Origin of the sequence: Catellatospora sp. NPDC049111 (assembly GCF_040648615.1) — a bacterium.
In the GTDB taxonomy this organism is placed as follows: domain Bacteria; phylum Actinomycetota; class Actinomycetes; order Mycobacteriales; family Micromonosporaceae; genus Catellatospora; species Catellatospora aurea.
On record NZ_JBEZEB010000011.1, the window covers coordinates 55973 to 109871 of the forward strand.

Here is a 53899-nt window from a genome sequence, read left to right on the forward strand (position 1 = left end):
GTCCTCGGTAGCGATGTTGCCGGTGGCGGCCGGGGCGAACGGGCAGCCGCCGATGCCGCCGGTGCTGGCGTCCAGCGCGGACACTCCGTAGTCCAGGGCGGCCAGCGCGTTGGCGTACCCCGTGTTGCGGGTGTTGTGGAAGTGCGCGCGCAGCGCGACGCCGGGCGCGACCGCGCGCACGGCCGGGACCAGCTCGGCGACCTGGCGCGGCACGCCGACGCCGATGGTGTCGGCGAGGCAGATCTCGTCGGGCCGGGTCCGCACGGCGGCGACCAGCCCGGCCACGTGCTCGGCGGACACCTCGCCGGTGAACGGGCAGCCGAACGCGGCGGCGACGGTCAGCGTGGCGCGCAGCCCGGCGGCGCGGGCCCCGGCGGCGACCTCGTCCCATTGCGCGAGTGACGCGGCGGTGCTCATGCCCTGGTTGCGCTGGGAGAACTCGTCGGTGGCGACCAGCACGTAGTTGACCTCGTCCACGCCCGCCGAGGCGAGCGCGCGGTCGAGGCCGCGCCGGTTGAGCACCAGGCCGATGTAGGACACGCCGGCGGGGCGGGGGACGGCGGCGAGCACCGCCTCGGCGTCGGCCATCTGCGGCACCCGGGCCGGGTGGGCGAACGCGACCGCCTCGATGCGGCGCACTCCCGCGGCGATCGAGCGCGTGATGTACTCGACCTTCACCTCGGTGGACAGCAGCGTCTTCTCGTTCTGCAGCCCGTCACGCGGGCCGACCTCGACGATCTCCACGACACCCTCGGTTCCTCTAGCGAAACAGCGTTTCCAAAGCATAGGATGCCGCCGTGACAGGCGCACTATCCGACATCAGGGTCATCGAGACGGGCACGCTGCTGGCCGGCCCGTTCTGCGGACAGCTCCTCGGCGATTTCGGTGCCGAGGTCATCAAACTGGAAGACCCGGGCAAGGGCGATCCGATGCGCCAGTGGGGCCGGGAGAAGCCGCACGGGCAGTCGCTGTGGTGGCCGGTGGTCGCCCGCAACAAGAAGTCCGTGACCTGCAACCTGCGCGTCAAGGAGGGCCAGGACCTGGTGCGGCGGCTGGTCGCCGACGCTGACGTGCTGCTGGAGAACTTCCGCCCCGGCACCCTCGAACGCTGGGGGCTCGGCTGGGACGAGCTGTCCGCGATCAACCCGCGGCTGATCCTGGTCCGGGTCACCGGCTACGGCCAGACCGGCCCGTACGCGCCACGCGCCGGGTTCGGCTCGATCGGCGAGGCGATGGGCGGCATCCGGTACGTGACCGGCGAGGCCGACCGTCCGCCGTCGCGCTCGGGCATCTCGCTCGGCGACTCGCTGGCGGCCACCTACGCCGCGTACGGCACCCTCGCCGCGCTGCACGCCCGCGAGCGCACCGGCCGCGGCCAGGTCGTCGACTCGGCTATCTACGAGGCCGTGCTGGCGATGATGGAGTCGCTGCTGCCCGAGTGGGCGGTGGCCGGCTACCAGCGCGAGCGCACCGGCGCGGTGCTGCCCAACGTGGCCCCGAGCAATGCCTACCCGACCGTGGACGGCACCGAGGTGCTGGTCGCGGCCAATCAGGACACCGTGTTCGGGCGGCTGTGCGAGGTCATGGGGATGCCGGAACTGGCCGCCGACCCGCGCTACGCCACGCACGGCGCGCGCGGCGCACACCAGACCGAGCTGGACGACCTGATCGCGGCGTGGACCCGCACCCAGCCGTCCGACAAGCTGCTCGCGGCGCTGCACGAGGCCGGGGTCCCGGCCGGTGGCGTCTACACGGCCAAGGACATCCTGGCCGATCCGCACGTCGCCGCCCGGGAGGCGGTCGTGCGCGTGCCGCATCCCGACTTCGGCGAGCTGCCCATGCAGAACGTCGCCCCGCGCCTGTCGGCCGACCCGGGCTCGGTGCGCTGGGCCGGGCCGACGCTGGGCCAGCACAACGACGAGGTGTACGGCAACCTGCTGGGGTTGTCCGAGACCGAGCGGGCCGACCTGCGGGAGCGGGGCGTCATCTGATGGCGCTGGACGCCGACTACGCGCGGGCCGGGTTCGCCCGGCGGCTCGGCTGGGGCGAGCGCCCCGCGGTGCTGCTGGTCGACCCGGTGGCCGCGTACACGGTGGGCGGCTCGCCGCTGCGGCTCGACACCGGGCAGGCGGCCCTGGAGGCGATGGCGGCGCTGCTGGCGGCCGCGCGGGCGGCGGGGCTGCCGGTGGTGCTGACCGGCGTGCGGTACGCCGACGCCAGTTGCGCCGAGGCCCCGCTGTTCGCCGCGAAGGTGCCCGCGCTGGCGGCGTTCGCGGCGGGCAGCCCGCTGGGCGAGTTCCCGGCCGAGGTCGCCCCCGCGCCGGGGGAGCACGTCGTGCTCAAGCACTACGCCAGCGCGTTCGCGGGCACCTCGCTGCCGGCCTGGCTGACCGCCCATCGGGTGGACACACTGGTCATCGGCGGCTTCTCGACCAGCGGCTGCGTGCGCGCCTCAGCCGTGGACGCGCTGCAACACGGCTTCCGGCCGATGGTGGTGCGCGAGGCCTGCGCCGACCGCGACCCCGGCCCGCACGAGGCCAACCTGTTCGACCTCGACGCCAAGTACGCCGACGTGGTGAGCCTGTCCGAGGCGCTGACCCGGCTCGGCTGACCACGGGTACTCCCCGGCCCGGAACGCGGGCCGGGGAGCGGTCGTTCGGTTCAGGACGGCGGCATCAGCACGGAGTCGACGATGTACACCGTGCCGTTGCTGGTCTGCACGTTGCCGCAGACCACCTTCGCGCTGTCGTTGACCTTGAAGTCCGTGCCGCCGCCGGACACGGTCAGGTCCTGCCCCTCCAGGGTCTTGTGGGTGCCCGCGAGCTGCTCGGGCGCGGTCTTCCCGGCCACCACGTGGTAGGTCAGGATCTTCGTGAGCAGTGCCTTGTCGGCCAGCACCTTGTCCAGATCCGCCTTCGGGATCTTCGCGAAGGCGTCGTTGGTCGGCGCGAAGACGGTGACCGCCTCGGCGTTGTTGAGCGTGTCCACCAGGCCGGCCTGCTTCACCGCGGTGACCAGCGTGGACAGCAGCGGGTTGCCCGAGGCCGCGGTGGCCACGGGCTGCTTGGCCATGGCCTCGAAGCTGCCGGCGTTGTTCGGGTCCTTGGGTACGGCCGCGCAGCCGGGCCCGAACTCCTCCGCGGCCATCGCGGCGGTGCCCGTGCCCGTGGCCTGGGTGGCCATCGTGTCGGTGCCGCAGGCCGTCAGGGCCAGCGGAAACGCGAACAGACCGGCTGCCGCGAGCGCGGTCAGCCTCCTCTTGCCGAGCATGTCGGTGTCCTTCCTCCGGTGTGACTTCAGGAGGGGATTCGACGCCGGGCCCGGCATGGTTTGGTCGGATGGCCGGATTTCTTAATTTTCTGATTTCTGAGCGTTATGGGAATATCTTTCGGGTGACGCGTAGAGCGCGTCGATCACCGAGGCGTACTTGCGCACGATCGCCGCGCGGCGCAGTTTCAGCGTCGGCGTCAGCTCGTCCCCGCCCGGTGCCCAGACCGCGTCCAGCACCTCGTAGCGCTTGATCTGCTCCACCCGGGACAGCTCGGCGTTGCCCGCCGCGACCCCCGCCGCGATCGCGTCCGGCACCGCCGCCGCACCGTGCCGCGCGGTGAACGACGCGACCGCCTCCGGGTCGGCGACGATCAGGGCCACGTTGTACGGCCGCCCGTCGCCGACCACGACCAGCGCGCCGATCAGCGGGCACGCCGACTTGACCACGCCCTCGATGTTCGCCGGGGACATGTTCTTGCCCGCCGCGTTGATGATCAGTTCCTTCTTGCGATCCACGATGGACAGGTACCCGTCGCCGTCGATCGTCGCCACGTCCCCGGTGCGCAGCCAGCCGTCGTCGTCGAACGCCTCGGCGGTGCGGGCCGGGTCGCGGTGGTAGCCGCGGGTCACCAGCGGCCCTCGGATCAGCAGCTCGCCGTCGTCGGCCAGGCGCACCCGCACCCCCGGCGCGGGCACGCCCACGGTGCCGGGGCGGATCGCCCCGGGCGGGTTGAGGGTGCTCGCCCCGCAGGTCTCCGACATGCCCCAGATCTCGCACACCGGCAGCCCGAGGTCGAGGAAGAACTCCAGCACCGGCACCGGCAGCGCGGCCGCCCCGCACATCGCCCAGCGCATCCGGTCCATGCCCAGCCTGGCCAGCACCTGCCCGAGCACCAGCCGGTCCGCGACCCGGGCCAGCGCCCGCGCGGCCGCGCCGCCCCGCCTGCCCCGGCCCCAGCGCAGCGCCAGCCGGAACGCCCACCGCCGCGGCGCGGGCGCGTCGAGCAGGGCGTCCTCGATCCGCGCGCGCATCTTCTCGAACACCCGCGGCACCGCCGCCCAGTACGTCGGGCGCACCTGAGCCAGGGCGGGGCCGAGCTGGGTCAGGTCGGCCAGGCAGGTGATCCGGGCGCCGTAGAGCAGTTGCAGGTAGTGGCTGGCCAGGCGGTCGGCGACGTGCGCGGCGGGCAGGTAGGACAGCCCGTGGTCGGCGCGCTTCAGCGGGAACAGCGCGGTCACCGCGTCCGCCTCGGCGAGCAGGTTGGCGTGGGTCAGTTCGACGCCCTTGGGCGGGCCGGTGGTGCCCGAGGTGTAGATGAGGGTCAGCAGGTCGTCGGGCTGCACGGCCCGCCACGCGGCGTCGAAGTCGAAGCCCGGCTCGGCCAGCGCGCACAGCTCGTCGAGGGTGACCGTGCCGTCGGGGCGGCCGTCCACGCACACCAGGTGCTCGTAGCCGGCCCCGCTGGCGACGATGCGCGCCGCGTACTGCGCCTCGCAGATCACGACCCGCGCCCGCGCGTTGTCCAGCACGTAGGCGATCTGCTGCGGCGATGAGGTGTTGTAGACCGAGAACGGCACCGCGCCCAGGTGGATCGCCGCCGTGTCGGCGAGGTGGAACTCGGGCCGGTTGGCCAGCATCAGCGCGACCGTATGCCCCCGGCGCACGCCCGCACCCGCCAGCCCGGCCGCGATGGCCCGCACCCGATCGGCATACTCGCGCCAGGTCAGCACGGCGTCGGATCCGTACGCGCCGAGCGCGACGGTGTCGGGCGCGACAGCGGCGGTGGTCTGGAACGCCGCACACAGGGTCGCGGCACGCGCCGGCGCGTCGGGGGAGGTGGCGGGGGGCATCGGGTCCTCTCCGGAACGGGTCAGCGCAGGTGTAGCAGCTGCATGGCGCGCACGGCGGCGGTCAGCGCGCGGGCGTAGCGGGCCTGGCCGGGGCCGGCCGGCGGGGTGAGGTTCAGGCGCTGGTGGGCGATGGTCTGCGCAGCCGTGTAGGCGAGCAGCCCGGCGGTGCCGTGGCGGCGGCCGAGCCCGGACGACTTCATGCCGCCCATGGGCGCGTCGTGCGAGGCGTACGCGGCCGCGTAGCCCTCGTTGATGTTCACGGTCCCGGCCCGCAGCCGCCGGGCCAGCGCCCGCGCGGCACCCGTGTCCCGGCTGAACACGGCCGCGTTGAGGCCGTACTCGGTGTCGTTGGCCAGCTCGACGGCGGCGTCGTCGCCGGGCACCGCGAACACGGCCACCACCGGCCCGAACGTCTCCTCGCGGTACACGGCCATGTCCGGGGTGACCCCGGCCAGCACGGTCGGCTCGTGGAACAGCGGGCCCAGGTCGGGGCGGGCCGCGCCGCCGGCCAGCACCACCGCGCCGCGCACGGTCGCGTCCTCGATGTGCCGGCGCACGGTGGCCAGCACCCGGGGCAGGCTGAGCGAGCCCATCTGCGGGCCGTAGTCCAGGTCGGCGGCCAGCCGCAGCCCGCGCACCAGGGGCAGGAAGCGCTCCAGGAACGCGGCGTGCACGCTCTCGTGCACGATGATGCGCTCGGCGGACAGGCACAGCTGCCCGGCGCTGGCGAAGCAGGCCCGCACGGCGGCCTGGGCGGCCTGGTCGAGGTCGGCGTCGGCGCGTACCAGCAGCGGGTTCTTGCCGCCGAGCTCCAGCGAGCAGCCGATCAGCCGCCGCCCGGCCCCTGTCGCCACCGCCCGGCCCGCGGCCGTGGAACCGGTCAGGCACAGGTGGTCCGCGCCGTCGAGCAGCGCGTCGCCGATGTCCGCCGGTTCGCCGGTGACCTGCTGCCACACCCCGTCCGGCAGCCCGGCCTCGGTCATCAGGTCCCGTGCCCAGGCGGCGGTCCGCGCGGTCTGGGTGTCCGGCTTGTGCACCACTGCGTTGCCGGCCAGCAGCGCGGGCACGATGTCGGTGACGGCCAACGCCAGCGGATAGTTCCACGGCGTGATCACCCCGACCACGCCGAGCGGATGGCGCACCTCGACCGCGTACGTCAGCAGCGGCAGCGCGCCACCCCGGCGGCGCGGTCGCAGCAGCCGCGGCGCGCGGCGGGCGTAATACGTGCTGACCAGCGCCGCGTCCAGCACCTCCTCGTGCGCGTGCAGCCGGGCCTTGCCCGTCTCGCGCTGCACCAGGTCGAGGATCTCGTCCTGGCGGCGCAGCAGCAGCGCGGCGAAGCGCCGCACCGGCCGGGCCCGCTCGCGCGCGGGCAGGGCGGCCCAGCCCGACTGGGCCGCGCGGGCTCTCTCGTAGGCCAGCGCGACGTCGTCGGCAGTGGACTGCCGCACGGGTGGGAGGGGCTCGCCGGTGAGCGGCGCCAGCGGGGTGGCGTCGGCTGCCCGGCGTCGAGGGGTGCCCATGCGTGCACGGTAGCCCTTCGGGCCGCAAACGCAAGAGTCTGTCGTATCAACGCTGGTCAGCGCCGTATAAATCAAGCGCGCTTGACTTTTATTGCCGACCTGATGAGGGTTGACGCCGTGCCGAACCTCGTGACCTCGACCGTGGAGCGCGGCGTCGCGACGCTGACGCTGGACTCCCCGCACAACCGCAACGCCCTGTCCGCGGCGCTCGTCGCGCAGCTCGGCGAGGCGCTGGCCGCCGCGGCGGCCGACCCCGGCGTACGCGCCGTGGTGCTGACCCACACCGGCCGCGTCTTCTGCGCCGGCGCGGACCTGGCCGAGGCCGCCGGCGGCGGGATCGCCGAGGGCACCGCGCGCTTGCTGGGACTGCTGCGGACCATCGTCGAGCTGCCGAAACCGGTGGTGGCGCGGGTGGACGGCCAGGTGCGCGCGGGTGGCCTGGGCCTGCTCGGCGCGTGTGACATCGCGCTCGCCGGGCCCGCGTCCGGCTTCGCGTTCACCGAGGCCAGGCTCGGTGTCGCCCCCGCGGTGATCTCGCTGACCACGCTCACCCGCATGCCGGAGCGCGCCGCCGCGCGCTATTTCCTGACCGGCGAGGTGTTCGACGCCGAGGCGGCCGTCGCCTGCGGGCTGGTCACCCAGGCCGGGGACGATGTGGACGCGCTGCTGGCCGAGGTGCTGGACGGGCTGCGCGCCGCCTCGCCGCAGGGCCTGGCCGCGTCGAAGCTGCTGACCACCGCCGCGGTGCGCCAGGCCCTGTACGGGCGCGGGGAGCGCCTGGCCGAGGAGTCGGCGCGGCTGTTCGCCACGGACGAGGCGGTCGAGGGCATGACGGCGTTCCTGCAGCGGCGCAAGCCGTCCTGGGCGGCGTGACCTGCATATCGATATGTTGGCATAAATCATCGCTTGTCTCGTCAAGGGAAACGGTGTTCCACTGTGCGAACCAGATTCCCTCGACGAGAGGAACAGTGATGATCAGACGAGCGATCCTCGTGCTGGCCATGATCACCGCCGCGGTGGCGGGCTTCGGTTCGCCCGCCGCGGCCGACAGCTCCACTCCCGGTGCGTACGCCATCGGCTATGTCGACGCCTCGGTCAGCGCCTCCGGCCGCTCCTTCAGCGCCCGGATCTACTACCCGGCCGCGACGGCGGGGCAGAACGCGGCCGTGGCCGCCGGACGCTTCCCGGCCATCGCGTTCGGGCACGGCTTCCTGCAGAGCGTCAGCAAGTACTACAGCACCATGCAGCACCTGGCCTCGTGGGGCTTCGTGGTGGCCGCGCCGACCTCGCAGGGCAGCCTGTTCCCGAGCCACAGCGCCTTCGCCGACGACCTCAACGCGCAGCTCACCTGGCTGGTCGCGCAGGACACCACGGCGGGCTCGCGCTTCAACGCGCACATCAACACCGCCAAGCTGGGCCTGTCCGGACACTCGATGGGTGGTGGCGCGAGCGTGCTGGCAGCCTCCCGCAACCCCGCGGTCACCACGGTCGCCAACCTCGCAGCCGCCGAGACCAACCCGTCGGCCGCGGCCGCCGCCGCCTCGGTGACTGTGCCGATGATGCTGGTCGCCGGGCAGAAGGACGGCACCGCGCCGATCGCGAGCCACCAGCGCCCGATCTACAACGGCAAGCCCGCGCCCAAGCAGCTGCGCACCATCGTCGGCGGCTTCCACTGCGGCTTCATCGACACCTCGTCGGCCTTCTGCGACAGCGGCACCATCACCCGGGCCGTCCAGCTGCAGATCACCCGGCGGGTGCTGACCGACTGGTTCCGCTACTACCTGGCGGGCGACACGACGGCGTACAACGCCGTGTGGGGCCCCGGCGCGACGGGCGACCCACAGGTCCTGTTCGAGGGCGTCGCCTAGGTGGGACGATGCCGGGCGCGTCCGCCGATCGCGGCACGCGCCCGGCACCATCGCGACTCAGACCCGGCCCGCCGCGTAGACGCGTGCGCCGAGGTCGGCCAGCACCGCGTTCGCCGCGCGGCGGCCGGAGACCAGGGCGCCCTGGACCGAGCTGGTGTCGCGGTGGTCGCCGCAGACGTAACGGCCGTAGCCGTGGCGCACGGGGCGGCGCATCCGGTGCGGTGCGGGCATCGCGGGCAGCGCATGCGGGATCCGGTACGCGTCGAGGAACTGCCAGCCGGCGGTGGGCACGTCGTACAGCACGGCCAGCCGGGCGCGGACCGAGCGCTCCAGCGCGTCGATCGGCGTGCTCATGTCCAGGGTGGACGTGGCGATCAGCGCCCGCCCGTCGGTGGCGTACCCGGCCGCGGCGGCCGTGAGCACCACCGTGTTGGTCACCAGGCCGCCGCCCCCGGGGTCCACGGTCAGCATCGGGTGCACGGACGGCGCCCCGAAACAGGCGTGGTAGAACGTGGTCACCCCGTGCCAGGCAGGCGTCCGCAGGCCGGGGAGCAGCGTCGCGGCGGTGGCGCCGTCGGTGGCCACCACGACGGCCCGCGCGGTGACCTCGTCGCCGCCCGCCACCGCCACACCGTGCGCGGTGAGCCGCTCGACCCGCGCGTCGCAGCGCACCGTTCCCACGGGCAGCCGTGCCGCGAGCAGCCGGGGCAGCGCCTGCATGCCCTGGGCGGGCACGGCCGCTCCACCGCGCAGGAACATGCGCCACATGAGATGGAAGAAGCGGCCCGACGTGTCGAGCCGGTCCTCCAGGAACACCCCGGCCAGGAACGGGCGCAGCACCCGGTCCACCGTCGCGGGGGCGAGGTCGGCCAGCCTCAGCTCGTCGAGGGTGCTCACGTCCGGCCGGCGCAGCACCGCGGCGGTCGAGCCGAGCGTGTCCCGGGCGGCCAGCTCGACCAGCGTCAGCGCGTCGGCGGCCGGCACCAGCCCGGAGGCCAGCGCGAACGCGGCCGTCGGGCCGGGTCGCAGGTGGTGGGTGCGCCCGGCCCAGTGCACCGCCACGCCGCGCGCGAACGGCCGCAGGTGCAGGTCGGTGAGGTCGCACTCCTCCTGGAGGGCGGGGTAGGCCGGGCACAGCGTCTGGAAGCCCCGGTCCAGCAGGAAACCGTCGACGGTGTCGGTGCGCACCCGCCCGCCGATGTCGTCGGACGCCTCCAGCACGGTCACCCGCAGCCCCGCCTCGGTGATCCGCCGGGCGGCGACCAGGCCGGCCAGGCCCGCGCCGACGACGGCCACGTCGCAGTGTTCCGCCATGTTTTCAGGCTAGGCCGCCGCACCTGCGGCGCAGCGCTTTTCGCGGGAGTGCGTCGGTTGATCGCAACCTGGTTCCTCTAGCGAAACGCCGTTTCCCATACATAGGATGCACGGCACCGGGCCGGACCGCCCGGTCCCAGCCCTGGAGGTAGGCGCATGGCCGTCCCCGCCGTCGACGAGCAGGTCCGCGAGATCGCCGCCTATCCGGGGCGGCCGCCGGTGCGGGTCACGCGCGGGCGCGCCGCCCCGTTCGGCTGGTGGCCCGCGATCTGCGTGGCGCTGGTCGCGCTGATCGACCGGATCGAGTACAACCTGCTGGCCGGGGCGCTGCCGGCGATCCAGCGCGAGTTCGGGTTCGACGACGGCGCGGCCGGGGCCATCGCCACCGCCGGGGCGATCGCCGCGGTGCTCCTGCTGCTGCCCGCCGGGCGGCTGGCCGACACCGGGCGGCGCACCTGGACCGTGGCCGCCGTGGTCGCCGTGTGGGCGCTGCTCACCCTCGGCACCGGCCTGGCCGGCTCCTACGCGATGCTGTTCGGCGTGCGGGTGCTGCTCGGCGCGGCCGGTCAGCTCTACAACCCGCCCGCGTCCAGCCTGCTCGGCGACCTCTACCCGGGCCCCAGCCGGGCCCGCGCCTACGGGCTCGAACGCGCCGCCTACTTCGCGGGCCTGCCGATCGGCGTGATCGCCGGCGGGGCGCTGGCCAAGGCGTACGACTGGCGCACCGGCTTCTTCCTCGTCGCCATCCCCGGCGCGGTCATCGCGCTGCTCATGCTCACGGTCCGCGAACCGGTCCGCGGCATCGGCGACCGCCTCAGCTCCTGGTACGCCGACCCGGCCACGGACACGCCCGCCGCGCCGCGACCCGCGACCGCCGACCCCGCCGACCCGCCGCCCCCGGCCGCCGCGGCGCGGGCCGGTGCGGGCATGTCGGGGCTGGTGGCGCAGGTGCGCGAGCTGTGGCGGATCCGCACCCTGCGTTCGGTGGTGAGCGGGCTCAGCATCCTGTTCTTCGGGCTGGGCGGGCTGTTCTTCTGGATGCCGTCGTTCTACCAGCGCGAGTTCGGGCTCGACGAGGCCGCCTCGGCGGCGGTCGGCGGCGGCGCGGGCCTGGTCGGCATCCTCGCCGGCATCGGCCTGGGCAGCTGGCTCGGCGACCGCGGGCACGGCCGCCGTCCCGGCTGGCGGGTGCGGCTGGGCGGCTGGTCGCTGCTGTTCGGCACGGTCGCGCTGGCCGGGGCCGTGGCCGTGGGACCGATCGTGGCGCAGGTGATCTGCTTCGGACTCGCCAACGTCGGCTTCGCCGGTGCCATCGCGAACCTGACCGCGGCCAACGCCGACGTGGTCGAGGCGTCCCGGCGCGGCCTGGGCTTCGCGGTGCTCCAGTCGGTGATCACCCTGGGCGGCGCGCTCGGCCCGTGGCTGATCGGCGAGGCCTCCGACGCCACCGGCTCGCTGCGCCTGGCGTACGCCGTGGTCATCGCACCACTGGTGGTGGGCAGCCTGATCGTGCTGCGGGCCTGGCGCGGCTACGACGCCGACGCCGCCGCGGCCCTGTCGCCGCCCACCACATGATCGTCCGACTTGCCAGGCAACCGGGCGTATCGGCGTCCAAGATACGCACACCTGCCGGGCAAGTTGGACGATCAAGGACAGGGGACCTGGTGAGATCCCTAGGTCCGGTGGCCGGGGAGTGTCAGTGACCTTGCAGAACGCCGGGTCGACGGCCCGGCGGCTGACAGCATCCGGGCCATGACACCCCCAACCCACCCCCTCGCCCGCAGGCTGCTCGGTGCGGCGGGCGCGCTGACGTTCGCCGCCGTCGGTCTGTCCGCGCCCGCCGCCGCGGCGGAGGAGAAGGAACCACCGCGCCGCCCCTACAAGCAGGTCAAGATCTGTGATCTGAGCATGTGCTACATCGCCTGGCGGGTGATCGACTCCGACGGCGACGGCTGGTGCGACGCCGACGAGCTGGCCGCCCGCACGGACCCGTTCGACCCGGCCAGCTTCCCGTCCCCGCAGCTGGTCGCCGAGCTGGCGATCGGCCGGCAGCTGCCGTCGTTCGAGTACGGCCAGGGCGTCTTCGTGCTGCTCCCGCTGGAGACGGTCAAGCTGCGCGAGCAGGTCGACCGGGGCTGGCTGGAGTCGTTCCCGCTGCCGGCCCGCAAGGACTCGCTGGCGCGCATGGGCATCGACGCCAAACTGCTCGACGCGTTCGGCCTCGACCCGAGCAGCGACGGCATGACCCTCGGCCTCGACCTGCCCGGCAGCGGCGGCGACGGGCTGCCCGCAGGCATCAAGCTGGGCGGCCTCGACATCTCGCTGATCAGTGCGGGCGGCGGCGCCTCGTACGCCGCGGACCGGGGCGGGGTGAAGAACAACACCCGCGACGAGGACGGGTTCGGCGACGTCACCGAGTACTACGACGGCTCCTCGGCGCACACCAGGGTGGACCGGGACACCGGCCGCACCGAGATCGCCTACACCGATCAGGACGGCAACAACAGCGCGATGGTGACCATCGACCGGGACTTCGCCTACGACGGCGAGACGCGGGTCGAGACGGAGACCACCACCGTCACGGACGCGGGCGGCAGGGTGCAGTCGGAATCGACCACCACCACCCGCACCGGCAAGGACGGCAGCACGGAGAGCCAGACCGACAAGACCACGTACAAGCGGGACAAGGACGGCAACGTCACCGGCACCACGGTCACCCACAGCGAGTCGTCGAAGCCGGCGAACGGCTCCACCACCAGCGGTTCGGTCACCTACCGCTGCGACGCGAACGGCGAGAACTGCACGCAGGTGTCCTCGACCGGCGGCTACTACGACGAGAGCCAGCAGCCGGCCGTCATCACGGAGGAGGTCGTCCAGGGCGTGCTGCGGGTACGCGGCGCGGCGATCAACGTGGTCCAGGGCTGGACGCCGCCGGGTGACGGCGAGCCGGAGACCCCGGACCCGAGTGTGATCGTCAACATCGACCCGGACTACGTCGGCGAATTCGTCCTGGTCGAGCCCAAGCTGACCACGCATGCCCAGCCGAGGTACGCCAACGACCTGCCCCACCCGATGGACGGCGCGGTGCCGCCGTCCGGCGGTGGATGCGGCGGCCTCTGCTGACCTGACGCCGCCGGGCTCGGCCCCGATCTTCCCCGGTCGGGCCCGGCGGCGTCAGCCGCGTTCGAGGACCAGCAGCTTCTGCGCCGTGACCACGGCGACCGCCAGGGTCTTGTAGCCGACCGAGTCGAACAGCACCGTCATCCGGTCCTTCTCGTAGCCGAGCACCATGCCCGTGCCCCAGTCGGCGTGGCGCACCGTGCTGTGCAGCGGGTACGGCACGTCGTCGTCGATCACTTCCGAGGTGCCCTCGTGGCAGCTGTCGCAGTGCCCGCAGACGTCGTTGAGCTGCTCGCCGAAGTAGCCCAGCAGCGCCTGCACCCGGCACCCGCGCATCTCGGCGAAGCGGCGCATCATGTCGGTGCGTGAGCGCTGGCCCGCCTGGTATCGCCCGTGCTCGGCGAGCGCGTCGCGGGCCGCCTGGTCGGGCAGCGGCGCGAACCGCGGCACGCTCAGCTCGCCCTTGGTCCCGGTCGCCACCGCTCCGACCTGCTCCAGCAGGCTCAGGTGCGCGGCGAGCTTGCGGGCGTTGTAGCCGGTGGTCTTGGCCAGCGCCGTCTTGGTGACCGGGCCGCTGTGCAGGGCCGCCGCCACGGTGCGCAGCTCGGCCAGGTCGGGCGCGCCGCCGTTGAAGAAACGCTGCAGGGCGACGTCCTCGGCACGGTGCAGCAGCAGCGCGTGCGCGGGCTCGCCGTCGCGGCCGGCCCTGCCGATCTCCTGCAGGTAGCTGTCGGGGGAGTCGGGCAGGGCCATGTGCACGACGAAGCGGATGTTCGGCTTGTCGATGCCCATGCCGAACGCCGACGTGGCGACCATGATCGGCACCCGGTCGGCGAGGAACGCCTCGTGCGCGCGGGCGCGCACGCCCGCCGCCATGCCCCCGTGGTATGCCGTCGCCTCGTAACCGGCCTCGTTGAGCCGCTGGGCCAGGTCCTCGGCGGCGCGCCGGGTCGCCACGTACACGATGCCCGGCGGGGTGGCCTCCTCCAGCAGCTTGAGCAGCCGCCGCCAGCGGTAGTCCTCGCTGGGGCAGTGCGTGGCCTCCAGGAACAGGTTCGGCCGGTCCAGCCCGGTCTGCACCACCTTGGGCTTGCGCAGCCCGAGCCGGGCGATGATGTCCTCGCGCATCGGCGGCGACGCGGTCGCGGTCAGCGCCACCACCGGCGGGCGGCCCAGGCCCCGGATCAGGTGCCCGATGGTGAGGTAGTCGGGCCGGAAGTCGTGGCCCCAGGACGAGATGCAGTGCGCCTCGTCGACCGCGACCAGCTTCGGGCGCAGCGCCTTCACCTCGGCCATCCGCTCCGGCGAGCTGAGCTGCTCCGGCGTGATGAACAGGAACCGGGCCGTGCCCTCACGCAGCTCCTTCAACGCCGCGGCCTGCTTGGCCGGGGTCTCCGCGGAGCTGATCCGCACCGCCCGCAGGGCCGGGTTGCCCCGGTCGTTGAGGTTGGCGATCTGGTCGTGCTGCAGGGCCAGCAGCGGTGAGATCACCACCGTCGGTCCCTTCAGGAGGGACGCGGTGACCTGGTAGACGGCCGACTTTCCGCCACCGGTGGGCAGCACCACCATCGCGTCGCGCCCGCGCAGCAGGGCGCGCATGGCGTCCAGCTGCGCGGGCCGCAACCGGTTCCAGCCGAAGTGGTCACGGGCGGCGCGGCGCAGGCGCAGGGAGCGGAATAAGAACATCATCGCCGCGACTCTAACCAGTTCCGCCGACACACAAACGTCACCGGGATGCCATCCGTAGACGCGTATGGATGAAGATCAGCTACCGGTAGCGCCGGTGACCAGGGTCGCTATCGCGGCGGCGGTCGCTGGCAGATTTTCGTCACCCGGGCATTCGGCGAACGAGACGGTGACCGTTCCGTTGCCGCCCGTCCGATCCACGGTGACGGTGTACTGAAAGGCGTCGGCGCACTTGGTCGGTGTGGTGGGGCGAGTGGCCTCGGTGTTCAGCCGTGGATCTGCGGCGAGGGTCTGCAGCTGCTCCCGCTCCGAAATGGTCAGTTCGCCTGACTTGCTGGTTCTGGCCCGGTCCGTGGCGGTCCAGGCGCCTGCCGGGGTGACCGTGATCCGGTCGTCGACACCGGCGAAGCCGCCGGTCCGGTGCACGCTGACCGTGGCGGCGCCGGGCGAGAACCATCCGCCGGGGCTCGCCGAGCTCGCCGGGTCCGGGCCGCCGGTCGGCGCGCAGGCCGCCGTGAGCAATGCCAGCGCCCCGACAGCGGCGGCGTGCCGGACGGCGGTACCGAGAAAGGTCATACGTGCTGGGACGGCCCGGATCGCGGACCGGTTGCCTGCCGGCAAGGTTTCAGCCATGTGCGCCAGTCTATGCGCCCTGGTCGCCCGGCCAAGGTCGGCAGGTTCAGCCGGGCAGGCCGGCGCGGGCCCGCAGGGAGGCGAGGTCCAGCACCGTCACCGACATGCGGCTGGTCCGGATCCAGCCCGCGCCGCGCAGCACGCCCAGCGCCTTGCTGACCGCCTCCCGGGACGCGCCGACCCAGCCCGCCAGCTCGTCCTGGGACAGCGGCAGCGCGATGGCGATCGCGTCGCCGTCCGGGCGGCCGAAGCGTTCGGCCAGCTCGACCAGGCGCGCGGCGACCCGGCCGGTGCTGTCCTGCGCGCCGAACTCGACGCGCTTGCGGTCGGCGTCGCGCAGCCGCTCGGTGAGCAGCCGCATCAGCAGGAACGCCACCCGACCGTGGGCCTGCAGGTACGCCTCGAACTCCGACAGCGGCATGACCAGTGCCGTCACCGGCTCCAGTGCGGTGAGCGTGGCCGAGCGCGGCGCGCGGTCCACCGCGGACAGCTCGCCGAGCAGGGCGCCGGGGCCGCGTACGGCGAGCACGACCTCGCCGCCCGCGGCGGTGTGCGAGGACGCCTTGACCCGGCCCGCGCGCAGCATGGCGACCCAGTCCGAGCGGTCGGCCTCCCGGCACAGCACCTCGCCGCGGCTCCACCGGCGCAGGGCGCTGCGCCGGGTGAACTGCTCCTGCTCGGCGGGAGTCAGCAGGCTCCAGAAATCACCGCTCACGCCTTCTCCCCGCTGCGCTCGACGGCGACCTGCGCGGGCACGCTCACCGACCGCATCCCGGTGACGGCGTACGCCCGTACCGTGGCGATCCGGCCCTTGACCGGCAGGTCGCCCAGCGGCGCGGCGGTGATCGCGTCCCCGGCGGCCAGTCGGGTCGCCTCGCCGATGACGACCTGGCCGGGTTCGGCCAGCGTCTGCAGGCGGGCGGCGACGTTCACCGCGTCGCCCATCGCGTTGAAGCCGCGCAGCTGCTCGCTGCCGATGTTGCCGACCAGCGCCGGCCCGGTGTTCGCGCCGACCCGGAACCGGGGCCAGTCGGGGTGCCCGGCCGCGATCCGGTCCACGCCCTGCTGCATGGCCAGCGCCGCGCGCACCGCGCGCAGCGCGTGGTCGGGCTGCCGGGCGGGGGCGTTGAACAGCGCCAGCAGGGCGTCGCCGACGAACTGCACCACGGTGCCGCCATTGTCGAGAATGGCCGGCACGGCGACGCCGTGGTAGCGGTTGAGCATCCGCACGATCTCGGCCGGCTCGACGCCTTCCGAGAACGTGGTGAAGCCGCGCAGGTCGGCGAAGAGCGCGGTCACCTCGACCACCTCGCCGCCCAGGGCGGCCTGGTCGGGGTCGGCCAGCAGCGCGGCGGCCACGTCCGGCGACAGGTAGTGCCGGAACAGGGTGCCCAGCGTGCGCGACACCTCGCGCTCGGCGGACAGGGCGGCGGCGGCCCGGTCGAGCACCGCGGTCTGGCCCTCGGTCAGCCCGAAGCGCTCGGCCAGCCGGGCGGCGACCGGCCCGGTGGCGGCCCCGGTGCGCTCGCGCTCCTGCAGCGCGGTGACCAGTTCCTCCAGCGCGGCGCCATACTCGGCGCGGATCGCGCGGGCGGTCTGATCCAGGGTGATCGCGTCGAACAGGCCAGCGCTGCCGCCCTCCCGGCCGTACTGCACATAGGCGCTGTACGCGACGAAGCCGAACGCGAACGCCAGCAGCAGGTGCCACTCCCACCAGGACAGCTGCCACTTGTACGCCAGCAGCACCGCCACGCTCGACTCGGCCAGCAGCGTGAACGCGGTGACGATGCTGATCAGCATGGCGGCGGGCTTGCGCCGGTGCATGCCGAAGTAACGCAACGCGGCGACCAGGTACAGCACGACGGTGGCGGCGGTGACCCAGGCCATCGCGCCCTGCACGTCGCGCGGGCCGGGCCGGGCGCTCAGCGGCGGCAGGTCCAGCAGCTCGACCACGCCCCAGGCCAGGATCAGCGCCCACAGCCCGCCCTGGAGCCAGGGCCGGGCCCGCAGCACCGCGGCACCCCGCGCCCCCTCCAGCGGCAGTGACGAGACCAGCGCGAACACCGCCGCGACCGCCAGGCCCACCGGCTGGGACAGGTCGAACCCGACGGACGGGTGGTGCACCAGCACCCCGGGTGTGGCCAGCGCGTGCAGCAGCAGGAACCCGGCGCTGGCCAGGAACGCCAGCGACACCAGCAGCAGCCGCGCGTCGGCCCGTCTGCGTGCCACGGCCGAGATCCGGATGCCCAGCACCACGTTCACCGCGGCGACCACCAGCACCAGCCAGAAGTGGCTGTGTGAGTCGTGCCAGGCGATGTCCGTGCTCGGGACGGCCAGCAGCAGCCACAACCCCGCCATCGGCAGCGCCAGGTGCAGCAGCCAGACCAGGGCGCGCACCGGCTGGACGGCAGGCGGGAGGAAGGGGCGCGACACGCCGACACCCTACGCCCCACCGCACTGCCGCAGCACTGTCGCGAATCCGCTCTGTGGACTTGTACGCAGACGCACCGCCCGCATCGGGGGTTGTCTGGACCCGTCGCCGGTGCTGTGTCCGGCGGCGTTAGGAGCTGACGATGAAGCGCAACGGGCCCCTCATCACGTTGCTGGCCGGCCTCGCGCTCGCGGCCGTGCTGATCACGGTGAACCTGTCGCTCACCAAGGGCGGCGGCGAGCCGGACCCGGCCGGGCTGGGCGCGGCGGTGGCCTCGGCCGTGCCCGCGACGTCCGCGCCGCCCTCGCCGACCGTGACCGCGTCCGCCGCCGCGCCCGACGCGCCCGCCGAGAAGGTGAACGCCACCTGGGCGGGCACCGTGGACGGCGGCGGGGCGACGATCGCGATCGCGGTCACCGACGGCGTCGCGGTCGCGTACCTGTGCGACGGCAAGATGGCCGAGGTGTGGCTGCAGGGCACCGCCGCGGACGGCAAGCTGGCGCTGACCGGCAAGAAGGGCGCGACCCTCACCGGGACCTTCGGCGGCGGCAAGGCCACCGGCACGGTCACCGCGAACGGCCGCAAGTGGACCTTCACCGTGAAGGCGGTCGCCAAGCCGTCCGGCCTCTACCGCGCCACCGCGACCGTACGCAACGCGAAGGTCGTCGGCGGCTGGATCGTGCTGCCCGACGGCAGCCAGGTCGGTGTCGTCACCGTCGACGACGTGCCCCAGCCCGCGCCCGCGATCGACCCGGCCACCGGCGCGGTCACCGTCGACGGCGCGGCGCTGACCGCCGCACCCGTCACCGGCGTGCTCGCCGAGAACTGACCGGGGCCACGACATGAATCGACCATTCGCCGCAGGAAGGAAGAAGGCATGAGCGACGAGACCACCAGGCGTGCCAGGGTCTCGGCGGCCGGACTGTACGTGCCGCTGCTGCTCGGTGCGATCGTGACCGTGACGCTGGGCGTGTACGGCAGCGTGCACACGCCGACCGGGATCTCGGTGAACGTGGCCGGGTTCTCCGGCCCGCAGACCGTGAAGGTGTGGCTGGCCAGCGGGGCGGCGCTGCTCGCGCTGGTGCAGTTGGTCAGCGCGTTCGCGATGTGGGGCAAGTTCGGGGCGAACCCGCCGTCCTGGATCGGGCCGCTGCACCGCTGGTCGGGCCGGATCGCGTTCCTGCTGACCGTGCCCGTGGCCGTGCACTGCCTGTACGCCCTGGGTTTCGCCACCTATGACACCCGCACCCTGGCCCATTCGCTGCTGGGCTGCTTCTTCTTCGGCGCGTTCACGGTCAAGATGCTGAGCCTGCCCAAACGCGGCCTGCCCGGCTGGACCCTGCCGCTGCTCGGCGGGGCGGTCTTCACCCTCCTCATCGGCCTGTGGCTGACCTCGTCCTTCTGGTACTTCACCACGATCGGGGTGCGTTTCTGATGACCAGGGAGAACGCGATGCACGACCACACGAGCACCGGCGTCTGCGCGGCCGGCTGCGCCTCCCGGCGGGCCGTGCTGGCGGGCGTGGCCGGGGCGGCCGCACTGCTGACGGGCTGCCAGGCGTACGGCCAGGGCACCCAGCCGGAACCGCAACCCGCCGACGCGGGTCCCGCCGCGACCGGTCCCGCCGAGCCGGCCCCGGGCACGACCGGCCCCGGCGACCCCGCCGCATCAGCCCCCGGCGGCACGACTCCCGCCAAACCGGCGGGCAAACCACTGGTCGAGACCGCCAAGGTGCCGGTCGGCGGCGGCGTGATCCTCGAAGGCGAGCGCCTCGTCGTCACCCAGCCGCAGGCGGGCGTGTTCAAGGCGTTCTCTGCCGTCTGCACCCACCAGGGCTGCACCGTCACCAGCGTCAAGGACGGCATCATCGAGTGCGGCTGCCACGGCAGCCGCTTTCGCGCCACCGACGGCTCCGTCGCCGGCGGCCCCGCCAACGCCCCCCTCCGCGAAACCCGCGTCACCTCCGACGCCACCACCGTCTACCGCACCTAGGCGAAGGAAGGGCACCTTCTTATCGTTATCCGTAGAAGAAGGTGCCCTTCTTAACGCCGACATGCGGGGGACGTGCTGCGATGAGCGGGTTCAGTTACGCGGAGGTCGGCGCGACGCGTGCCGAGGCCCTGCCGCGCGGCTACCACCATCTGCGCTACCGCACCCGCATCGGTGACGCGTCGGTGCTGGCGGCCGCCGCCGAGGCGGTGCTGACGTTCGCGCCGCAGCGCGCGATCGGGGTGCGGATCACCGCCGACGGTCCGCGCGCGGTCGAAGGGCTCACGGTGACCTCGGGCCTGGGCGTCGGCTCGCTGCGCATCGCCGCCCCCTGCGAGGTGGTATGGGTCGAGGACGGCCCGCGGCGCGCCGGGTTCGCCTACGGCACGCTCGCCGGACACCCCGAATCGGGCGAGGAGGCCTTCCTCGTCGAGGTGATCGACGGGTCGGTCTGGTTCTCGGTGATCGCGTTCAGCCGCCCCGCCCGTTGGTACACCAAGGCGGCCGGCCCGGTGGTGGTCGGCTTCCAGCACACGTACGCCCGCCTCCTGGGCCGCGCCCTGCGCCGCCTGACCGCGCGGAACGGCCACGCCCGGTAGGGAGCCGGGCGTGGCCGTGTGTGCTCGTCAGAGGCGCGAGCTGGCGCTGACGGTGAAGCCGGTGTTCACGGCCGCGCCCGCGTTGGTGTAGCAGCTGACGTCACGGACGTACAGGTCGACGCCCGAGATCGTCCACGGGAAGTTCAGGCCGCAGAAGTTCGAGTTCGAGCCCGCCGCCGTCACCTGCACGGTGAGCGGCGCGAAGCCGATCTGCCGGAAGGTGACCAGGGACAGGCCGGGGCCTGCCGAGATCAGCGTGTTGGCGCCGTACCCGAGCACCGAGTTGAAGTTGGTGAACGCCGGGCCGACCGGCGGCGCGTTCCACAGGTAGCCGAAGTACTGCGGCGGGAAGCCCGCGCCGTACAGCGACGCCTTCTGCTGGTACGACACCGTGAAGCGGCTGTTGACCAGCGCGCCCGCCGAGTTGAAGCAGAACACGATGACCTCTTGCTGGGCCGGGATCGAGGTCCAGTTGCGGATCTTGCAACGGGTGCCCACGGAGGCCACGGCCGTCACCTGCGCGCTGCCGTCGATCGGCCCGCCGGAGCCGATGTTCGGGAACTTGACGCTCCACTGGCCCACGCCCAGCGGGGTGACCAGGTTGGCCGCGCCGGCCGCGTTGTACTGGCTGATGATCACTCCGGTGGGCTGGGTGTCCACGTAGCCGTAGGGCCCGGACGCGCCGACGCCGGAGGCCATGGTGAAGAACGCGCTGAAGCCGCTGTTGTCGGGCACCCCGCCGACCCGGTAGCAGCGGATGATGGCGATCTCGTTGACGCCGGACGGGAACCAGGTCTCGGCCTGGCACCAGCGCGGCCCGTTGGTGATCGCGGTGACGTGCACGACGCCGCCGGGGGCTGCCTGGCCGGGGAACGTGACCTGGTAGAGCCCGACGCCCAGCGGTGCGACGGTGGTCGCGGCAGGGGTGGTTCCTCCGGCCACCACGGCCGCGCCGTTCCAGAGCACGAACCCGAACCGGTTCGGCACGGCAGCCTGCGCGGGCGTGCCGGCGACCAGCAGTGTGCCGAGCATGGCGACGATCCCCACCAGGGTGGAGAGCACGCGAGTCGGTCTTGGCATGTTCGATACCTTTCCGTGACGGGACGGTAACTCGATACATGCAAACATGTGGATCTAACGATCTCAATGAATGTGTCGGAACCTGACTGAGAGTGAATGCCGCCGGTTACAGGTCGTCGGCGCGGTTCTGTTCGACGACCTGGTAACCGAGCGAGTCGTAGAGGCGCCGGGCGACCGTGTTGTGGCCGAATACGTTCAGCCCGAGCTGGGCGTCACCGGCCGCCGCCGTCGCGTGCTCGCCGACCAGCATCGCCGCGCGGCCGTAGCCGCGGCCCCGGTGCGCCGGGTCCACGTCGACGCCGAACACGAAGCTCAGGCCGGGCAGGAAGCCATGGCGCAGCCAGATCGTGCCGACGACCTCGTCGCCGGCGGTCACGCACCAGAAGGCGTGCCCGGGGCTGCGCAGGCCCTCCGGGAGCAGTTCGGAGTGCTCGGCGACGGACGCGGCCAGCGCGTCGGCGGCCGAGCGGCTGCCGGAGGCGGTCATCTCCTCGGCGTACATCCGGATCGCCTGCTCCAGCCACTGATCGAAGTCGACGGGCGTCATCTCCCGGCCCGCGACGCCGTCCGGCAGGGATACCCTGGCGGGCACCGTCTTGACCATCTGCTGCGCCCGCAGGGGGTACGCACCGAAAAGCGCGTCCGTCACCGGGTCACCGGGCACGACGGTGACGCCCAGGCGGGTGCCGCCGTCCGCTGCGGCCCGCTCGCGGGCCCACGCCACCAGCTCTCGGCCCAGGCCGTGGCCGCGGTGCTCCGGCACGAGCCACAGGTCGTGCAGGCTGCGCTGCTCGGGGCGGCGCGGCCGTGATCCGCCGAGGGCGAGGAATCCGGCTGCCGTGCCGCCGACCTCGACCGAATACACCCGCCCGCCCGGGTCGTCGCGCTGGTTGGCGAGATTGCGCTCGACCTCCCGCTCGACCGTCGCCGGGTCGGTGTAGCAGCGGGCGTACCGCTCCCGCAGCCGCGTCACCCATCCGGCCCGCCACCGCTCGGTCTCCGGCCCGGTCGCCTCGCGCACGCTGGTCATGCCGTGACCCTACGAGCGCGGGCGCGGCACGGTCCACCCGATTCGCCCCGGAACCGTCGGCGCCGGTGCGCCGTTGACCACCGTGGTGCCGGCGATCATGCCGGGCGACGGGGAAGGCAGTGGACGATGACGACGATCGGGTGCATCGGCAGCGGATACATCGGCGGGACCGTGGCCCGGTTGGCCGTGGCCGCCGGGTACGACGTGGTGCTGAGCAATTCGCGGGGCCCGGAGACGCTGGCCGACCTCGCCGCCGAGCTGGGTCCGCGGGCCCGCGCGGGCACCGTCGCCCAGGCCGCCGCGGCGGGTGACCTGGTGCTGGTCAGCGTGCCGCTGCACGCCTACGACAGCGTGCCGCCGGAGCCGCTCACCGGCAAGGTCGTGATGGACACCAACAACTACTACCCCGAGCGCGACGGGCAGATCGAGGTCCTCGACGACGGCAGCGCCACCAGCAGTGAGCTGCTGCAACGCCATCTGGCCGGCGCGCACGTGGTGAAGGTGTTCAACAACATCTTCCACAAGCACCTGGGCTCCCTGGCCCGCCCGGCCGGCGCGCCCGACCGCTCCGCCCTGCCCATCGCCGCCGACGACCCGGCCGCCAAGGCCGCCGTCACGGCGTTCCTCGACGCGATCGGCTACGACGCCGTTGACGCCGGCCCGCTGTCCGCCGGCCGCAAGTACCAGCCCGGCACCCCCGCCTACGGAACCCCCTACGGCACCTTCGACGACGAGCAGGGCACGCCCGGCTCCGCCGCCGACGTCCGCGCCGCCGTCGAAGCCGCCTGACAAAACGATAGGAAGGGCACCTTCTACAACGCATAGCGTTGTGAAGGTGCCCTTCCTTCGCTCGGATCGCGTGGGGCTGCGGAAATGCGGGTGCGGGCGGGGTGGGGCGGTGGCACGATCGGGCGCGTGCCCGCGCCCCATGGATTCGACTTCGCCGTACGCGCCGACGGGACCGTCGCCGTGTCCCACCACCGTGCCGTCGTGACCCTGCTGCGCGGCGAGCGCGCCAAGCGTTTCCTGGACGAGGTGAAGGCCGGTGACCCGCAGGAGGTCATGGCCCGCTGGACCGGCAACTACCGGCGCGGCAACGAGCGCACCGCGCGCGACCACCCCCGCAACGCGGGCCGCTGACGGCCCCAGCCGCCGGGTGACGTCGCTCAGCCCTCGACGTCGTGCCGGCCGGGTCAGCCCTGCACGCCCACGCTCTGCTCCTCGGTGCTCGCGCCGCCGCCCACGCTCTGCTCCTCGGTGCTCGCGCCGCCGCCCGCGCGCTGCTCGCCGGGGAGGGCGGCGGAGACCCTGCTCCGCCGGACCAGCAGCACGGACAGTGCCGCGACGCCCAGCACGATCAGCGGCAGCGTCATGGTCGACTTCATCGCCGCCGTGAAGCCCTCGTGGAACGTGGCCAGCGCGAGCTGCGCGATCTCCGGCGGGGCGCCCGCGGGCAGGTGCGCGCCGCTCTGGCCCGCGCCGACCTCCATACCGCGTGATCCGGCCTCGTCGAACGCGGCGACGAAGCGCTCGCGGAACGGTTCGGGCAGCGTGGCGGCACTGGTCCGGGCCTGCGCGGCAAGGTCGGCCGCGAGCCGGGCCTGCAGCAGCGCGCCGACCGCCGCCGCGCCGATGACCGCGCCGAGCTGGCGGGTGGTGTTGAAGACGCCGGATGCCGCGCCGGCCAGGCGCGGTTCGATGTCGCGCATCGCGATGGTCTGCAGCGGGGCGAAGACGCCGCCGAGGCCGAGGCCCGCGACGAGCAGGCCGGGCAACAGGTCGCCGCGGTCCGAGCCGGCCTGTGCGGCGATCACGACCCAGGTGAGGCCCGCCGTCCACAGGGTCATGCCGGCCAGCAGGACGTACTTGCCGTGGCGGTCGGCGAGGCGGCCCGCGACGGGCGCGACGAACATGGAGATCAGGGACATGGGCGCGGTGGTGAGCCCGGCCTGCAGGGCGGTGAGCCCGAGCACGGACTGCAGGTAGATGGTCAGCGGCAGGAACAGCCCGAGCATGCCGAAGGAGACCGCGGCGACCACGGCGTTCATCACGGAGAAGTTGCGGTCGGCGAACAGCCGCAGCGGGATCAGCGGCTCCCGGTCGCGCCGGGCGTGCGACTGCCAGACGAACCCGGCCAGGACCAGCAGCCCGGCCGCGATGACCATCGGTACGGTGACCGGGCCCCACACCCGTCCCCAGTCGTGCGACTGGCCCTCGATGAGGCCGTAGCAGATCAGGAACAGGCCCGCGGTGACCAGGGCGGTGCCGGGCAGGTCGAGCCGGTGGCGGCGGTTGAAGCGCAGGTCGGGCATGACGACCGCGGCCATGGCCAGGGCGATCACGCCGACCGGCACGTTGACGAAGAAGATCCAGCGCCAGCCCCACTCGGAGACCAGCCAGCCGCCCAGGGTCGGCCCGGTGACCGTGGCCAGCCCGGCGACGCCGCCCCAGACGCCGAACGCGGCCCCGCGCCGTTCGGCGGGGAAGATGGTGGTGATCACGGCGAGCGTCTGCGGGGTGAGCAGCGCCCCGCCGAGTCCCTGCAGGATACGGAACACGACCAGCTGGGCCGGGTCCTGAGCGAAGCCGCACGCGATCGAGGCGACGGTGAACAGGGCGAGGCCGATCATAAACAGCCGCTTCGGGCCGTGGATGTCGCCGAGCCGGCCCGCGGTGATCAGCAGGACGGCGTACACCAGGATGTAGGCGTTGAGGATCCACAGGATCTGGTTCAGGGTCGCGCCGAGGTCGTCGATGAGGTCCGGGATCGCGATGTTCACGATCGTCGTGTCGAGAAGGATCATGAAGAAGCCCAGGCACAGCACGGACAGGATGAGCCAGGGGCGGCGTTGCGGGCCCTGCTCCGCGGGCGTGCCGTCGGCCGTACGCTGAGTGATCATGGCGGTTCTCCTGTCTGCGTCCGAGCGGGTGGAGCATAGTCCTCGGGCGATGAATTCCGCTGAACCGCCACGCTGCCGGGGTGGCGGCCCGATGGTCACCGGGTGGCGGCGCGACCCGCACGCAGAGTGATAAATTGACATATTCAAGGTAATGCGTAAGGTCTGACTCGACCGCTACGGGAGCCACGTAGCAGCGCGGAAGTGGGGCAGCCTTCCGCGGCTGAAGTCGAAGTCCGACCATGCGTGCGTTCGCGGGCGGTACGACGGCCCCGGGCTCCCTCGTCTCCCGCCCCCGCGTGCATGGCACTCCGTACGAAGGAGCTCCCATGTCCACCACACTCGCCGCTCGGCGGCGGGCCGCACTCTACGCGCTGATCGTGGCCGTCGCCTCGGTCCTGCTGCTCACCACGGCGCTGGCGAAGATCGCCGACGCGCACGGCAGCATCGTCAGCCCGGCCTCGCGCAACTACGGGTGCTGGCAGCGCTGGGGCAGCGATTTCCAGAACCCGGCGATGGCCACCCAGGACCCCATGTGCTGGCAGGCCTGGCAGGCCGACCCGCAGGCCATGTGGAACTGGAACGGCCTGTTCCGCGAGGGCGTCGCCGGCAACCACCAGGGCGCCATCCCGGACGGCCAGCTGTGCAGCGCCGGCCGCACCCAGGGCGGCCGCTACAACGCGATGGACACCGTCGGCGACTGGAAGGCCCAGACGATCGGCACCAACTTCAGCGTCAAGCTGTACGACCAGGCCAGCCACGGCGCGGACTACATCCGGGTGTACGTGACCAAGCAGGGGTACAACCCGATCACGCAACCGCTGGGCTGGGGCAACCTGGAACTGGTCGGCCAGATCGGCAACACCCCCGCCTCGCAGTGGACCCCGGAGAGCGCGGGCGGCGTGTCGATCCAGGTCGGCGGCAGCGCCAACGGCCGCTCCGGCCGACACATCGTGTACACCATCTGGCAGGCCAGCCACCTGGACCAGTCGTACTACTTCTGCAGCGACGTGAACTTCGGCGGCGTCACGCCGAGCCAGTCGGCCTCCCCGTCGGCTCCGCCCTCGCCGTCGGCGTCCCCGTCGCCGAGCCGCCCGCCGTCGCCGAGCCCGTCGGTCTCGCCCAGCCCGTCGTCGTCCCCGCCGCCGCCCGGCGGCTGCTCGGCGACGTACTCGCTGACGGGCCAGTGGCCCGGCGGCTTCCAGGGTGAGGTCAAGGTGACCGCGGGCTCCTCCGCGATCACCAAGTGGACGGTCACGGTGACCTGGACCAACGGCCAGCAGATCACCAACGCCTGGAACGCGACGGTCACCACCAGCGGATCCACCGCCACGGCCAAGAGCGTCGCGCACAACAGCGCGCTGTCCGCGGGAGCCGGCACCACCTTCGGCTTCCTCGGCAGCTACACCGGCTCCGCCAACGGAGCCCCCACCCTCACCTGCTCACCCACCTGATGAAAGCAAGGGCACCTGCACAACGCTCCGCGTTGTAGCAGGTGCCCTTCTTCACTTCGTACCCTGTGCGGGCAGCGTCCCCGTGGCGCTGCCCGCACAGGGTGCTCAGGAGGACGGCGCGGCGGGCCCAGGCGCGCGTCGTGCTCGCTCACTATGAGCGGTCGTCATCGGAGGCCGTCGAACCGTTCAGCCCCATCAGTTGCAGGCATCGCGTCAGGCCGTCGACGGTCACCTCGGGGCGCTCGCGCTCCAGCCATGCCTGCCTGGTCAGCCTCAGGCGGCGGATCACCCGCAGGCGGCCCTGGTCCTCATGCCGTTCGATGCCGTCGTCGGCGTACCCGAGCTTCGCCGACACCCCCAGCGACGCGGCGTTGTCGGTGAACGCCGACGAGACCAGTTCCGTCGCGCCCAGGTGGGTGAAGGCCAGGTGCGCGACGGCGGCCCGCATCTCGGCGCCGATGCCCTGCCGGTGATGTTGCCGGCCCAGCCAGCTCCCCGTCGAGCACTCGGTGGTGATCGCGAGGTCGACCGCCTTGAGCAGCTGCACGCCGACCGGCGCCCCGTCGCGGAAGACCGTGAGCGGCAGCCGCCACTCCCGCGGCGTCCACTGGCCGAGCACGCTCCAGTGGTGCAGCACCACGGACCGGGCCCGCTCGGCCGGCGGCAGCTCGGACCATCGGACCCGGAACGGCATGTACGCCGGGTCGTGCACGCCGTCGGCGGCGACGTCGGCGAGTGCGGCCAGCTCCTCCGGGTCGGGCAGGCGCAGCTCCAGGCGAGGGGTGCGCAACCGCAGCCCGGCGAGCGGGAAGTGATCGACCAACATGATTCGATGGTGGAGCTGTGTGCGAGTGGGGTCAACGCGATTTCGGCGGCGGCCGACCCCCGGCGGCGGCTTGGCTGCCCGTACTATATAGGCGGTTTGAGAACTTTTATGGCTCTCTGGTCCTTTGCTCCCGGCCGATGGCGATCAACCGCGACGACCGGCCGTCTCATTCCGCGCCCCGCAGGTGATCTACCCGATAAGCCGGATGCTGGGGATCCGGGTTGCCTCGCAGGTAGCGTTCCGACCATGTTGATCCAGGACCAGGCTGTCGCGTCCGCACCTTGGACCGGCCTTTCCGTCGGCCAGTCGCCCGGGATCGTCCCGCTGCGCCGTCCTCAGGCCCCCGCGGTGCCCGGCACCCGCGCGGTCGTCGAGGAGTATCTGGCCAGGCTGGTGGAGGGCGACGCGGACCGCATCGCGGAGCTGTTCGCCGAAGAGGTCGAGTGCCTCGTCGCGGTGGCCGAGGCGGCGCCGTGGATGGCCAGCCGAGGGCTCGCCGCCGACTTCCTGCGCCTGACCATGCCGCGGTTCGAGCTCGGCCGGAGTTCGGTCGAGGCGGACAAGGTGCTGGTCGACGGCGCCGACGCGGTGGTGCTCGGGCACTTCATCCACGTGATCGAGCCGACCGGCCGCCGGCTGTCCTCGCCGGTCGCCATCCACCTGAGCGTGTCGGGCGGGCGCATCCACTCGATGCACCTCTACGAGGACAACGTCGCGCTGGTATCGCGTATCCGCGGCAAGCGCCCCATCACCTCCTCCGCCTGCGCCGCGGCCAAGAACGCCCTGACCTTGACCGCCGCCGCGTCGGGTGCCTCGTCGACGGGAGCCTGAACCAGGCCTTGGGCGTGCCCCGGGTCGGTCCGGGTGCGGGCGGACGTGACGGCGGGACGCGAGCGCGCGAGGATGGCGGTATGAGCAACGAGACGACGGTGAAGCTCGGCCACGGTGCGGTGATGCCGCGCATTGGGCTGGGCACCTGGCCGATGGACGACGCCCAGGCCGCGCGGTGCGTGGTGGAGGCCGTCGAGGCGGGTTACCGGCTCTTCGACACGGCGGAGAACTACGGCAACGAGCGCGGCGTCGGCCAGGGCATGCGCGACGCCGGCCTCCCTCGGGAGGAGCTGTTCGTGACGACCAAGTTCAACGCTCGCTGGCACGGCCGCGACCTGGTGCGCCGGGCTTTCGACGCGTCCGCCGCCCGGCTCGGCGTCGACTACGTCGACCTGCTGCTGATCCACTGGCCGAACCCCGAGCAGGACCGGTACGTCGACGCCTGGAAGGGCATGGTCGCGCTGCTGGACGAGGGTCGGCTGCGCGCCGTGGGCGTGTCCAACTTCAAGCCCGCCCACCTTGAGCGGCTGCGCGCCGAGACCGGGGTGCTGCCCGACGTGAACCAGGTGCAGCTCAGCCCGCGTATCGCCCGCAAGCTGCCGCGCGCCTACCACGCCGAGCACGGCATCGTCACCCAGTCGTGGAGCCCGCTCGGCCAGGGCCGGGAGCTGCTGGCCGATCCGGTGATCGCCGAGGTCGCGGCCGCGCACGGGCGCAGCCCGGCCCAGGTCGTGCTGCGCTGGCACCTCCAGCTCGGCCTGACCGCGGTGCCGAAGTCGGCCGACCCGCAGCGGATGCGCGACAACCTGAACGTCTTCGACTTCACGCTGAGCGAGGCGGAGCTGGACCGGATATCAGGGCTCGACCAGGGGGAGCGGGCAGCGGTCGACTCCGACCTCGTCGGCCACTGAACGGACCCCGGTGCGGGAGCTGCTGATCGGCATCGGGGTCGGGCTACTGGCCTCGTGGCTGGCGCTGGTCGTCGGCCTGCTGCTGGTGCGGCCCAAGGGCCCGCTGCTGGGCGAGGCGGTGCGGCTGCTGCCGGATCTGCTGCGGCTGCTGCGGCGGCTGGCCGCCGACCGCACCCTGCCCCGGGGCGTACGCATCAGGCTGGCGCTGCTGATGGCGTACCTGGCGATTCCGTTCGACCTGATCCCGGACTTCCTGCCGATCATCGGGTACGCCGACGACGCGATCATCGTGGCGCTGGTGCTGCGCTCGACGGTGCGCCGCGCGGGGCTGGCCGCGGTCCGCCGGCACTGGCCGGGCACCGACGACGGCTTCGCCGCGCTGACCCGGCTCGCCGGGCTGGGCGACCGCACGCCCGACTGAACCTCTTTCCCTATCTCGTCCTATTTCCGACATCGGGGACACGCGATGGATGTCGGAAGCGTCTGTCGGCGCTGGCTACCGTACGGGCGCCACCCCCGGCGACGAGATGGGGTTCTGAGATCCGCATGCAACGAACGACGATGAGAGCGCTGCGCGCAGCCGCCGTCGCCCTGGTCCTGGCCGGGGCGGTGCTCGGCGCGCCCGGGGCCGCGACGGCCACCGGCATCGCGGGCCCCGCCTGCGACTTCAACGGCGACGGCCGGTCCGACCTGGCGGTCGGCGTGCCCGGGGAGAGCGTCGGCACGCTGGACAGCGCCGGTGCGGTCAACATCCTCTACGGCTCGGCCGCGGGCGTCACCGCCACCGGCGACCAGCTGTTCCACCAGGACAGCGCGGGCGTGGACGGGGTCGCCGAGGCGGGCGACGCGTTCGGCGCCGACACCGCCTGCGGCGACTTCAACGGCGACGGCCGCGATGACCTGGCGATCGGCGTGTCACACGAGGGCGTCGACGTCTCCGCGAGCTCGGTCTACGACGCGGGCGCGGTCAACATCCTGTACGGCTCCGCGAGCGGCCTGACCACCACCGGCAACCAGGTGCTGCACCAGGCCACGCCGGGAGTGCCGGAGACGCCGGAACGCGGCGACGAGTTCGGCACGGCCCTGGCCGCCGGGGACTTCAACGGCGACGGCCGCGACGACCTCGCGGTCGGCGCACCCGGCGAGAACGTCGACGGCGCGAACCAGACCGGCACGGTCACCGTCTTCTACGGCACGCGCACCGGCCTGTCCGGCACCGGCAGCCAGGACTGGAACCAGGCCACGTCCGGGGTGGAGGGCGACCCCGAGGGCGGCGAGCAGCTCGGCGCGGCGCTGGCCGCGGGCGACTTCAACGGCGACGGCGAGGCCGACCTGGCCATGGGCACGCCTGGGGAGTCCATCGGCGGCGAGGCCTGGGTCGGCTCGGTCAACGTGCTCTACGGCAGCCCGGCAGGCCTGAGCGCCGCCGGTGACCAGGTGTGGAACCAGTCGACCACCGGCATCCCGGGCAACTGGGAGGCCGGCGACCTGACCGGCACCGCGGTCACCACGGGCGACTTCGACGGCGACGGCCGCGACGACCTCGCGATCGGCTCGCCCGGCGAGGACGACGGCGCGATCCGCGACGCGGGCGCGGTCAACGTGATCTACGGCGCGGCGGCGGGCCTGACCGCCACCGGCAGCCGGATCGTCACCCGCAACACGCTGCTGCTGTCCGGCCTGGCGCAGGCGGGCGACTCGTTCGGGTCGGCGCTGGCCGCCGGCGACTTCAACGGCTCCGGCCACGACGAGCTGGCGATCGGCATCCCGCGCGCGACGGTGGCGGGCAACGTCGCCGCGGGCGCGGTGGCGGTCGCGTTCGGCAGCGGGCTCGGGCTGTCCCTGCTCACCAGCCAGGTCGTCAGCCAGGGCACGCTGGGGGTCGAGGGCGCGCTGGAGGCCGGGGACAGCCTCGGCTACGCGCTGGGCACCGGCGACTTCGACGGCAACGGCCGGGCCGACCTGGCCGCCGCCGCGCCCGGCGAGGCCGAGGGCAGCCTGGCGGGCTCCGGCGCGGTGAACGTGCTCTACGGCTCGGTGCTGCGGCTGCTGACCGCCAACGACCAGATCTTCACCCAGAACAGCACCGGGATCGACGGCGTGGCCTCGGCGTACGACCGCTTCGGCGGCGGGCCGGGAGTGTCCACCGGGCAGTACCGCATCGGGTACACGACCGGCACCCGGGTGGCGGTCACCCGCGACCACCAGTCGCACTCGCCGACCCGGTTCCGCATCGACATGGCCGGCGTGGACGCCGGGCCGGACTACGAGATCGTCGCGGCGCGCACCGGCACCATCCGGTACATCGTGGACACCAACGTGGAGCCGACCGACAACAACAACTACGTCTGGATCGAGCACGCCGACGGCGAGTGGAGCAAATACACCCACTTCCAGACGAACAGCGTGACCAGCCGCGGTCACCAGGTCGGCGACGTGGTCACCGCGGGCACGGTGCTCGGCCTGGAGGGCGACATCGGCCAGGCCACCGGCGAGCACCTGCACTTCGAGATCGCCGTGCCGGACAGCACCGCCGACCCGATCAACAGCGCGGGCTTCATCCGGGGCATCAACCGCATCCCGCAGGTCTGCGGCGTGCCGGGCAACGTGTTCCTGCAGGGGCAGACGTACACGGCGGCGCCCTGCTGACACCGGCCCGACGGCGAGGGCGGTGGAATGCCGCCCTCGCCGTGGTCGTCCCGGCGGGCCGCCGGGGCGTGAGCGCGGCCATATGTTGCTTGATCGCGAAGCGGCGGTGGACTACACAGTGCGTATGACCGTGAAGATTCACAACATGACCGTGGACGCCCGTGACGCCTATGCCCAGTCGCTCTGGTGGACCCAGGTCACCGGCTGGCAGGAAGCCCCGGACGACCCCAACGAGCCGGATCACACGCACTGCTGGATCGGCCCCGGCGACGGCTCGCCCGGTCTGCTGTTCATCAACGTCCCGGAGGCCAAGGCGGTCAAGAACCGCATGCACCTCGACGTCCAACCCGCCGACCGCAACCGCGACCAGGAGGTCGAGTGGCTGGTCGGGATCGGGGCGTCCATCGTGGCCGATCACCGCCAGCCCGACGGCCGAGGCTTCGTCCTCATGGCCGATCCCGAGGGCAACGAATTCTGCGTGGAACGCAGCCAGGCCGAACGCGCCGTGTCCGCCTGAGCGTCATGAGCCACGTCCGACTCGTCGTCGACCCGCCGCCCCGCGGCCGTGTCATCGAGCTGCGGGACCGGCGCTGGGGCGTCTGCCGGTGACGGTCAGCGGACGCACCCGGCCAGCGCCCACTCGCCCTCGGTGACGAGCCGTCGCCAGTCCAGGGCGGTCGGGTCGTCGCCGGTGGCGGTGTCCAGGCGGGTCACCAGGTCCGCGAAGCTGATGCCCCGTTCCACCGCCGAGCAGCGGGCGACCAGGCACAGGTAGGCGGCCTCCAGGGCGACCGAGAGGCCGTACGCGTCGGTCATCGGCTCGCCGCGGTGCGCGAACGCGTGCCGGGCCCGCACCGCGCGGGCCATGTCCCAGCGCGCCGTGCGCCGGGTCCGGGCGACCGCCCGCCCCGGCGCCGCGAGCAGCCCCAGCAGCTCGGCCCGCCGCCGCGCGAGCAGCCCGTTCCACCGGTACGCGGCCGCCACGTCGGCCCATCCCGGCCCGGTGAGCAGCGCGAGGTCGGCGCCGTCGGCTCCGGTGGTCCACGGCCCGCGGGTGGCCTTGGGGTTGGTCGGGACCGGTCCGCGCAGGTACCGCCGCAGGTGGCCGAAGTGGGCCCGGGGCGTGCGGGCGCAGCTGGAGCTGGTAGCGGTCGAAGTGCTCCAGGAACGTCATCGCGGCGGCGGTCGGGTCGTGCGCGGTCACCTCGACGAGCAGGTAGCGGGCGCTGCGCGGGGCGTGCCCGGCGCTCTCGGCGGCGACGACGAGGTCCCGGAACGCCGGTGCCAGCGTCTCGAAGTGCGGCTGCTCCCAGCCGAAACTCTTGATCAGTGTGCCGCTCCGGGCGACCGGCACCGCCAGCCGGAAGGTGCGGTGCTGGAAACCGGCCTGCGGGGTCCACATGGGTCGTCTCGATTCAGGCGAGAGGCTGCGCCTCATGGCGGGCAGTGGGCGTCCGGGGCGCAAAAGGCGGGCGGACCGAGACCGGCCCGCCCGCGACCGGGCACCATGGCGATCACGCCTGAGCCCGGGGACGCAGCACCCGATCGACGAGTGCGGCGAGCAGTGTGGCCCGCTCGGCCATCGTGGGCAGGTCGACCCATTCGCCCTCGGCATGGGCGTTGCCGCCGACGGGTCCGAGCCCGTCGAGGGTCGGGATGCCGAAACCGGCCGTCAGGTTGCCGTCGGAGGCTCCGCCGACGGCGACGCCCGCGGGCGCGGGCAGGCCCAGTTCCGCCGCGACCACCCGGGCGAGCCGGTAAAGGTCCGCCGAGGCGGTGGGCGGCAGCGCGGGCCGGCTGACGCCGCCGTGCACGGTCAGCCCGCTGCCCGCCAGGACGGGGCGCAGCCCGCGCATGGCCCGGTCCACCCGCTCGAACTCGGCCTGGTGGAAGGCGCGCACGTCGACGGCGAGCCCGGCCGCCGCCGGGACGGTGTTCTCGGTGGTGCCCGCGGTGAGCACGGTCGGCGTCACGGAGGTGTCGCCGTCGCCGAGCCCGGCCACGGCCAGCACCTGGTGCGCCAGCTCCACCCCGGCGTTGATCCCGCGTGCCGGGTCCAGCCCGGCGTGGGCGGCCCGGCCGGTCACCTCCAGCCGGTAGCGGGCGATGCCCTTGCGGGCGGTCTTCAGCGCGCCGTCGGCGCTGGGCTCGCAGATGAGCGCGGCTCGCGCACCCTGCCCGGCCTGCTCGATGAGCGCCCGGGAGACGGGAGAGCCGATCTCCTCGTCGGCGTTGACCAGCACGGTGACCCCGTCCAGCGAGGGCAGCGTGGACAGCGCGTGGAACAGCTGGACCAGACCCGCCTTCATGTCGAAGCAGCCCGGCCCGGTGGCCCGGTCGCCGTCGACCCGGAACGGCCAGCGGGCCAGGGTGCCCACCGGCCAGACCGTGTCGTGGTGCCCGACCAGGAGCACCCGGGTGTCGCCGTGCCGCCAGACCAGGTGGGCGCCGTGGCGTTCGGGGGAGCTGCCGAGCAGGCGGCTGCCGAGGGCGGTGACCGCGTCGGCGCTGTGCGCGGTGGCCCGCGGGTCCTCCGACGGCGACTCGACGGCGACCAGGGCGGCGAGGTCCTCGACCAGCCGGGGCAGCCGTGTCCGCAGGTCGCGCAGGGTGGGAGCGAAGTCTGACATGGGTGCCTCCGGCAGCTCGTTTACGTCGTCTAGATTGACTAGACAATGTAGATGTTGCGTATGATGGTGCAGTGGGCTTGGATCGGTTGTCAAGACATCGATCGCGGACGCGTCACAGCGTCAGGGAGGTGGAGCACGTGGAGACGGCCCGGAGTGCGGCGATGCCCGCGTACCAGCGGATCGCGGCCGCGTACCGTGGGCTGATCATGTCGGGGGAGCTGCGGCCCGACGACCGGCTGCCGACCGAGCACGAGATCGCCGACCGGTTCGGCGTGGTCCGCCAGACCGTGCGCACCGGCCTCGGCATCCTGGTCACCGAGGGGCTGATCGTCGCCCGCCGGCCGCACGGCTACTTCGTGCGCCGCCGCGAGCACATGGTCTACCGGCCGCAGGAGAAGTCCCGCCCGCGCCCGGCCACCCCGGAGATGGACCGGTTCTCGCAGCAGATCGTCGCCGAGGGCCGCACCCCGCACCAGGCCATCGAGGTGTCACTGGTGCAGGCCGCGCCCGATCTCGCCCAGCGGCTGGGCATCGCGGCCGGGCAGACCGTCGTGGCGCGCCGCCGGGTGCGGTTCATCAACGGCGAGCCGACCAACATCAACGACTCGCACTTCCCGATCGACCTGGTCAAGGACTCGGAGATCATGTCTCCGGCCTACCTGCCCCGGGGCACCGACCAGGTGCTGGCCGACCTCGGCTACCGGCAGGACCGGGCCATCGACGAGATCTTCATCCGGATGCCGACGCCCGAGGAGATCCATCGCCTCAGCCTGGGCCCCGGCACCCCGGTCGCGGCCCACTACGACACCGGGTACACCGCGTCCGGGCAGCCCGTGCAGTGCACCCTCAACGTGCTGCCGGGTGACCGGCACAAGATCGTGTTCGAGCGGCACTGGCAGGGCGAACCCGCGGGCTGACCACTACTCCGGCCTGGTCTGCCGGCTCATCAGTGTGGCCAGGGCGACCTTCGGATCGACGCCCTCGTGGCAGATCCGCTCCACCTGCTCGGTGATCGGCATCTCCACCCCGTGCTTGTGGGCCAGGTCCCGGATGGCCAGGCAGCTCTTGACACCCTCGGCGGTGTACCGGGTGGCCGCCTGGGCCTGCTCCAGGTTCAGGCCGCGGCCCAGGTGCTCGCCGAACGTGCGGTTGCGGGTCAGCGGCGAGCAGCAGGTGGCGACCAGGTCGCCCAGCCCCGACAGGCCGGCGAAGGTGAGCGGGTCCGCGCCCAGCGCGACGCCGAGCCGGGTGGTCTCGGCCAGCCCGCGCGTGATCAGGGTGGCCTTGATGTTCTCGCCCAGCTCCATCGACGTGGCGATGCCGTACGCCAGAGCGATCACGTTCTTGACGGCCCCGCCCAGCTCGGCCCCGATGACGTCGTCGTTGGTGTACGGCCGGAAGTAGGGCGTGGTGATCGCCTCCTGCACGGCGGCCGCCCGGTCCAGGTCCGTGCACGCGACCACGGCCGCGGCGGGCTGGCGCACGGCCAGCTCGGGGGCGATGTTCGGCCCGGTGACCACGGCGACCCGGCTCGGGTCGACCCCGGCGGTCTCCACGATGACCTCGCTCATCCGCTTGGTCGTGCCCAGCTCGATCCCTTTCATCAGGGAGACCAGCGTCGCGTCGGCCGGGATCAGCCCCGCCCACGCGCTCAGGTTCGCGCGCAGCGTCTGCGAGGTCACCGCGAGCACCACCAGGTCGGCCCCGGCCAGGGCGGCTGCGGGGTCGGCGGTCGCCGTCACGGTGCGGGGCAGCGCGACCTCGGGGAAGTAGTCGGGGTTGCGGCCGGTGGTGCGGATCGCGTCCGCGATGGACTCCCGGCGCGCCCACATGGTGACCTCGCCGCCCGCCTCGCCCAGGATCTTGGCGAAGACGCTGCCCCAGGAACCGGCTCCCATCACCGCGGTCCGCACGCTGTGCCACCTTTCCGCCGCGGCCACGGCCGGGCACGATCACCGGCGTCCGGGCAGGCCGCCGTCGTCGCAGCGAATCATGCCATGCGGCCGTCAGGCGGGCCGGGGTCCGCCGGATGGATCGCGGCTCGCGCGCAGGGCCTGCTGCACCCGCAGCTCCATGTCGTGCAGCGCCTCGATGGCCCGCAGCTGCCCCGCGATCTCCGGGTCGGCGGTGGCGGGGCCCAGGCCGATGAGCCCGCAGCGCTCGCACTCGACCCGCGCGGCCGAAGCCGGGCAGGGCGTCTGCGTCGCGCAGTCGACGCAGGTGTGCACGGCGTCGACGGCGAGCACCTGGTCCACGGTGATCGTGTCGAGGTAACCGCATTCGGCGCACTGCCAGGTCACCTGCTGTGCCCAGTCCATGTCCCCGGTGTCGCCGAGTTCGTAGTCGAGGCGCTCGGCCGGGCCGACGAGGTCGCAGCCCGGGCAGCGCACGTAGGGACGTGGTCTCATGGCGCGCTCCCCGTGATCGCCCGACAGTGCGATGTGGACGTTAAACACGTAAGTGTTGCAGTGCGCCCACCGATCGGACGATCGTTGCGAGGCGAACAACCGAGGAGTCCCGTCGACGGCTGTGCCGCCATGGCCGTGCGGCGGGTGCCGGGCAGGGGCGCACGTCGGCCAGGTGAACAGCAGGCGAACAGTGGAAGGCTGGTGCACGACATCGATTGAGCAGGGCGGTGTACCGGCATACCGTCAGCCACGTGCCGCTGGTCATCGATCATCTCGTGCCCGCCCGGGCCATGTGCCTGGCCGACGAGCTGCTGGTCGATCTGCCGCAGCGGTGGTCGCACTCCGCCGGGGTGGCGGGCCGCGCGGCCGATCTGGTCACCGCGGTCGACCCGGCCGATCGCGATCTACTCCTGTGCGCGGCCTGGCTGCACGACATCGGGTACGCCGCCGCGGCCCGCGACACCGGGTTCCACTCGCTGGACGGGGCACGCCTGCTGCGGCGGCTCGGCTGGCCGGTGCGGCTGTGCGCGCTGGTGGCGCACCACTCCGGGGCGTCCTTCCTGGCCGCGGCGCAGGGCGTCGTCGGCATGGCCGAGTTCGACGACGAGCGCTCGGCGGTGACCGACGCGCTGGCCTGCGCCGACCAGACCACGGGGGTACGCGGGGAGTCCGTGTTCTTGGAGGACCGGCTGGCCGAGGTGCTGCGGCGGCACGGGGCGTGCTCGCCGCACGCGGCCGCCCACGAGGGCCGGGCGCCGTACCTACGGTCCGCCGCGAGCCGCGTGCAGGCCCGCCTGCTCGCCGAAGAGCACCTCCCGCGCGCGAAGCGTTAAGAAGGTGCCCTTCCTCTACGGATAACGATAAGAAGGTGCCCTTCCTTCAGGCAGTCGGGGGGAGCGGGGCGACGGTCACGGCGCTCGTGAGGGTGGCGACCAGGGCCGTGGTGGTGGGCAGCAGGCTGCGTCCGTCCGGTGCGGACAGGCTCGTGGTCGACTCCAGGCGGGCCAGGATCGCGCCCGGCAGCAGGGTCACGCCGAGCGCGGGCAGGCCGGTGACCTGGATTCCGGCGTACGAGTCGGGCCGGGGCACCGCCCGCACCACCCCGTCCGGCCCGGTCCAGCGCACCAGCAGGTGGCTGCCCGCGGTGGCGAGCACCGGCCGGGCCGCGTCGGCCGGGTCGAGCGGTTCGCCGAGCAGCGCCCGCAGGTGCTGGTGCAGGCAGGGGTCGAGCCCGTGCCGCTCCTGCAGTCGGCTCAGCAGCCACGACGAGCCCTGGATGCGCGGGTTGACCTCCAGGAACGCCACGTCGCCGCCGGACACCGCGATGTCGGCCCCGAACAACCCTCGGTGCCCCTGCGCGGCCAGCCACGTCCCGATGCGCTCGGTGTGCAGGTAGGCCTGGGCCAGTGCGCCGGGGTCGACGCGCGGCGTGGCGAAGTCGCTGCCGCAGTAGCCGCCGAACGCGTACCCGAGCTGCGGGATCCCGCTGATCTGCAACGACGCGGGCAGCAGGCGCACCCCGTCGGCATGCACCACCCCGGCCACGTTGATCGTCACGTCCCCGGCGTAGCGCGACAGCAGCCACCGGGTGACGTGCGGATGCGCCTGCCGCGCCGCGGCCAGCTCGGCGGCGTCGCGGACCAGGTAGGTGCCCTGCCCGCCCGCGCCGTTCGGGGTCTGCGCGATGAACGGCGCGTCGAGCCGCCGGGCCACGGCCGCGAAGTCGAGCTCGTCCCGGTCGAGCGCCAGCGCCTCGGGCACCGGCACGCCGAGCCCTTGCAACGCCGCGCGGATGTAGACCTTGTCCTCGGCCAGCCGCTCCACGACCTCCAGCGGCCCGGCCGCCAGCCGCACCCGGCCCGGCCAGGCCGCCGCGGCGGACTCCCACGCGGTGCTGGCACGCGGCGGCACCAGCAGGATCGGCCGGTCGTCGGCCGGGGCCTCGGCCAGCACCTTGGGGACGAAGTCGGCCAGCCGCGCCACGTCGCCGAAGCGCCAGCGGCGGCGTACGCCGTCGAGCCGCTCCAGTGACAGCGCCCGGGTGCCGGGCAGGTCGGCGTCGGCGTCGCCGGACAGCACGCAGACGCACGAGGGGTGCTCGGTCAGCGGCGCCATCATGCCGGGGTACGCGCTGGCGGTCACCAGGCGGTAGTCATGCAGGTCCCATGCCATGGCGGCAACTGTGGCCGATCCGGGCCGGCCGCGCCGCACGTCGCGAACGTACTTCCGGCTAACGCCGCAAGAACTCTTCGACACGCCCCGGTGCGCCCCAAGGTCATCCGATTTGCCTGGCAGGTGTGCGTATCTTGGACGCCCATACGCCCAGGTGCCGGGCAAGTCGAGCGATCAAGGGCGCACACCGGACGCCGCGCGTCGGGTGGGGGAGTACGCGAGCAGGGCCACACCGGCCGCGATCGCGGCTCCGGCCAGGGCGAGCGTCCACAGTGCCGCCAAGCTCGCCGGTGGGGCCTCGTCGAACAGGAGCGCGCCCCACAGCCAGCTCAGCAACGGGTCGGCGACCGTCATCGCGGTCAGCGCGGCGGGCAGCGAGCCGCTGCCGAAGGCCTCCTGCGCGAGCACCGCCGCGACCAGGCCGGACAACGCCAGCGCGTACACCGGCCAGTCCAGCGCGGCCGTCAGCGGCCCGCGGGTGGCGAGCTGGTCGGCGACGACGACGGTGAGCACGGCGGTGGTGCTGAACCCGGTGCCCGCGGCGACGCCGGTCAGCGCGGTGCGGGCGGCCCGGCCCGGCCGGCTGCGCGCGACCGCGAGCAGCACGAGGATCAGGGCGACCGCGGCCAGCAGCACGGCGGGCAGCGGCTCGCGGCGTACTGTCTGCGCGACCCCGCCCCGGGCCAGCACCAGCACCGCCAGGCCCGCGCAGACCGCGGCGGTGCCCAGCCAGTCCCGAGCGGCGGGCGGGCGGCCCGTGCGCGTGTACGCCATCGGCAGCGCGAACATCAGCTGCACCGCCAGCAGCGCCTGCACGATGGCGATGGAGCCGGTGTGCAGCGCGGAGGCGTGCGCGGCGAAGCCGAGCACGTTGCAGCCGAGCCCGGCCAGCCAGACCGGGCTGCGCAGCAGGCGCGCGGCGAAACCGAGCACGGGCAGCCAGTGCCCGGCCGTGTCGCCGCGGGCCTGCGCGACGGCCCGGGTGACCCGGTGCTGCAGCGCGGCGGCCGCCGCGAACAGCGCCGCCGCGAGCAGTCCCAGGATGGTGCTGAGGATGGTCATGGTTCCCCTTGCGCGCCGTCACGGCCGGACGGCGTGCGCGCATCATGACCGCGCGGCGAGTACGGTGATCGACTCTTGCGCCGCCGCCCGGTGAACGGTGGGCGTCGCCGCGCGCAGCGGCAGGAAGAGGAGCAGCCCGAGCGTGATCCAGACGTACGCGCTACCCCCGACGAAGCCGTCCGGGTCGCCGGACCTGTTCGCCCACAGCCACACCACGCTGCTGCACAGCACCACGTAGGCGGTCCCCGCCGACCACAGCAGCCTGCGGCGGCGGCGCGGCTCGGGCTCGCGCAGCCCCGCCCCGGCCAGCAGGATCAGCGCGGGTGCCACCCACACCAGGTGGTGCACCCAGGTGACCGGGCTGACCAGGCACGCGGCCAGGCCGGTGAGCGCGAACCCGCCCCAGACGTCGCCCTGGCGGGCCGCCCGGCGCACCCGCCAGGCCCACAGCGCCAGCACACATCCGACCGCGAGCAGCCAGAACACGGGATGCGAGGTTTCCGGGTCGAGCCGGGCGATCACGCCGCGCAGCGACTGGTTGGAGATGTAGAACAGGTCCCCGATCCGGGCGGTGTCCCCGAATGCCGAGGTCCAGAACGTCCACGACGGCCCCGGCGCGACCAGCGCCGCCAGCAGCGTCGCCGCGATGGCCGTGGCGCTCGCGACGGCGGCGGCCCGCCGCCGCCCGGACAGCAGCAGGTAGACGATGAAGATCGCCGGGGTGAGTTTGATCGCGGCGGCGAGCCCGGTCCCGATGCCCGCCCAGCGGCTCCGGCCGCTCGTCAGCAACCGGGCGTCGGCCAGCACCAGCGCGACGAGGACCAGGTTGACCTGGCCGAAGCTGACCGTGTCCCGGGCCGGCTGCAACGCGGCCAGCAGGCACGCGGCGATCCCGAAGGCGAACAGCCGCGGCCACCCGTGCTCCCGGGCGATCGGGTCGACCAGCCAGTACAGCACCAGCGCGCAGGCCGCGGCGGTCAGCGCCACGTTCACCGCGATGACGGTGTGCCAGCCCAGCATGCTCATCGGCAGCATCGCCACGGCCGCGAACGGCGGATACGTGAAGCCGTAGTGGGTGCCCGGCACGAGGTAGTCGTAGACGCCGCCGCCCTCGTGCACCCAGTCGTTGACCGCGCCGTAGTAGACCAGCACGTCGAACCAGCCGCGATGCCCCGGGATCAGCGCGATGAACAGGCCCACCGCCATGGCCAGCGCGAGCACGTACAGCAGGCGGGCGCAGGGCGTCTTCACCATGCGGCGGGCTCCGTTCCTCGGAAGGCGATGTCGCCGGCGGACAGGAACACGATCGGCACCGCCAGCAGCGCGCCGGTCAGCGCCGCGGCCAGCTCGTCCGCCGACGGGGTGAAGCCGTTCGGGAACACGGTCACGGTCAGCGCCAGGCAGGCCAGCGCGGTCCAGCGGCGGGCCCGGCCGTCGGGCGGCGCGGCGGCGGCGATCGGCACCAGGCCCCACAGCAGATACCAGGGGCGCAGCGCGGGGCCGAGCAGCGCGAGCGCGGTCAGGCTCAGACCGAGGGCGTACACCAGGCCGAGCCGTCGGCGATGGTGCCAGGCCAGAAGTGTCGCGACCGCCGCGGCCGCCAGCCCGATCCAGCGCCAGGCCGGGATCGCCGACGCGGCCAGGTCGCTGCCCGCCGACTCCAGCAGGTTCCGGGTGATCCGGCCGACGGTGCTGCTCAGCGACCAGTTGTGGGCCGAGATCGGCGTCGAAAGCGAGCGCACCCACCCGTAGCCGGTCCCCGTCACAGCGGTCACCAGCGCGGTCGTCGCCGCCGCGAGGCCCACCGTCAGCGCGAGCGCCCGCAGGGTGGCCACCGGCCGGCTGAGCGCCGGACGCAGCGAGCGCTGCCACAGCCAGACCACCACGACCAGGCCGAGTGCCGCCGGGGCCTTCACCAGGCAGGCGAGCGTGATCGCGACGGCGGCCAGGGTGAACCGGCCCGCCGCGGCGGCGGTCAGCCCGGCGATGAGCAGGCCCAGCATCACCGCGTCGTTGTGCGCGCCGCTGACCAGGTGCAGCAGCACCAGCGGGTTCAGCGCGCCCAGCCACAGCGCCGCCGCCGGGTCCACGCCGCAGGCCCGCGCCAGCCGGGGCAGGCATCCGATCAGCAGCACGACCCCGGCCAGCGCGACCGCCCGCATGCCGAACACGCCCAGCGGCACGTCGCTCGCCGAGAACCTCGACACCCCGGCCGCCAGGGACAGGAACGCGGGCCCGTACGGCGTCGGCGTGTGCTGCCAGATCGCGGGCACCTCGGCGAGCAGCGGCCCGCCCAGCGCCGACGGCCCCGCCTGGTAGACGTCGAGCCCCGCCGTGACCATCGCGCCCTGTGCCAGGTAGCTGTACACGTCCCGGCTGAACAGCGGCGGCATCGCCACCAGCGGCAGCGCCCACGCGGCGAGCACCACCAGCAGCCCTCGCGGCGAGGGCGGCTCCCCGCCGCGTACCGCCCGGCCCAGCCGCCACCACGCCGCCGCCAGCAACGCGAGCCCGAAGTACGCGCCGACCAGCCCCAGCCTTTGATACTGCCGCAGCTCACCCAGCCCCAGCGCGGGCGCGAGCGTGTCCCGCACCGGCAGCGCCCCCGCCGCCAGCCCACCCCCGGCCAGCGCCACCGACCCGACCAGCCCCAACACCAGACACCGCCCCGCCTCCCCACCACCCAGCCCGCGCGAAAGGAAGGGCACCTTCACATCGCTCCGCGATGTAGAAGGTGCCCTTCCCAACTTCATGAGGTCGCGGAGGAGGGCAGACGGCACCCAGGCAGGGTGCCAGCAGGCGGTGTACGGCAGGCGACCTGCCACCCAACCGCCCGTGGCCGCAGGGTTGCGGCTCGCGGCGGTCAGTCCCCGTCGATGGTGATGTCCAGCGCCGCGGCCAGCGTGTGCGCCAGCCCGGCGAGGTCGTGCGCGCTGACGCTCGCCCCGCGCAGGCTCGTCACGCTGCCGATGCCGCCCAGCTCGCACCGGGTGAACCAGGCCCCGGCACAGTCGGCCTGCGCGAACTGCGCGCCCGACAGGTCGCAGCCGGTGAACGACGCCCCGCGCAGGTCGGCGTTGGTGAAATCGGCCCGGGTCAGGTTGCAGTCGACGAAGGCCACGTCCTTGAACGAGGTGAACCGGAACGTCGCCAGATCCATCCGGCACTCCCGGAACGTCACGTCTCGCAGCGTGCCGTCGACCCACTGCAGGCCGGTCAACCGGGCCAACGACACCTCGACCCGCAGCAGCCCCGACTTGGTCGCCTTGAGGTTCGCCCAGTCCGACGTCTCCACCAGGCAGTCGGTGAACATCGCCCGGTCCAGCACCGTACGGGCCAGGCCGGTCCTGGTGAAGCGGCATTGCTCGAACTCGGCGGAGTCGGCGGCCTGCCCCGTCAGATCCAGGTCGAGGAACGCCAGCCGACGGAACGTCGCCTCGTCCTCCAGATCGTGGTCCGGCGACACGGCCGTGTCCATGGCCGTCGGAGGCTTCGGCCTCGCCGGAACGCGGGGCGCGCGGCTGGTGTCTCTGCTGCTGGCTGGGCGTAGTGGCACGGTTCCGACCCTAACGTCGACCACCTTGCGGTTCGGGTGCGGGCGTCGTCGTGCGCCGTCAGCTCCGCCTCACGTTCGTCGCAGCAGGTCGAGTTCGTCGCCCCAGGCGTCGAGCACGTCGCCGTGGCCGCGGTCGCGGGCGAGCCGCTCCAAGTCGGGGAACAGGCCGGCCGGGTCGTCGGCGACGCGGACCGGCAGGGTGGCGGCGTCCCACGGCTCGCCGAGCGGGTGCGTCTCCAGCTCCCAGCGCAGGTACTTGTTGTACGGCCGCACCCGGCCGTGCAGCGCGAACAGGGTGAACAGGAACCAGGAGACGCTCTCCATCTCCTCCAGCCGGGCCAGGTCGGCGCGGCCGTCGCGGTGGTTCTTCGCCGCGCGGTAGATGAAGTTGACGTATCCGTCGAGGTACTCCCGCGACCACTCGGCCGCCTCCACCGGGGTCGGCGTCGCCTGCGCGTGGGCCAGTTCCGTGATCAGTCCGTCGAGCCGGTCGACCAGCACCTGCGCGCCCCGGTACACGTAGCGTTCCCAGATGTTCGACGTGTCGGCCAGCTCGTCGACCGTGCACACGATCTCGTCCAAGCTGGACGTCTTCCGGGTATGCGTCCACTGCCCGGCGCGCTCGTCCACCACCACGATCACGTCATGGTCGGAGTGGACGGTGGCCATGCCGCGCGCCATCGAGCCGGTCAGGATCACACCGCGAACGGCGGGATCGGCCTCGGCACGGGCGAGAAGATCTTCGTAGGCTCCCGCGCGACCAGCATCGCAATGATGGCAACCGGTTTCTGCAAGGTGAAGGTGTTCAGTCCGGGACGAACGTTCCGCGGCCGGGCGAGCCCACCACCACCCCCCGGTCCCGAAGCAGCGCCATAACGCGGGCGATGGTGGCGAAATGGACGGAGTACAGCGTGGCCAGCTCGTTGTAGCTGGGCAGCTTGGAGCCGGCCGGGTACTCCCCGGCCCGGATGCGGGCGGTCAGGTCCGCCGCGATCTCCGTGTAGCTCATAGGGACGGGCATGTGACTTCCTCAGGTTGGCACACGCTGGTGGACGCCTGTCCTCACTGCGACGCCAAGGTCGTGGACTGGGCGGGACGGATTGCGCAAACGCCCACACATAAGCCCGGCTCTCCTCCCTGAACGCGGAACTCGTTCGCCAGCGAGGAGAGCCAGAGGCTTTGTCGCGGATTCGATGCGTACGTTGTCTGCATGAGTGGCAAGGCGGAGCGTTTGCACCTGCGAATGGATGCGGAACAGAAGGCGCTGCTGGAGGCGGCCAGCGCTGCTGCGGGGGCGAGCGTGGCGGCGTTCGTACTGGCCGCGGCTACGGCCGCCGCTGCGGACGTGTTGGCCGCCAGGCACAGTTTCGTGCTGCATCAGCAAGCGTGGCGCGAGTTCGACGAGGCATTGGCCCGACCTGCCCGTGACGTAGTTGGACTGCGGGAATTGCTGGTGCAGAGTTGATGTACCCGCTGTTGACGATGACGCACAACGCCGCGCGTTTGCGCCACGACAAGCATTCTGGCCAACCGGTCGACGGCCGCAATCAGCCTGTGCGGGTGGCGGCAGCCTGATCGAGAGCGGTGTGCACGGCGAGGAAGCCGCGTACGGCGGTGTTCCAGCCGAACAGTTCGGCGCGGGTGCGGGCGGCGTCGCGGCGGCGGCGTTCGTCGCGGTCGAGCAGCCGCAGCACCCCGTCGGCGAGATCCTCGCCCGCGACCGCGACCCCCGCGTCGCCGACCACGGCGGGCAGCGCGCTCGACGCGCTCACCACGGCCGGGGTGCCGCAGGCCAGGGCCTCCAGCGCGGCCAGTCCGAACGTCTCCATGGGGCCGGGCGCGAGCACCAGATCCGCACTGGCCAGCAGCGCCGCCAGCCGTTCGCGATCACCGATCCACCCGGTGAACGCCACCGGCAGCCCCGACGACGCGGCCTGGAGCCGGGACCGCAGCGGCCCGTCGCCAGCGATCACGAGCCGGGCGCGCACCCCACGGTCGAGCAGCGTGCGCAGCGTGGTCAGCGCACGCTCCGGCCGCTTCTCCGGCGACAGGCGTACACAGCAGACCAGCAGCAGTTCGCCGCCGGGCACGTGTTCGCCGCGCACCAGCGGGTCGCGGCGGTCGGGGTGGAACAGGTCGAGGTCGACGCCGAGCGGCACCTGCGTGATGTTGTGCGCGCCGACGCCCGTGAACTCGCCCGCGGCCCAGGCGGTGGTGCAGACCACCTGGTCGTACGCGGCGGCGCTGGCGCGGTTGAGCCCGGCCGCCACCCGGGCGCGCACCGGGGCGGGCAGCTTCACGACGCCGAGCAGGCCGTCGACGCTCTCGTGCGACACCATCACCGACGGCACGCCGTGGCGGCGTGCCCAGGCCCCGGTCCAGCGCAGCGTGGTGCGGTCGGACACCTCGATCCGGTCCGGCGCCAGGTCCGCGAGCAGCCGGGCGAGCGGCGCGCGGCGTACCAGCATCCGGTAGCCGCCGCCCAGACCGGGCGCGACCGGACCGGGCAGGGTGATGACGCGGCCCTGCTCGGTCGGCTCGTCGGTGTGCCGCGGCCCGGGGACGACGAGCACCGGCTCGTGCCCCGCCTCGGCGTATCCGCGGCCCAGTTCCCGCAGCGCGGTGCGCAGGCCGCCGGAGCTGGGCGTGACGAAGTTGGCCAGGCGCACGATGCGCAGCCCGGTCACGGCGCGGGCACCGGGACGGCGACGGGCGCGGGCAGGCGGCCGGGCGCGCGTACCGCGTCGGTCGCGGCGGCGTAGTGGCCGATCAGCTCGTCGCCCAGCGCCGACCAGGTCCGGGTGCCCACGGCCGCGCGACCGGCCTGCCCGTAGGCGCGGCGTACGGCCGGGTCGGCGAGCGTCCCGACCGCCGCCGCGAACGCCGCGGGGTCGTCCGGGGTCACCAGCAGCCCGTCGACGCCGTGGCGGACCAGGTCGAGCGGGCCGCCGATCGCCGGGGCGACCACGGGCACGCCGCTGGCCTGGGCCTCCTGCACGGTCTGGCAGAACGTCTCGTGCGGTCCGGTGTGGACGAAGACATCGAGGCTCGCGTACAGCCGGGCCAGGTCGCCGCCGCGGCGGGTGCCGAGGAAGGCCGCCTGCGGCACGGCGCCGCGCACCGCGTCGCGGGTCGGGCCGTCGCCGACCACGACGACGCGCACGCCGGGCAGCGCGGCGGTCTGCGCGAGCAGGTCCACCCGCTTCTCCCGGGCCAGCCGGCCGACGTAGCCGACGATCAGCTCGCCGCCGGGGGCGAGTTCGGCGCGCAGTGCCTCGTCGCGGCGCGAGGGGTGGAACAGCTCGGTGTCGACGCCGCGACCCCACCGGCCGACGTCCGGCACGCCGTGCGCGACGAGCTCGGCGGCGGTCGCCGACGACGGGGCGAGGGTGAGCGCGGCGCGGCCGTGCACGTGCCGGATCCAGCGCCAGGCCAGCGCCTCCCCGGTGGCCACGCCGTAGGCGCGGGCGTAGCCGGGCACGTCGGTCTGGTAGATCGCGACGACGGGCACGCCGAGGTCGGCGGCGGCCTTCGCGCCCCACGCGCCGAGCACGAACGGGCTGGCCAGGTGCACGACGTCGGGCCGGTGCCCCGCGAGCGCCTCCCGGAGGCGGCGGGTGGGCCAGGCCAGGCGTACGTTGCCGTAGCCGGGCAGCGGCAGCGAGCCCAGCCGGACCACCGGGTACGGCTTGCCGGTGGCGGCCCGGCTCGCCCGCGGGGCGGGCCTCGGCGCGATCACCATCGGCTGGTGGCCGCGCGCGAGCAGGTGGTCCGCGACGCGGGCGACGGAGTTCGCGACGCCGTTGACGTCCGGGGAGAACGACTCGGTGATGATCGCCACGCGCATGGCGGTGACGCTAGGTTCGCCGTCCGGACGCGGGGCGAAGAGCCGGAGTCGCGACGGCGAAGACCAGTGGAACGGTGGAGCCGCGGTGGCGGGTTCCGGGCGGTCGGCGGACGGCGGGTGCGGGCACGGTCGGCCTAGGATCGGGGCCATGCTGGCTGAACTGCAGTGCGTGGTGCTGGACTGCCGTGACCCGAAGCGGCTCGCCGAGTTCTACCGGTCGCTGCTCGGCGGCGTCGTCGACCAGCCCGATCGGCGCTGGTCGCTCGGCGACGACTGGTCGACGCTGCACGCCCCGAACGGGCTGGTGCTCGCGTTCCAGCGGGTGGCCGAGTACCAGCCGCCGCAGTGGCCGGACCCCAGCAAGCCGCAGCAGTTCCACCTCGACTTCGGCGTGCCGGATTTGGACACCGCCGAGGAGGAGGTGCTGGCCTGCGGCGCCGCCGTGCTCGACGCGGGTTCGCCGGGCCAGAGCTGGCGGGTGTACGCCGACCCGGCCGGTCACCCGTTCTGCCTCGTCCGGCACTGAGCCGCGTCAGCGGGTGACCGCGGCGGCGAGTTCGCGCAGCAGGTCGCCCAGGCGGCGGGCGTCGGCGGGGTCCAGGCGGCTGAGGGCCTCGCGTTGCACCGCCAGCCCGGCCGCGACGGCTTCGTCGATCAGCTCCCGGCCGGCCGGGGTGAGCTGCGCGCGCAGTGAGCGCCGGTCGCCCGGATCGGGGGTACGCGTGATGAGCCCAGCCGCCTCCAGCTTGTCCAGCCGCCCGGTCATGCCGCCGGTGGTGAGCATCAGGGTGTCGGACAGCTGCTTGGGGGAGAGGTTGAACGGCTCCCCGGCGCGGCGCAGCGTGGCCAGCACGTCGAACTCCCCGCGCCCGATGCCTAGGCGCTGGTAGGCGCGCTCCATACGGTCGCCGATGGCGGCGGCGACCCGGTAGACGCGTCCGAAGACCTCCATGGGCAGCAGATCGTCGAGGTCGGGGCGCTCGTCGCGCCACTGGTCGATGATCACGTCGACGGCGTCCTTGGTCATGAGCAGATGGTAACTTGACGGAAACTAGCTTAGTGGTAAGTTACTTGTAAGCTAGTTGATGAGAAGGGGTAGCCATGACGTACACCGGAGATCTCGGCGCGGTCAGCGCCGCGTACCACCCGGCCGGTGCGGCGGAGCAGGCGGTCATGGGCTCGGGCTCCACCGGCCGCTTCGTGGCCCCGGGCAGCGTCACCCAGGGACGCTTCGGTCTCTACGAGTGGCACATGCCGGCCGGGGCGGGCGGGGCCGACGCGCACTTCCACCGCACCTTCTCCGAGTCCTTCTACGTCATGACCGGCACCGTGCAGCTATACGACGGCGCACGCTGGGTTGACGCCTCGGCCGGCGACTTCCTGCACGTGCCCGAGGGCGGCGTGCACGGCTTCCGCAACGACAGCGGCGCCGCCGCCTCGATGCTCATCCTGTTCGCGCCCGGCATCCCCCGGGAGATCTACTTCCGCGAGCTCGCCGACATCGCCGCCAGTGGGCGGCAGCTGTCGGAGGACGAGTGGACCGACCTGTTCGCCCGCCACGACCAGTACCGCGCCTGAGGAGGCCCGATGACGACGTACGCCGACATGTGGTTCGACCCGAAGTGCCCCTGGGCCTGGAACACCTCGCGCTGGCTGCTGGAGGTCGAGCAGGTCCGCGACGTGCGGGTGCGCTTCCACGTGATGAGCCTGTGGCTGCTCAACCACGGCCGCGAGGTCGACCCCTGGTATCGCGGCTGGCTGGCCGACACCCTGGGCCCGGTCCGCGTGGTCACCGCGGTGCAGCAGAAGTTCGGCGACGACGTCGTGCGCGACTTCTACACCGCCCTCGGCGAGCGGATCCACCGCGACAAGACCCCGATCGGCCCCGACCTCTACACCGCAGCCCTGTCCGACCTGGGTCTGCCCGCCGAACTCGCGGCCGCGGCCGACGTGCCCGACCATGACGAGGCCCTGCGCCGCAGCCACGACGAAGGGCTGCGTCCGGTCGGCGAAGACCTCGGCACCCCCACGATCCACGTCCCCGGTCCCGACGGCACGCTCAGCGCCTTCTTCGGCCCGGTCGTCACCCCGGTGCCCCGCGGCGAGGCCGCCGGCCGCCTCTGGGACGGCGTCCTGCTCGTCTCCACCACCCCCGGCTTCTACGAGCTCAAACGCGGCAACCGCCCCCGCCCCACCGTCTCCTGAACCCGCCCGAGAGCAAGGAAGGGCACCTTCTTATCGCTCCGCGATGTAGAAGGTGCCCTTCCCATCCGGTGGCTGCTGTCTTCGCAGGACAGAGGCGGTGTCAGTAGTCCTCGTCGTCGTACGGCGCGGAGCCCTCGGCCGCGCTCAGGTCGATGGTGTCGTCCGCGGAGGCCACGAACTCCTCGAGCTCGTCGTCGTCGATCAGGTACGGGTTGTCTGCCTGCTGAGGTTCGCTCACGGTACGGCCTGCACTTTCACGGTCAGTGAACAGTGGTGACGCCCTCGATTAGAGCGCTGCGGTCGGGTCCGCGCGAGCTGACACTCCGTGCGTGGCGGCCGTGGGCTCAGCCGGTCCGCACCTGCGCGTCGGCGCGGTTGAGCTCGGTGGTGTGCGTGATGAACATGTCGTCGGCCTGCCGGGCCAGCTCCTTCACCCGAGGATCGAAGCCGTAGTTCAGCTCGGTGCGGGCCGCCTGCAGGCTGTCCCCCTGCGTCTGGATGTCCCGAGTGATCCACATCTGGTCGAAGGTGCCCCCGGCCGGCGCGGCCGCCAGCTCCTTGAGCGAGTCCAGCTGCTCCTGGGCGGGCTGCTTCGGCAGCGTCACCTTGACCTGGTCGGCGACCGCGACGACCGCCGCGTCGAACTTCGTGTGGTCGTCGACCATCATCTGGCCGAGCCGCCGTACCTCGTCCGAAGCGCCCTTCTGCGCGGCGAGCGCGCCGGCCGCGATCTCGTACAGGTTCGCCTGGTGGATGCCGATCAGGAAGGAGGCGTCCTGCGGTGACGGCACTGCCGCCGCCGGGCTCGCCAGGCCGACGGCCAGCGCCGCCGCGGCGAGCAAAACGAACAGCCCTCTGCTCCGGTTCATGACCAAGCCTCCATTCCCCGGACCGCGCGGCGCAGCCTGATGCCGCGGGTGGCGCACGGCCGCCTGCGCCCTGGTCAGTACCCATGAAAGCCGCTGCCGACACCTGGGGCATCCGGACGGCGATCTTCCCGCCTAGACTGCTGCGCGAGCGGGGCTGTAGCGCAGAAGTCGTCGCGCCCGTCGTCAAACGGGATGACGCCGGTGCGAATCCGGCCGGCCCCGCTCCCCGAGCACCCTGGAGGGGCACTGCCATGGCCGACGCAGCACCGGCCCTCGGCGGCTGGTGGGTGCCGCTGCACCACCCGATCCCGGCGGTGGTCGCCGAGTGCACGCGGTTGCGGGAGACCGGCGACTGGGCGGGCGCATGCCGGGCCGCCGGCCTGATCCCGGGCGTCGACCTCGCCGCGGTGGCGGCGGACCACGGCAGGGTGGTCGCCCAGCGCGTCCAGGACGACCTGGCACAGCTCGCTCCCGACCTGCTGCGCATCCACCTGAGCGGCGGGTATGCCTTCCGCCGGGGATGGCCGGGTGCAGTCCTGACGGACCTGGTCGAGACGCCGACCGGACCGGAGATCGAGCCGGTCCCGCTTCCGGACGGACCGGTGGTCCTGGCGATCACCCCGCCTACCCGGGACCGGGCCGACGGCACGGGTGCGCGGCTGCGGGTGCTCACCCCGGATCAGGTGACGCGCATCTGGACCGCCGTTCCGGTGTGGTGCTGGCGCGCCGACGCCCACGATGCGCGCCGCGACGCGTACCGGAAGGGGTATCCGCAGGCCGCCCGGGACACGTCGGCCCTACGTAACGGCCTGATGAGCCCGCACCATCTGCACCCGCTGACCTTCGCCGCGCTGTATCCGGACGAGGTCCGCACGCCGCCCGAGGGCGGCCGGGAGTTTCCCGCCGTGCGCGTGCGCTGCGCGTCCGTGTGGCACGAGGTGCAGGTCGTCGACGGGAACCTGATCGCGCGGGAGCACACCGACCAGGAGATCCGGCGCGAGCTGGCGCTGGGCGCGCTGGGCGGGCCGGTCAACGGCTGCGCCGCGGCGCTGCACACCTGGCGGACGGGCCGTGGGCGGCTGCCCAAGCGGCTGCGGTGGCAGCGGGACTTCTTCTTCCGCTGCGCGCGGGAGGGGCGCGGTGACGTGGTGCTCGCGATGCTGGACGCCGGGTTCGATCCGGCGGTCGTGGACGGCAGCGGGGCGACGCTGCTGCACCTGCTGTCCGGGCTCGACCACGAGCGGGTGCTGCCGAAGCTGCTCGCGGCGGGCCTGCCGGTCGACGGCCGGGACAAGCTGGGCGGCACGCCGCTGCACCATGCGCGGCAGGCGGGCGCCGACGACGTGATCGCGGCCCTGCTGGCCGCCGGTGCGGACCCCGGCCCGGTGTCATGACAGCGTGGACGTGACACCTTGTCGTCATCGGACGCGGTCTGTATAACGTTATAAAGCGATCGTCGCCGATCGCCATCGGACCGGGACGGCTGCGGCCGCCGTCGTCATCGCCGCATCCTCGACGTCATGGCAGTGCTGCGGACGTGCCTGACCAGGCGGCGGCACCTGCGTTGACGGACCTGCCCCGGCAGTGGGGACAATGAGCGGTGAGTGGAGGAAACCCGCCGATGGCGGTCAGTCTCAAGGACATCGCCAGGCGGGCGGGCGTGTCGCAGGCGACGGTGTCCAATGTCGTCAACGGCTATCGGCCCGTCGGCGAGGCCACCCGCGCGCGGGTGCGGCAGGCCATCGACGAACTGGGCTACACGCCCAACCTCAGCGCCCGCCACCTGCGCCGGGGCCGCACCGGCATCATCGCGCTGGCCATCCCGGAGCTGAACAACCCGTACTTCGCCGAGCTGGCCGACGCGGCGATCCGGGCCGCCACCGCACGCGGGTACACCTTGCTGCTCGACTACACCGACGGTGACCGGGACAAGGAACTCCTGGTCGCCGACGGGTTCCGGGCGCAGATCATCGACGGGCTGATCCTGTCGGCGGTGCACCTCAGCCGCGACGACATCGCCGGCCGCACCAGCCAGACCCCGATGGTGCTGGTCGGCGAGGCGATCTACCACGCCCCGTACGACCACGTGGTCATCGACAACCTCGCCGCCAGCCGCGAGGCGATGCGGCACCTGATCGCCCTCGGACGGCGGCGGATCGCGTTCATCGGCGCGCACATCGAGGCCGACCGGGCCCCGTCGCTGCTGCGCCTGCGCGGCTACACCGAGGCGCTGGAGGCGGCCGGGCTGCCGTTCGACCCGGCCCTGACCGTCACCACCAGCGGCTTCGGCCGCGGCGACGGCGCGGCGGGTATGCGGGCGCTGCTGGCCCTGCCACAGCCGCCGGACGCGGTGTTCGCCTTCAACGACCTGATCGCGCTGGGGGCGATCCGGGCACTGCACGACCACGGACTGCGGGTTCCCGACGACGTCTGCGTGATCGGCATCGACGACGTGGAGGAGGGCCGGTTCAGCATCCCGACCCTCACCACGATCTCGCCGGACAAGGAGATGATCGGCCGCCTCGCGGTGGAGAAGCTCCTCGACCGCATCGAGGGCCGCCCGGCCGGGCCGCCCGCGGAGTTCCAGCCGCCGTTCCGGCTGGTCGTCCGCGAGTCGGCCCCGGCCGCCGGGCCCGCCTGAGCGGAGCCGACAGCCCCGGTCAGTCCTCGTCCTTCTCGTCCTCGTCGTCCGAGTCGTCGTAGTCGGCGTCTTCGTCCTCGAGTTCCCACGGCTCCAGGTCGTGTGCCCTGATCAGCGCGTTCGCGCCGGCCTCGTCGCCCTGGGCACGCAGCGCCACGGCGATCACGGCGTACAACTGGCGGGTGTCGGCCTCGTCCGCTCCGTCGAGGCCGCGGCGGGCGCGCTGCTCGGCCTCGGCAGGCCGCTTCCGGCGCAGCAGCCGCCAGCCGGTGAACACCGCCGCCTCACCCCGGACCACCCCGTCACCGCACTGTTCGGCCAGCTCGGCGCGGGCCATCGCCTCGTCGGCGCGGTTCTCGCTGTCGTACCACCAGGCGGCGATCAGGTTCAGCCGGCCGCACGCGGTCTCCCACTCCGCCGGGTCGGCGTCGGCGGGCGGGGCCGCCGCGAGCGCGTCCGCTCGGGCCATCACCTGCTCCACGGGCTCCCAGTAGGCGACGCGGGCGCTGCTGACCGCGTCGCTCAGTGAGCGCAGCTCGGCCGGCCG

At 73.2% G+C, this 53899-nt stretch carries 56 protein-coding genes and 1 tRNA gene (2 of these 57 cut by a window edge); 27 read left to right on the plus strand and 30 right to left on the minus strand.

All coding sequences use genetic code 11. The features are described from left to right. A protein-coding gene (locus AB0B66_RS17875; RefSeq protein ID WP_360530380.1) for a hydroxymethylglutaryl-CoA lyase crosses the window boundary here: on the minus strand, positions 1-744 show its 5' portion. It extends 147 nt beyond the left edge of the window; only the first 744 of its 891 coding nucleotides appear in the window; the start codon lies at positions 742-744; its stop codon lies off the left edge, out of view. Positions 745-797: 53 nt separating this feature from the next. On the opposite strand from AB0B66_RS17875, the gene AB0B66_RS17880 reads away from it, so the two are divergent. Further along, complete coding sequence (locus AB0B66_RS17880) at positions 798-1991, plus strand: CoA transferase (protein WP_360530383.1); 1194 nt, start codon at positions 798-800, stop codon at positions 1989-1991. Next, on the plus strand, positions 1991-2611 hold the full coding sequence (locus AB0B66_RS17885; RefSeq protein WP_360530386.1) for an isochorismatase family protein: 621 nt from the start codon (positions 1991-1993) through the stop codon (positions 2609-2611). Before AB0B66_RS17880 ends, AB0B66_RS17885 begins: the two co-directional genes overlap by 1 nt. Positions 2612-2661: 50 nt before the next feature. On the opposite strand, the gene AB0B66_RS17890 is transcribed toward AB0B66_RS17885, so the two are convergent. The 3 genes from AB0B66_RS17890 to AB0B66_RS17900 all read right to left on the minus strand — a co-directional run bounded on the left by AB0B66_RS17890 (position 2662) and on the right by AB0B66_RS17900 (position 6644). Further along, positions 2662-3270 (minus strand): fasciclin domain-containing protein, encoded by a 609-nt coding sequence (locus AB0B66_RS17890; RefSeq protein WP_360530389.1) that lies wholly within the window; start codon positions 3268-3270, stop codon positions 2662-2664. 81 nt (positions 3271-3351) lie between these two features. After that, on the minus strand, positions 3352-5121 hold the full coding sequence (locus AB0B66_RS17895; protein ID WP_360530392.1) for an AMP-binding protein: 1770 nt from the start codon (positions 5119-5121) through the stop codon (positions 3352-3354). Between the two features lie 20 nt (positions 5122-5141). Further along, positions 5142-6644, minus strand: coding sequence for a succinic semialdehyde dehydrogenase (locus AB0B66_RS17900; protein ID WP_360530395.1), 1503 nt, complete (start codon positions 6642-6644; stop codon positions 5142-5144). Between the two features lie 117 nt (positions 6645-6761). Here AB0B66_RS17900 and AB0B66_RS17905 point away from each other — a divergent pair, with 117 nt between their 5' ends. After that, positions 6762-7517 (plus strand): enoyl-CoA hydratase family protein, encoded by a 756-nt coding sequence (locus AB0B66_RS17905; RefSeq protein ID WP_360530398.1) that lies wholly within the window; start codon positions 6762-6764, stop codon positions 7515-7517. A gap of 98 nt (positions 7518-7615) precedes the next feature. Beyond that, a complete protein-coding gene (locus tag AB0B66_RS17910; RefSeq protein ID WP_360530401.1) occupies positions 7616-8512 on the plus strand; it encodes a hypothetical protein in 897 nt (298 codons plus the stop codon). A gap of 57 nt (positions 8513-8569) precedes the next feature. Here AB0B66_RS17910 and AB0B66_RS17915 read toward each other — a convergent pair whose 3' ends face one another. After that, positions 8570-9826: an NAD(P)/FAD-dependent oxidoreductase gene (locus AB0B66_RS17915; RefSeq protein ID WP_360530404.1), complete on the minus strand. Its 1257-nt coding sequence runs from the start codon at positions 9824-9826 to the stop codon at positions 8570-8572. Positions 9827-9982: 156 nt separating this feature from the next. Between AB0B66_RS17915 and AB0B66_RS17920 the strand changes: the two genes are divergently transcribed. Together AB0B66_RS17920 and AB0B66_RS17925 are read left to right on the plus strand one after the other, a co-directional pair. Continuing rightward, the gene (locus tag AB0B66_RS17920) at positions 9983-11401 is read left to right on the plus strand and encodes an MFS transporter (RefSeq protein WP_360530407.1); all 1419 of its coding nucleotides are present in this window, start codon (positions 9983-9985) and stop codon (positions 11399-11401) included. 177 nt (positions 11402-11578) lie between these two features. Next, entirely contained in the window at positions 11579-12949 is a 1371-nt protein-coding gene (locus tag AB0B66_RS17925) for a thrombospondin type 3 repeat-containing protein (RefSeq protein ID WP_360530410.1), read from the plus strand. A gap of 51 nt (positions 12950-13000) precedes the next feature. Here AB0B66_RS17925 and AB0B66_RS17930 read toward each other — a convergent pair whose 3' ends face one another. The 4 genes from AB0B66_RS17930 to AB0B66_RS17945 form a co-directional block, all read right to left on the minus strand. Continuing rightward, positions 13001-14635: a RecQ family ATP-dependent DNA helicase gene (locus AB0B66_RS17930; RefSeq protein WP_360530413.1), complete on the minus strand. Its 1635-nt coding sequence runs from the start codon at positions 14633-14635 to the stop codon at positions 13001-13003. Between the two features lie 75 nt (positions 14636-14710). Beyond that, entirely contained in the window at positions 14711-15265 is a 555-nt protein-coding gene (locus AB0B66_RS17935) for a protealysin inhibitor emfourin (protein WP_360530416.1), read from the minus strand. Positions 15266-15311: 46 nt separating this feature from the next. After that, positions 15312-15980, minus strand: coding sequence for a Crp/Fnr family transcriptional regulator (locus AB0B66_RS17940; RefSeq protein ID WP_360530419.1), 669 nt, complete (start codon positions 15978-15980; stop codon positions 15312-15314). Next, the gene (locus AB0B66_RS17945; RefSeq protein WP_360530819.1) at positions 15977-17623 is read right to left on the minus strand and encodes an adenylate/guanylate cyclase domain-containing protein; all 1647 of its coding nucleotides are present in this window, start codon (positions 17621-17623) and stop codon (positions 15977-15979) included. Before AB0B66_RS17945 ends, AB0B66_RS17940 begins: the two co-directional genes overlap by 4 nt. Before the next feature lie 215 nt (positions 17624-17838). Here AB0B66_RS17945 and AB0B66_RS17950 point away from each other — a divergent pair, with 215 nt between their 5' ends. The 4 genes from AB0B66_RS17950 (at position 17839) to AB0B66_RS17965 (ending at position 20284) form a co-directional block, all read left to right on the plus strand. Then, on the plus strand, positions 17839-18525 hold the full coding sequence (locus tag AB0B66_RS17950; protein ID WP_360530422.1) for a hypothetical protein: 687 nt from the start codon (positions 17839-17841) through the stop codon (positions 18523-18525). A gap of 48 nt (positions 18526-18573) precedes the next feature. Beyond that, on the plus strand, positions 18574-19131 hold the full coding sequence (locus tag AB0B66_RS17955; protein WP_360530425.1) for a DUF6529 family protein: 558 nt from the start codon (positions 18574-18576) through the stop codon (positions 19129-19131). Beyond that, a complete protein-coding gene (locus AB0B66_RS17960) occupies positions 19131-19688 on the plus strand; it encodes a Rieske 2Fe-2S domain-containing protein (protein ID WP_360530428.1) in 558 nt (185 codons plus the stop codon). Before AB0B66_RS17955 ends, AB0B66_RS17960 begins: the two co-directional genes overlap by 1 nt. Before the next feature lie 80 nt (positions 19689-19768). Beyond that, on the plus strand, positions 19769-20284 hold the full coding sequence (locus tag AB0B66_RS17965) for a DUF1990 domain-containing protein (RefSeq protein WP_360530431.1): 516 nt from the start codon (positions 19769-19771) through the stop codon (positions 20282-20284). A gap of 27 nt (positions 20285-20311) precedes the next feature. Here the strand turns inward: AB0B66_RS17965 and AB0B66_RS17970 are convergent, their stop codons facing one another. Both AB0B66_RS17970 and AB0B66_RS17975 read right to left on the minus strand, forming a co-directional pair. Beyond that, entirely contained in the window at positions 20312-21364 is a 1053-nt protein-coding gene (locus tag AB0B66_RS17970; RefSeq protein WP_360530434.1) for a hypothetical protein, read from the minus strand. Positions 21365-21470: 106 nt separating this feature from the next. Beyond that, positions 21471-22394, minus strand: coding sequence for a GNAT family N-acetyltransferase (locus AB0B66_RS17975; RefSeq protein WP_360530437.1), 924 nt, complete (start codon positions 22392-22394; stop codon positions 21471-21473). Between the two features lie 126 nt (positions 22395-22520). Here AB0B66_RS17975 and AB0B66_RS17980 point away from each other — a divergent pair, with 126 nt between their 5' ends. Further along, complete coding sequence (locus tag AB0B66_RS17980) at positions 22521-23183, plus strand: NAD(P)-binding domain-containing protein (protein ID WP_360530440.1); 663 nt, start codon at positions 22521-22523, stop codon at positions 23181-23183. 126 nt (positions 23184-23309) lie between these two features. After that, the gene (locus AB0B66_RS17985) at positions 23310-23534 is read left to right on the plus strand and encodes a hypothetical protein (protein WP_360530443.1); all 225 of its coding nucleotides are present in this window, start codon (positions 23310-23312) and stop codon (positions 23532-23534) included. Positions 23535-23587: 53 nt separating this feature from the next. Here the strand turns inward: AB0B66_RS17985 and AB0B66_RS17990 are convergent, their stop codons facing one another. Beyond that, positions 23588-25294 (minus strand): DHA2 family efflux MFS transporter permease subunit, encoded by a 1707-nt coding sequence (locus AB0B66_RS17990; RefSeq protein WP_360530446.1) that lies wholly within the window; start codon positions 25292-25294, stop codon positions 23588-23590. Positions 25295-25620: 326 nt separating this feature from the next. Here AB0B66_RS17990 and AB0B66_RS17995 point away from each other — a divergent pair, with 326 nt between their 5' ends. Beyond that, the gene (locus AB0B66_RS17995; RefSeq protein ID WP_360530449.1) at positions 25621-26745 is read left to right on the plus strand and encodes a lytic polysaccharide monooxygenase; all 1125 of its coding nucleotides are present in this window, start codon (positions 25621-25623) and stop codon (positions 26743-26745) included. A 151-nt stretch (positions 26746-26896) separates the two neighbouring features. Here AB0B66_RS17995 and AB0B66_RS18000 read toward each other — a convergent pair whose 3' ends face one another. Next, positions 26897-27571: a GNAT family N-acetyltransferase gene (locus AB0B66_RS18000; RefSeq protein WP_360530452.1), complete on the minus strand. Its 675-nt coding sequence runs from the start codon at positions 27569-27571 to the stop codon at positions 26897-26899. A 246-nt stretch (positions 27572-27817) separates the two neighbouring features. Here AB0B66_RS18000 and AB0B66_RS18005 point away from each other — a divergent pair, with 246 nt between their 5' ends. The 5 genes from AB0B66_RS18005 (at position 27818) to AB0B66_RS18025 (ending at position 32479) form a co-directional block, all read left to right on the plus strand. Continuing rightward, the gene (locus AB0B66_RS18005; protein ID WP_360530455.1) at positions 27818-28402 is read left to right on the plus strand and encodes a nuclear transport factor 2 family protein; all 585 of its coding nucleotides are present in this window, start codon (positions 27818-27820) and stop codon (positions 28400-28402) included. 80 nt (positions 28403-28482) lie between these two features. Continuing rightward, a complete protein-coding gene (locus AB0B66_RS18010; RefSeq protein WP_360530458.1) occupies positions 28483-29313 on the plus strand; it encodes an aldo/keto reductase in 831 nt (276 codons plus the stop codon). Positions 29314-29323: 10 nt separating this feature from the next. Beyond that, entirely contained in the window at positions 29324-29734 is a 411-nt protein-coding gene (locus AB0B66_RS18015) for a DUF1232 domain-containing protein (protein ID WP_360530461.1), read from the plus strand. Positions 29735-29874: 140 nt separating this feature from the next. After that, positions 29875-31962 carry a peptidoglycan DD-metalloendopeptidase family protein gene (locus tag AB0B66_RS18020; RefSeq protein ID WP_360530464.1) on the plus strand — a complete coding sequence of 696 codons (2088 nt, stop codon included), beginning with the start codon at positions 29875-29877 and terminating at the stop codon, positions 31960-31962. A gap of 124 nt (positions 31963-32086) precedes the next feature. Further along, positions 32087-32479 carry a VOC family protein gene (locus tag AB0B66_RS18025; protein ID WP_360530467.1) on the plus strand — a complete coding sequence of 131 codons (393 nt, stop codon included), beginning with the start codon at positions 32087-32089 and terminating at the stop codon, positions 32477-32479. A 95-nt stretch (positions 32480-32574) separates the two neighbouring features. Here AB0B66_RS18025 and AB0B66_RS18030 read toward each other — a convergent pair whose 3' ends face one another. After that, positions 32575-32946 carry a hypothetical protein gene (locus AB0B66_RS18030; protein WP_360530470.1) on the minus strand — a complete coding sequence of 124 codons (372 nt, stop codon included), beginning with the start codon at positions 32944-32946 and terminating at the stop codon, positions 32575-32577. A gap of 530 nt (positions 32947-33476) precedes the next feature. Further along, entirely contained in the window at positions 33477-34592 is a 1116-nt protein-coding gene (locus AB0B66_RS18035) for a M20 family metallopeptidase (RefSeq protein ID WP_360530472.1), read from the minus strand. Positions 34593-34729: 137 nt separating this feature from the next. Between AB0B66_RS18035 and AB0B66_RS18040 the strand changes: the two genes are divergently transcribed. Continuing rightward, complete coding sequence (locus tag AB0B66_RS18040; RefSeq protein ID WP_360530475.1) at positions 34730-35509, plus strand: GntR family transcriptional regulator; 780 nt, start codon at positions 34730-34732, stop codon at positions 35507-35509. 3 nt (positions 35510-35512) lie between these two features. Here the strand turns inward: AB0B66_RS18040 and AB0B66_RS18045 are convergent, their stop codons facing one another. Both AB0B66_RS18045 and AB0B66_RS18050 read right to left on the minus strand, forming a co-directional pair. Beyond that, a complete protein-coding gene (locus AB0B66_RS18045) occupies positions 35513-36490 on the minus strand; it encodes an NAD(P)H-dependent glycerol-3-phosphate dehydrogenase (protein WP_360530822.1) in 978 nt (325 codons plus the stop codon). A 108-nt stretch (positions 36491-36598) separates the two neighbouring features. Then, positions 36599-37000 (minus strand): hypothetical protein, encoded by a 402-nt coding sequence (locus AB0B66_RS18050; RefSeq protein WP_360530478.1) that lies wholly within the window; start codon positions 36998-37000, stop codon positions 36599-36601. A gap of 227 nt (positions 37001-37227) precedes the next feature. Between AB0B66_RS18050 and AB0B66_RS18055 the strand changes: the two genes are divergently transcribed. Next, complete coding sequence (locus AB0B66_RS18055; RefSeq protein ID WP_360530481.1) at positions 37228-37833, plus strand: HD domain-containing protein; 606 nt, start codon at positions 37228-37230, stop codon at positions 37831-37833. A 46-nt stretch (positions 37834-37879) separates the two neighbouring features. Here the strand turns inward: AB0B66_RS18055 and AB0B66_RS18060 are convergent, their stop codons facing one another. From AB0B66_RS18060 to AB0B66_RS18090, 7 genes are all read right to left on the minus strand, one after another. Next, positions 37880-39172: an ATP-grasp domain-containing protein gene (locus AB0B66_RS18060; RefSeq protein ID WP_360530484.1), complete on the minus strand. Its 1293-nt coding sequence runs from the start codon at positions 39170-39172 to the stop codon at positions 37880-37882. Between the two features lie 174 nt (positions 39173-39346). Beyond that, complete coding sequence (locus AB0B66_RS18065) at positions 39347-40234, minus strand: DMT family transporter (RefSeq protein ID WP_360530487.1); 888 nt, start codon at positions 40232-40234, stop codon at positions 39347-39349. A gap of 42 nt (positions 40235-40276) precedes the next feature. Beyond that, positions 40277-41488 carry a glycosyltransferase 87 family protein gene (locus AB0B66_RS18070; protein ID WP_360530490.1) on the minus strand — a complete coding sequence of 404 codons (1212 nt, stop codon included), beginning with the start codon at positions 41486-41488 and terminating at the stop codon, positions 40277-40279. Continuing rightward, the gene (gene mptB / locus AB0B66_RS18075; protein ID WP_360530493.1) at positions 41482-42891 is read right to left on the minus strand and encodes a polyprenol phosphomannose-dependent alpha 1,6 mannosyltransferase MptB; all 1410 of its coding nucleotides are present in this window, start codon (positions 42889-42891) and stop codon (positions 41482-41484) included. The genes AB0B66_RS18070 and mptB overlap by 7 nt, the downstream gene beginning before the upstream one ends. A gap of 206 nt (positions 42892-43097) precedes the next feature. After that, positions 43098-43712, minus strand: a complete 615-nt coding sequence (locus AB0B66_RS18080; RefSeq protein ID WP_360530496.1) for a pentapeptide repeat-containing protein — start codon at positions 43710-43712, stop codon at positions 43098-43100. A gap of 147 nt (positions 43713-43859) precedes the next feature. Next, positions 43860-44687 carry a nucleotidyltransferase domain-containing protein gene (locus AB0B66_RS18085; RefSeq protein WP_360530825.1) on the minus strand — a complete coding sequence of 276 codons (828 nt, stop codon included), beginning with the start codon at positions 44685-44687 and terminating at the stop codon, positions 43860-43862. After that, positions 44596-44811: a winged helix-turn-helix domain-containing protein gene (locus AB0B66_RS18090; protein WP_360530499.1), complete on the minus strand. Its 216-nt coding sequence runs from the start codon at positions 44809-44811 to the stop codon at positions 44596-44598. Before AB0B66_RS18090 ends, AB0B66_RS18085 begins: the two co-directional genes overlap by 92 nt. A gap of 189 nt (positions 44812-45000) precedes the next feature. Here AB0B66_RS18090 and AB0B66_RS18095 point away from each other — a divergent pair, with 189 nt between their 5' ends. Then, entirely contained in the window at positions 45001-45255 is a 255-nt protein-coding gene (locus tag AB0B66_RS18095) for a DUF1778 domain-containing protein (RefSeq protein ID WP_360530502.1), read from the plus strand. A gap of 82 nt (positions 45256-45337) precedes the next feature. Here AB0B66_RS18095 and AB0B66_RS18100 read toward each other — a convergent pair whose 3' ends face one another. Further along, positions 45338-46477, minus strand: coding sequence for a glycosyltransferase (locus AB0B66_RS18100; protein WP_360530505.1), 1140 nt, complete (start codon positions 46475-46477; stop codon positions 45338-45340). After that, complete coding sequence (locus AB0B66_RS18105; protein ID WP_360530507.1) at positions 46474-47637, minus strand: glycosyltransferase family 1 protein; 1164 nt, start codon at positions 47635-47637, stop codon at positions 46474-46476. Before AB0B66_RS18105 ends, AB0B66_RS18100 begins: the two co-directional genes overlap by 4 nt. Positions 47638-47785: 148 nt before the next feature. Between AB0B66_RS18105 and AB0B66_RS18110 the strand changes: the two genes are divergently transcribed. Then, positions 47786-48163, plus strand: a complete 378-nt coding sequence (locus AB0B66_RS18110) for a VOC family protein (protein WP_360530510.1) — start codon at positions 47786-47788, stop codon at positions 48161-48163. 6 nt (positions 48164-48169) lie between these two features. Here the strand turns inward: AB0B66_RS18110 and AB0B66_RS18115 are convergent, their stop codons facing one another. Continuing rightward, positions 48170-48664 carry a MarR family transcriptional regulator gene (locus AB0B66_RS18115; RefSeq protein ID WP_360530513.1) on the minus strand — a complete coding sequence of 165 codons (495 nt, stop codon included), beginning with the start codon at positions 48662-48664 and terminating at the stop codon, positions 48170-48172. A gap of 74 nt (positions 48665-48738) precedes the next feature. Here AB0B66_RS18115 and AB0B66_RS18120 point away from each other — a divergent pair, with 74 nt between their 5' ends. Further along, complete coding sequence (locus tag AB0B66_RS18120; RefSeq protein WP_360530516.1) at positions 48739-49215, plus strand: cupin domain-containing protein; 477 nt, start codon at positions 48739-48741, stop codon at positions 49213-49215. A 9-nt stretch (positions 49216-49224) separates the two neighbouring features. After that, positions 49225-49842 carry a disulfide bond formation protein DsbA gene (locus tag AB0B66_RS18125; protein WP_360530519.1) on the plus strand — a complete coding sequence of 206 codons (618 nt, stop codon included), beginning with the start codon at positions 49225-49227 and terminating at the stop codon, positions 49840-49842. A gap of 100 nt (positions 49843-49942) precedes the next feature. On the opposite strand, the gene AB0B66_RS18130 is transcribed toward AB0B66_RS18125, so the two are convergent. Both AB0B66_RS18130 and AB0B66_RS18135 read right to left on the minus strand, forming a co-directional pair. After that, entirely contained in the window at positions 49943-50080 is a 138-nt protein-coding gene (locus AB0B66_RS18130) for a hypothetical protein (protein ID WP_360530522.1), read from the minus strand. 106 nt (positions 50081-50186) lie between these two features. Then, the gene (locus tag AB0B66_RS18135) at positions 50187-50711 is read right to left on the minus strand and encodes a DUF4142 domain-containing protein (protein WP_360530525.1); all 525 of its coding nucleotides are present in this window, start codon (positions 50709-50711) and stop codon (positions 50187-50189) included. A gap of 150 nt (positions 50712-50861) precedes the next feature. Here AB0B66_RS18135 and AB0B66_RS18140 point away from each other — a divergent pair. The 3 genes from AB0B66_RS18140 to AB0B66_RS18150 all read left to right on the plus strand — a co-directional run bounded on the left by AB0B66_RS18140 (position 50862) and on the right by AB0B66_RS18150 (position 53352). Next, positions 50862-50933 (plus strand) — tRNA-OTHER (locus AB0B66_RS18140). Between the two features lie 29 nt (positions 50934-50962). Further along, positions 50963-52105: an ankyrin repeat domain-containing protein gene (locus AB0B66_RS18145; protein WP_360530528.1), complete on the plus strand. Its 1143-nt coding sequence runs from the start codon at positions 50963-50965 to the stop codon at positions 52103-52105. A gap of 227 nt (positions 52106-52332) precedes the next feature. Continuing rightward, positions 52333-53352: a LacI family DNA-binding transcriptional regulator gene (locus AB0B66_RS18150; RefSeq protein ID WP_360530531.1), complete on the plus strand. Its 1020-nt coding sequence runs from the start codon at positions 52333-52335 to the stop codon at positions 53350-53352. A 19-nt stretch (positions 53353-53371) separates the two neighbouring features. Here the strand turns inward: AB0B66_RS18150 and AB0B66_RS18155 are convergent, their stop codons facing one another. Continuing rightward, positions 53372-53899, minus strand: the 3' portion of a protein-coding gene (locus tag AB0B66_RS18155; protein ID WP_360530534.1) for a hypothetical protein. It continues 1527 nt past the right edge of the window; 528 of the gene's 2055 nt are visible here — the last part of the coding sequence; its start codon lies off the right edge, out of view; its stop codon occupies positions 53372-53374.

What these genes read in the sequence shown, in the direction of transcription:
- AB0B66_RS17885 (WP_360530386.1), top strand. Translation starts at nt 1,991, where the DNA reads ATGGCGCTGGACGCCGACTACGCGCGGGCCGGGTTCGCCCGGCGGCTC.
- AB0B66_RS17890 (WP_360530389.1), bottom strand. Translation starts at nt 3,270, where the DNA reads ATGCTCGGCAAGAGGAGGCTGACCGCGCTCGCGGCAGCCGGTCTGTTC.
- AB0B66_RS17895 (WP_360530392.1), bottom strand. Translation starts at nt 5,121, where the DNA reads ATGCCCCCCGCCACCTCCCCCGACGCGCCGGCGCGTGCCGCGACCCTG.
- AB0B66_RS17900 (WP_360530395.1), bottom strand. Translation starts at nt 6,644, where the DNA reads ATGGGCACCCCTCGACGCCGGGCAGCCGACGCCACCCCGCTGGCGCCG.
- AB0B66_RS17910 (WP_360530401.1), top strand. Translation starts at nt 7,616, where the DNA reads ATGATCAGACGAGCGATCCTCGTGCTGGCCATGATCACCGCCGCGGTG.
- AB0B66_RS17915 (WP_360530404.1), bottom strand. Translation starts at nt 9,826, where the DNA reads ATGGCGGAACACTGCGACGTGGCCGTCGTCGGCGCGGGCCTGGCCGGC.
- AB0B66_RS17920 (WP_360530407.1), top strand. Translation starts at nt 9,983, where the DNA reads ATGGCCGTCCCCGCCGTCGACGAGCAGGTCCGCGAGATCGCCGCCTAT.
- AB0B66_RS17925 (WP_360530410.1), top strand. Translation starts at nt 11,579, where the DNA reads ATGACACCCCCAACCCACCCCCTCGCCCGCAGGCTGCTCGGTGCGGCG.
- AB0B66_RS17930 (WP_360530413.1), bottom strand. Translation starts at nt 14,635, where the DNA reads ATGATGTTCTTATTCCGCTCCCTGCGCCTGCGCCGCGCCGCCCGTGAC.
- AB0B66_RS17935 (WP_360530416.1), bottom strand. Translation starts at nt 15,265, where the DNA reads ATGGCTGAAACCTTGCCGGCAGGCAACCGGTCCGCGATCCGGGCCGTC.
- AB0B66_RS17945 (WP_360530819.1), bottom strand. Translation starts at nt 17,623, where the DNA reads ATGGCGGGGTTGTGGCTGCTGCTGGCCGTCCCGAGCACGGACATCGCC.
- AB0B66_RS17950 (WP_360530422.1), top strand. Translation starts at nt 17,839, where the DNA reads ATGAAGCGCAACGGGCCCCTCATCACGTTGCTGGCCGGCCTCGCGCTC.
- AB0B66_RS17955 (WP_360530425.1), top strand. Translation starts at nt 18,574, where the DNA reads ATGAGCGACGAGACCACCAGGCGTGCCAGGGTCTCGGCGGCCGGACTG.
- AB0B66_RS17960 (WP_360530428.1), top strand. Translation starts at nt 19,131, where the DNA reads ATGACCAGGGAGAACGCGATGCACGACCACACGAGCACCGGCGTCTGC.
- AB0B66_RS17965 (WP_360530431.1), top strand. Translation starts at nt 19,769, where the DNA reads ATGAGCGGGTTCAGTTACGCGGAGGTCGGCGCGACGCGTGCCGAGGCC.
- AB0B66_RS17970 (WP_360530434.1), bottom strand. Translation starts at nt 21,364, where the DNA reads ATGCCAAGACCGACTCGCGTGCTCTCCACCCTGGTGGGGATCGTCGCC.
- AB0B66_RS17975 (WP_360530437.1), bottom strand. Translation starts at nt 22,394, where the DNA reads ATGACCAGCGTGCGCGAGGCGACCGGGCCGGAGACCGAGCGGTGGCGG.
- AB0B66_RS17980 (WP_360530440.1), top strand. Translation starts at nt 22,521, where the DNA reads ATGACGACGATCGGGTGCATCGGCAGCGGATACATCGGCGGGACCGTG.
- AB0B66_RS17990 (WP_360530446.1), bottom strand. Translation starts at nt 25,294, where the DNA reads ATGATCACTCAGCGTACGGCCGACGGCACGCCCGCGGAGCAGGGCCCG.
- AB0B66_RS17995 (WP_360530449.1), top strand. Translation starts at nt 25,621, where the DNA reads ATGTCCACCACACTCGCCGCTCGGCGGCGGGCCGCACTCTACGCGCTG.
- AB0B66_RS18000 (WP_360530452.1), bottom strand. Translation starts at nt 27,571, where the DNA reads ATGTTGGTCGATCACTTCCCGCTCGCCGGGCTGCGGTTGCGCACCCCT.
- AB0B66_RS18005 (WP_360530455.1), top strand. Translation starts at nt 27,818, where the DNA reads ATGTTGATCCAGGACCAGGCTGTCGCGTCCGCACCTTGGACCGGCCTT.
- AB0B66_RS18010 (WP_360530458.1), top strand. Translation starts at nt 28,483, where the DNA reads ATGAGCAACGAGACGACGGTGAAGCTCGGCCACGGTGCGGTGATGCCG.
- AB0B66_RS18020 (WP_360530464.1), top strand. Translation starts at nt 29,875, where the DNA reads ATGAGAGCGCTGCGCGCAGCCGCCGTCGCCCTGGTCCTGGCCGGGGCG.
- AB0B66_RS18025 (WP_360530467.1), top strand. Translation starts at nt 32,087, where the DNA reads ATGACCGTGAAGATTCACAACATGACCGTGGACGCCCGTGACGCCTAT.
- AB0B66_RS18035 (WP_360530472.1), bottom strand. Translation starts at nt 34,592, where the DNA reads ATGTCAGACTTCGCTCCCACCCTGCGCGACCTGCGGACACGGCTGCCC.
- AB0B66_RS18045 (WP_360530822.1), bottom strand. Translation starts at nt 36,490, where the DNA reads ATGGGAGCCGGTTCCTGGGGCAGCGTCTTCGCCAAGATCCTGGGCGAG.
- AB0B66_RS18050 (WP_360530478.1), bottom strand. Translation starts at nt 37,000, where the DNA reads ATGAGACCACGTCCCTACGTGCGCTGCCCGGGCTGCGACCTCGTCGGC.
- AB0B66_RS18060 (WP_360530484.1), bottom strand. Translation starts at nt 39,172, where the DNA reads ATGGCATGGGACCTGCATGACTACCGCCTGGTGACCGCCAGCGCGTAC.
- AB0B66_RS18065 (WP_360530487.1), bottom strand. Translation starts at nt 40,234, where the DNA reads ATGACCATCCTCAGCACCATCCTGGGACTGCTCGCGGCGGCGCTGTTC.
- AB0B66_RS18070 (WP_360530490.1), bottom strand. Translation starts at nt 41,488, where the DNA reads ATGGTGAAGACGCCCTGCGCCCGCCTGCTGTACGTGCTCGCGCTGGCC.
- AB0B66_RS18080 (WP_360530496.1), bottom strand. Translation starts at nt 43,712, where the DNA reads ATGGACACGGCCGTGTCGCCGGACCACGATCTGGAGGACGAGGCGACG.
- AB0B66_RS18090 (WP_360530499.1), bottom strand. Translation starts at nt 44,811, where the DNA reads ATGCCCGTCCCTATGAGCTACACGGAGATCGCGGCGGACCTGACCGCC.
- AB0B66_RS18095 (WP_360530502.1), top strand. Translation starts at nt 45,001, where the DNA reads ATGAGTGGCAAGGCGGAGCGTTTGCACCTGCGAATGGATGCGGAACAG.
- AB0B66_RS18105 (WP_360530507.1), bottom strand. Translation starts at nt 47,637, where the DNA reads ATGCGCGTGGCGATCATCACCGAGTCGTTCTCCCCGGACGTCAACGGC.
- AB0B66_RS18110 (WP_360530510.1), top strand. Translation starts at nt 47,786, where the DNA reads ATGCTGGCTGAACTGCAGTGCGTGGTGCTGGACTGCCGTGACCCGAAG.
- AB0B66_RS18115 (WP_360530513.1), bottom strand. Translation starts at nt 48,664, where the DNA reads ATGACCAAGGACGCCGTCGACGTGATCATCGACCAGTGGCGCGACGAG.
- AB0B66_RS18120 (WP_360530516.1), top strand. Translation starts at nt 48,739, where the DNA reads ATGACGTACACCGGAGATCTCGGCGCGGTCAGCGCCGCGTACCACCCG.
- AB0B66_RS18125 (WP_360530519.1), top strand. Translation starts at nt 49,225, where the DNA reads ATGACGACGTACGCCGACATGTGGTTCGACCCGAAGTGCCCCTGGGCC.
- AB0B66_RS18135 (WP_360530525.1), bottom strand. Translation starts at nt 50,711, where the DNA reads ATGAACCGGAGCAGAGGGCTGTTCGTTTTGCTCGCCGCGGCGGCGCTG.
- AB0B66_RS18145 (WP_360530528.1), top strand. Translation starts at nt 50,963, where the DNA reads ATGGCCGACGCAGCACCGGCCCTCGGCGGCTGGTGGGTGCCGCTGCAC.
- AB0B66_RS18150 (WP_360530531.1), top strand. Translation starts at nt 52,333, where the DNA reads ATGGCGGTCAGTCTCAAGGACATCGCCAGGCGGGCGGGCGTGTCGCAG.